General features: G+C 73.0%; 50 protein-coding genes (1 of these 50 running past the window's edge). 23 read left to right on the forward strand and 27 right to left on the reverse strand.

What is annotated here, in order from left to right; translation table 11 throughout:
* Positions 1 to 96: 96 nt before the first annotated feature.
* On the reverse strand, positions 97 to 3,081 hold the full coding sequence (locus ABNF97_RS22490; protein ID WP_349339689.1) for a DNRLRE domain-containing protein: 2,985 nt from the start codon (positions 3,079 to 3,081) through the stop codon (positions 97 to 99).
* A 240-nt stretch (positions 3,082 to 3,321) separates the two neighbouring features.
* A complete protein-coding gene (locus ABNF97_RS22495; RefSeq protein WP_349339690.1) occupies positions 3,322 to 3,744 on the reverse strand; it encodes a hypothetical protein in 423 nt (140 codons plus the stop codon).
* 301 nt (positions 3,745 to 4,045) lie between these two features.
* Here ABNF97_RS22495 and ABNF97_RS22500 point away from each other — a divergent pair, with 301 nt between their 5' ends.
* The 4 genes from ABNF97_RS22500 to ABNF97_RS22515 all read left to right on the forward strand — a co-directional run bounded on the left by ABNF97_RS22500 (position 4,046) and on the right by ABNF97_RS22515 (position 9,527).
* Positions 4,046 to 4,615: a hypothetical protein gene (locus ABNF97_RS22500; protein WP_349339691.1), complete on the forward strand. Its 570-nt coding sequence runs from the start codon at positions 4,046 to 4,048 to the stop codon at positions 4,613 to 4,615.
* A gap of 225 nt (positions 4,616 to 4,840) precedes the next feature.
* Entirely contained in the window at positions 4,841 to 7,156 is a 2,316-nt protein-coding gene (locus ABNF97_RS22505; protein ID WP_349339692.1) for a protein kinase domain-containing protein, read from the forward strand.
* Positions 7,143 to 8,639, forward strand: a complete 1,497-nt coding sequence (locus ABNF97_RS22510; protein WP_349339693.1) for a protein kinase domain-containing protein — start codon at positions 7,143 to 7,145, stop codon at positions 8,637 to 8,639. Before ABNF97_RS22505 ends, ABNF97_RS22510 begins: the two co-directional genes overlap by 14 nt.
* Before the next feature lie 69 nt (positions 8,640 to 8,708).
* The gene (locus ABNF97_RS22515) at positions 8,709 to 9,527 is read left to right on the forward strand and encodes an FHA domain-containing protein (protein WP_349339694.1); all 819 of its coding nucleotides are present in this window, start codon (positions 8,709 to 8,711) and stop codon (positions 9,525 to 9,527) included.
* A gap of 48 nt (positions 9,528 to 9,575) precedes the next feature.
* Here ABNF97_RS22515 and ABNF97_RS22520 read toward each other — a convergent pair whose 3' ends face one another.
* The 10 genes from ABNF97_RS22520 to ABNF97_RS22565 all read right to left on the reverse strand — a co-directional run bounded on the left by ABNF97_RS22520 (position 9,576) and on the right by ABNF97_RS22565 (position 21,508).
* Entirely contained in the window at positions 9,576 to 10,403 is an 828-nt protein-coding gene (locus tag ABNF97_RS22520; protein WP_349339695.1) for an HpcH/HpaI aldolase/citrate lyase family protein, read from the reverse strand.
* Complete coding sequence (locus ABNF97_RS22525) at positions 10,403 to 11,608, reverse strand: CaiB/BaiF CoA transferase family protein (RefSeq protein ID WP_349339696.1); 1,206 nt, start codon at positions 11,606 to 11,608, stop codon at positions 10,403 to 10,405. Before ABNF97_RS22525 ends, ABNF97_RS22520 begins: the two co-directional genes overlap by 1 nt.
* An 86-nt stretch (positions 11,609 to 11,694) precedes the next feature.
* A complete protein-coding gene (locus tag ABNF97_RS22530) occupies positions 11,695 to 13,647 on the reverse strand; it encodes an SUMF1/EgtB/PvdO family nonheme iron enzyme (RefSeq protein ID WP_349339697.1) in 1,953 nt (650 codons plus the stop codon).
* On the reverse strand, positions 13,644 to 14,594 hold the full coding sequence (locus tag ABNF97_RS22535; protein ID WP_349339698.1) for a ribokinase: 951 nt from the start codon (positions 14,592 to 14,594) through the stop codon (positions 13,644 to 13,646). The genes ABNF97_RS22530 and ABNF97_RS22535 overlap by 4 nt, the downstream gene beginning before the upstream one ends.
* Complete coding sequence (locus ABNF97_RS22540; RefSeq protein WP_349339699.1) at positions 14,591 to 15,958, reverse strand: ADP-ribosylglycohydrolase family protein; 1,368 nt, start codon at positions 15,956 to 15,958, stop codon at positions 14,591 to 14,593. Before ABNF97_RS22540 ends, ABNF97_RS22535 begins: the two co-directional genes overlap by 4 nt.
* Positions 15,959 to 16,007: 49 nt before the next feature.
* Positions 16,008 to 17,141 (reverse strand): ADP-ribosylglycohydrolase family protein, encoded by a 1,134-nt coding sequence (locus ABNF97_RS22545; protein WP_130464487.1) that lies wholly within the window; start codon positions 17,139 to 17,141, stop codon positions 16,008 to 16,010.
* Between the two features lie 2 nt (positions 17,142 to 17,143).
* Entirely contained in the window at positions 17,144 to 18,451 is a 1,308-nt protein-coding gene (locus tag ABNF97_RS22550; RefSeq protein WP_349339700.1) for an ABC transporter substrate-binding protein, read from the reverse strand.
* Between the two features lie 38 nt (positions 18,452 to 18,489).
* Positions 18,490 to 19,371 carry a carbohydrate ABC transporter permease gene (locus ABNF97_RS22555; protein ID WP_349339701.1) on the reverse strand — a complete coding sequence of 294 codons (882 nt, stop codon included), beginning with the start codon at positions 19,369 to 19,371 and terminating at the stop codon, positions 18,490 to 18,492.
* 2 nt (positions 19,372 to 19,373) lie between these two features.
* Complete coding sequence (locus tag ABNF97_RS22560; protein ID WP_130464489.1) at positions 19,374 to 20,309, reverse strand: ABC transporter permease subunit; 936 nt, start codon at positions 20,307 to 20,309, stop codon at positions 19,374 to 19,376.
* The gene (locus ABNF97_RS22565; RefSeq protein WP_349339702.1) at positions 20,306 to 21,508 is read right to left on the reverse strand and encodes a LacI family DNA-binding transcriptional regulator; all 1,203 of its coding nucleotides are present in this window, start codon (positions 21,506 to 21,508) and stop codon (positions 20,306 to 20,308) included. The genes ABNF97_RS22560 and ABNF97_RS22565 overlap by 4 nt, the downstream gene beginning before the upstream one ends.
* Positions 21,509 to 21,831: 323 nt before the next feature.
* Between ABNF97_RS22565 and ABNF97_RS22570 the strand changes: the two genes are divergently transcribed.
* Positions 21,832 to 22,206, forward strand: coding sequence for a YciI family protein (locus ABNF97_RS22570; RefSeq protein ID WP_349339703.1), 375 nt, complete (start codon positions 21,832 to 21,834; stop codon positions 22,204 to 22,206).
* Entirely contained in the window at positions 22,199 to 23,461 is a 1,263-nt protein-coding gene (locus ABNF97_RS22575; protein WP_130464492.1) for a sigma-70 family RNA polymerase sigma factor, read from the forward strand. The genes ABNF97_RS22570 and ABNF97_RS22575 overlap by 8 nt, the downstream gene beginning before the upstream one ends.
* A gap of 30 nt (positions 23,462 to 23,491) precedes the next feature.
* Here the strand turns inward: ABNF97_RS22575 and ABNF97_RS22580 are convergent, their stop codons facing one another.
* Positions 23,492 to 23,911 carry a YccF domain-containing protein gene (locus ABNF97_RS22580; protein WP_349339704.1) on the reverse strand — a complete coding sequence of 140 codons (420 nt, stop codon included), beginning with the start codon at positions 23,909 to 23,911 and terminating at the stop codon, positions 23,492 to 23,494.
* Positions 23,912 to 23,973: 62 nt separating this feature from the next.
* Positions 23,974 to 24,873, reverse strand: coding sequence for a PfkB family carbohydrate kinase (locus ABNF97_RS22585; protein ID WP_130464494.1), 900 nt, complete (start codon positions 24,871 to 24,873; stop codon positions 23,974 to 23,976).
* Between the two features lie 166 nt (positions 24,874 to 25,039).
* Here ABNF97_RS22585 and ABNF97_RS22590 point away from each other — a divergent pair, with 166 nt between their 5' ends.
* On the forward strand, positions 25,040 to 26,035 hold the full coding sequence (locus ABNF97_RS22590; RefSeq protein WP_349339705.1) for an LLM class flavin-dependent oxidoreductase: 996 nt from the start codon (positions 25,040 to 25,042) through the stop codon (positions 26,033 to 26,035).
* Between the two features lie 221 nt (positions 26,036 to 26,256).
* Here the strand turns inward: ABNF97_RS22590 and ABNF97_RS22595 are convergent, their stop codons facing one another.
* The 3 genes from ABNF97_RS22595 to ABNF97_RS22605 all read right to left on the reverse strand — a co-directional run bounded on the left by ABNF97_RS22595 (position 26,257) and on the right by ABNF97_RS22605 (position 30,430).
* Positions 26,257 to 27,096, reverse strand: a complete 840-nt coding sequence (locus tag ABNF97_RS22595; RefSeq protein WP_130464496.1) for an ATP-binding cassette domain-containing protein — start codon at positions 27,094 to 27,096, stop codon at positions 26,257 to 26,259.
* A 270-nt stretch (positions 27,097 to 27,366) separates the two neighbouring features.
* Positions 27,367 to 28,959 carry a golvesin C-terminal-like domain-containing protein gene (locus ABNF97_RS22600; RefSeq protein WP_349339706.1) on the reverse strand — a complete coding sequence of 531 codons (1,593 nt, stop codon included), beginning with the start codon at positions 28,957 to 28,959 and terminating at the stop codon, positions 27,367 to 27,369.
* Between the two features lie 295 nt (positions 28,960 to 29,254).
* A complete protein-coding gene (locus tag ABNF97_RS22605) occupies positions 29,255 to 30,430 on the reverse strand; it encodes an ROK family protein (protein ID WP_130464498.1) in 1,176 nt (391 codons plus the stop codon).
* Positions 30,431 to 30,609: 179 nt separating this feature from the next.
* Between ABNF97_RS22605 and ABNF97_RS22610 the strand changes: the two genes are divergently transcribed.
* Positions 30,610 to 32,061, forward strand: coding sequence for a glycoside hydrolase family 3 protein (locus ABNF97_RS22610; protein ID WP_349339707.1), 1,452 nt, complete (start codon positions 30,610 to 30,612; stop codon positions 32,059 to 32,061).
* 455 nt (positions 32,062 to 32,516) lie between these two features.
* Here ABNF97_RS22610 and ABNF97_RS22615 read toward each other — a convergent pair whose 3' ends face one another.
* The gene (locus ABNF97_RS22615; protein ID WP_349339708.1) at positions 32,517 to 33,197 is read right to left on the reverse strand and encodes a GNAT family N-acetyltransferase; all 681 of its coding nucleotides are present in this window, start codon (positions 33,195 to 33,197) and stop codon (positions 32,517 to 32,519) included.
* Positions 33,198 to 33,573: 376 nt separating this feature from the next.
* Between ABNF97_RS22615 and ABNF97_RS22620 the strand changes: the two genes are divergently transcribed.
* The 4 genes from ABNF97_RS22620 to ABNF97_RS22635 are packed head-to-tail and all read left to right on the forward strand — an operon-like array spanning position 33,574 to position 37,821.
* Complete coding sequence (locus ABNF97_RS22620) at positions 33,574 to 36,351, forward strand: nitrate- and nitrite sensing domain-containing protein (protein WP_349339709.1); 2,778 nt, start codon at positions 33,574 to 33,576, stop codon at positions 36,349 to 36,351.
* A gap of 53 nt (positions 36,352 to 36,404) precedes the next feature.
* Positions 36,405 to 36,824: a roadblock/LC7 domain-containing protein gene (locus ABNF97_RS22625; RefSeq protein WP_130464501.1), complete on the forward strand. Its 420-nt coding sequence runs from the start codon at positions 36,405 to 36,407 to the stop codon at positions 36,822 to 36,824.
* Positions 36,825 to 36,833: 9 nt separating this feature from the next.
* Entirely contained in the window at positions 36,834 to 37,220 is a 387-nt protein-coding gene (locus tag ABNF97_RS22630) for a DUF742 domain-containing protein (protein ID WP_130464502.1), read from the forward strand.
* Positions 37,201 to 37,821, forward strand: a complete 621-nt coding sequence (locus ABNF97_RS22635) for an ATP/GTP-binding protein (RefSeq protein ID WP_130464503.1) — start codon at positions 37,201 to 37,203, stop codon at positions 37,819 to 37,821. Before ABNF97_RS22630 ends, ABNF97_RS22635 begins: the two co-directional genes overlap by 20 nt.
* A 107-nt stretch (positions 37,822 to 37,928) precedes the next feature.
* On the opposite strand, the gene ABNF97_RS22640 is transcribed toward ABNF97_RS22635, so the two are convergent.
* Entirely contained in the window at positions 37,929 to 38,423 is a 495-nt protein-coding gene (locus ABNF97_RS22640; RefSeq protein ID WP_207230616.1) for a nucleoside-diphosphate kinase, read from the reverse strand.
* Between the two features lie 125 nt (positions 38,424 to 38,548).
* The gene (locus tag ABNF97_RS22645) at positions 38,549 to 39,691 is read right to left on the reverse strand and encodes an RNA-guided endonuclease InsQ/TnpB family protein (RefSeq protein WP_349339710.1); all 1,143 of its coding nucleotides are present in this window, start codon (positions 39,689 to 39,691) and stop codon (positions 38,549 to 38,551) included.
* Here ABNF97_RS22645 and tnpA point away from each other — a divergent pair.
* Entirely contained in the window at positions 39,593 to 40,000 is a 408-nt protein-coding gene (gene tnpA / locus ABNF97_RS22650; protein ID WP_349339769.1) for an IS200/IS605 family transposase, read from the forward strand. The genes ABNF97_RS22645 and tnpA overlap by 99 nt on opposite strands.
* A 9-nt stretch (positions 40,001 to 40,009) precedes the next feature.
* Here the strand turns inward: tnpA and ABNF97_RS22655 are convergent, their stop codons facing one another.
* Positions 40,010 to 41,311 carry a DUF418 domain-containing protein gene (locus tag ABNF97_RS22655; RefSeq protein WP_349339711.1) on the reverse strand — a complete coding sequence of 434 codons (1,302 nt, stop codon included), beginning with the start codon at positions 41,309 to 41,311 and terminating at the stop codon, positions 40,010 to 40,012.
* Positions 41,312 to 41,474: 163 nt separating this feature from the next.
* Here ABNF97_RS22655 and ABNF97_RS22660 point away from each other — a divergent pair, with 163 nt between their 5' ends.
* Positions 41,475 to 42,116, forward strand: coding sequence for a TetR/AcrR family transcriptional regulator C-terminal ligand-binding domain-containing protein (locus tag ABNF97_RS22660; protein ID WP_130464507.1), 642 nt, complete (start codon positions 41,475 to 41,477; stop codon positions 42,114 to 42,116).
* Positions 42,117 to 42,160: 44 nt separating this feature from the next.
* Here the strand turns inward: ABNF97_RS22660 and ABNF97_RS22665 are convergent, their stop codons facing one another.
* A complete protein-coding gene (locus ABNF97_RS22665; protein WP_349339712.1) occupies positions 42,161 to 42,493 on the reverse strand; it encodes a putative quinol monooxygenase in 333 nt (110 codons plus the stop codon).
* A 204-nt stretch (positions 42,494 to 42,697) separates the two neighbouring features.
* Between ABNF97_RS22665 and ABNF97_RS22670 the strand changes: the two genes are divergently transcribed.
* Together ABNF97_RS22670 and ABNF97_RS22675 are read left to right on the forward strand one after the other, a co-directional pair.
* A complete protein-coding gene (locus tag ABNF97_RS22670; protein WP_349339713.1) occupies positions 42,698 to 43,915 on the forward strand; it encodes a PP2C family protein-serine/threonine phosphatase in 1,218 nt (405 codons plus the stop codon).
* 34 nt (positions 43,916 to 43,949) lie between these two features.
* Complete coding sequence (locus ABNF97_RS22675) at positions 43,950 to 44,537, forward strand: NUDIX domain-containing protein (protein WP_349339714.1); 588 nt, start codon at positions 43,950 to 43,952, stop codon at positions 44,535 to 44,537.
* 16 nt (positions 44,538 to 44,553) lie between these two features.
* Here ABNF97_RS22675 and ABNF97_RS22680 read toward each other — a convergent pair whose 3' ends face one another.
* Entirely contained in the window at positions 44,554 to 45,144 is a 591-nt protein-coding gene (locus tag ABNF97_RS22680; protein WP_349339715.1) for a TetR/AcrR family transcriptional regulator, read from the reverse strand.
* A gap of 56 nt (positions 45,145 to 45,200) precedes the next feature.
* Between ABNF97_RS22680 and ABNF97_RS22685 the strand changes: the two genes are divergently transcribed.
* The 7 genes from ABNF97_RS22685 to ABNF97_RS22715 all read left to right on the forward strand — a co-directional run bounded on the left by ABNF97_RS22685 (position 45,201) and on the right by ABNF97_RS22715 (position 53,442).
* Positions 45,201 to 46,322, forward strand: coding sequence for an FAD-dependent oxidoreductase (locus ABNF97_RS22685; RefSeq protein WP_349339716.1), 1,122 nt, complete (start codon positions 45,201 to 45,203; stop codon positions 46,320 to 46,322).
* Between the two features lie 81 nt (positions 46,323 to 46,403).
* Positions 46,404 to 47,855: an amino acid adenylation domain-containing protein gene (locus ABNF97_RS22690; RefSeq protein WP_349339717.1), complete on the forward strand. Its 1,452-nt coding sequence runs from the start codon at positions 46,404 to 46,406 to the stop codon at positions 47,853 to 47,855.
* 90 nt (positions 47,856 to 47,945) lie between these two features.
* Positions 47,946 to 49,271, forward strand: a complete 1,326-nt coding sequence (locus ABNF97_RS22695; RefSeq protein WP_349339718.1) for an AAA family ATPase — start codon at positions 47,946 to 47,948, stop codon at positions 49,269 to 49,271.
* A gap of 29 nt (positions 49,272 to 49,300) precedes the next feature.
* The gene (locus ABNF97_RS22700; RefSeq protein ID WP_349339770.1) at positions 49,301 to 50,557 is read left to right on the forward strand and encodes a vWA domain-containing protein; all 1,257 of its coding nucleotides are present in this window, start codon (positions 49,301 to 49,303) and stop codon (positions 50,555 to 50,557) included.
* Positions 50,558 to 50,686: 129 nt separating this feature from the next.
* A complete protein-coding gene (locus tag ABNF97_RS22705; RefSeq protein WP_165436840.1) occupies positions 50,687 to 51,082 on the forward strand; it encodes a peptidase inhibitor family I36 protein in 396 nt (131 codons plus the stop codon).
* 120 nt (positions 51,083 to 51,202) lie between these two features.
* Positions 51,203 to 52,177 (forward strand): zinc-binding dehydrogenase, encoded by a 975-nt coding sequence (locus tag ABNF97_RS22710; protein WP_130464516.1) that lies wholly within the window; start codon positions 51,203 to 51,205, stop codon positions 52,175 to 52,177.
* A 41-nt stretch (positions 52,178 to 52,218) separates the two neighbouring features.
* Positions 52,219 to 53,442, forward strand: a complete 1,224-nt coding sequence (locus ABNF97_RS22715; protein ID WP_349339719.1) for a glycosyltransferase — start codon at positions 52,219 to 52,221, stop codon at positions 53,440 to 53,442.
* Positions 53,443 to 53,557: 115 nt separating this feature from the next.
* Here ABNF97_RS22715 and ABNF97_RS22720 read toward each other — a convergent pair whose 3' ends face one another.
* From ABNF97_RS22720 to ABNF97_RS22735, 4 genes are all read right to left on the reverse strand, one after another.
* A complete protein-coding gene (locus ABNF97_RS22720) occupies positions 53,558 to 54,742 on the reverse strand; it encodes an acyl-CoA dehydrogenase family protein (protein ID WP_130464518.1) in 1,185 nt (394 codons plus the stop codon).
* A gap of 109 nt (positions 54,743 to 54,851) precedes the next feature.
* A complete protein-coding gene (locus ABNF97_RS22725) occupies positions 54,852 to 56,246 on the reverse strand; it encodes an MFS transporter (RefSeq protein WP_349339720.1) in 1,395 nt (464 codons plus the stop codon).
* A gap of 15 nt (positions 56,247 to 56,261) precedes the next feature.
* Positions 56,262 to 56,963, reverse strand: a complete 702-nt coding sequence (locus ABNF97_RS22730; RefSeq protein WP_130464520.1) for a DUF899 family protein — start codon at positions 56,961 to 56,963, stop codon at positions 56,262 to 56,264.
* A gap of 97 nt (positions 56,964 to 57,060) precedes the next feature.
* Positions 57,061 to 57,338: the 3' end of an MFS transporter gene (locus ABNF97_RS22735; protein ID WP_349339721.1), read on the reverse strand. 1,195 nt of this gene lie beyond the right edge of the window; 278 of the gene's 1,473 nt are visible here — the last part of the coding sequence; its start codon lies beyond the right edge, outside the window; its stop codon occupies positions 57,061 to 57,063.

The following is a 57,338-nucleotide window of genomic DNA, read 5'->3' on the forward strand; positions in this document are numbered from 1 at the left end:
GTCGCGATCAACGGACCCAGCTACCGACTCAAGAACCGCCTCACCGCCATCGACGGCCAAGCCAACGTCGCCTGACCTGGCCACGTTCATCCGTACCTACCTGGGGACGCACACCCGTACGCCGACACTGCCCGGCAGCGTGTCGCCCCGCTGAAGGAGCAGCGAGCCGGTGCTCGGGCTCGCCGCGCCACCGAAGATCTGCACGAGGCCGGCATCAGCCGCGCCTGCGACGTCCTGGCCCGGCGCCCCCACGGCGGCCAGCAACGTCTCTGCGGTGGCCACCTCGTCCGGGGCGGTGTTCACCAGGAACACCCGCTCGCCGAAGTAGTCGCCCTCCTCGGCTTGGCCGCCCAGCCCTTCTGAGCCCTCAGTGACTCCGTTGACTCCCCAGGCACCGCTGGCGGTCAGATGGTAGCGGTGTACCTTCCCGGCATCCGCCGACCTCCCGACATCGGCGCCCGGCTCGCCCACCAGTAGGAACGAGTCCGGCTGCCCGACCGGCGCCCCGGCGGGCCGGTAGCTGGCCACCGCCACCGACTTGCCGTAGTTCGCATTCGCGAAGCCCGCTCCGGCGGTCTTGTCCGCGAGCCACTTCGGCCGGCTGGAGACCAACTCGTGCGAATAGACCGTGATCGCTCCCGCGAACTGCGCACCGTTCGGCGTCGTCTCGCCCGGCCGGCCCACCGCGATGTGGTGCGCCGAACCGGCGACCGAGTAGCCGAACCGATCGTCGGTTTCGTTGCTGTCAGTGGATCCGGGCACCGCCTGGTCGAGCACCACGTTGGCCGCGCCGCGCAGGTAGTGGACCAAACCGGCGTCGACCGCACCGCCGAGGTCCTCCCCCGGCGCGCCGATCAGCAGGTACGGCTCACCGGAAGCAGTCCGGCCTCCGGCAACGGAGTAGCCGAACCAGTCCTCGGCCTCCGGGGCGTCCGGCACGTTCCCCACGTCCTGGTGGTAGGTCAACGACGCAGGACCCATCGTCAGCCCGGCCGGTGAGCCCAGCAGTATGTACACCGCACCCACGTCGGCCAGGTTGTTCAGGTCCTTGTACGGGACCCCGACCGCGAGGTCGGTACAACCGTCGTTGTTGGCGTCGTAGCTGGAGATCGAGGTGCCGAAGCCGTCACCGGCCTCCGCCCCGCTGGAGAGTTCCGCGTTGTCCTCGTGGAGGGTCTGCACGGTGCCGGTGCCACCGTAGCTGACGTGGATCTGCCCGGCTTTGTCGAAACCGTTCACCGTCGCCTCCGGATCGGCGATGGCGATGTCGGACACTCCGTCACCGTTGAAGTCGCTCTCCGTGCCGCCGGTGCAGCCGACCGCCGGCGGCGCCGTGACGTAGACGGTCATCTCGCAGAACGACGACCAGACGTCGCTACCGGCCACGTCATCGGCCGCCTTCACCCGCCACCGGTACGTGCCGCCCTCGACGAACGCGCCGGTCGGCACGGTCACCGAGGCCGTGGCCCCGGAAGCGACCCCGGAAAATGTCGTGCTGCCGATCGGGACGCTGGCGTTCATCGCCCACCATTCGAAGGTGACCGACATCGCCGTACCGTCGCCGTCGGAGACGGTGGCCCGCAGTTGCGGGGTGAGCGTGTTGACCAGTGGCCGGCCCGCCCCGGTCGCACAGGTCGAGGCCGGCACCGTCGCCCGGGCCGTAACCGTCGGCCAGGAGTTGTACGTGACCGACGCCTTCGGATCCTCCGCGGCGACGTCGCCCTCCCTCGACCGGAACTGCTTGAAGCCGGCCGGCACGGTCTCGTCGGTAGCCCGGATGCCCATCCCGGCCCGGGCGCTGCCGGCGGTGGCGGCCCGCTGGAAGAAGCTCTTCCCGTCGATCGTCGCCCAGGCGTCGGCACATTCGGTCGACCCGTGTGTTGCCGTCGATGTCGCCTCCCGCTGGTGCCAGGCGGGCTGGCTGTCGAATCGAGTGCTGTAGGTGGACGGGTCGGTCGACCAGATCTCCCACGAGGTGGGGGTGCAGGTGTGCGACCAGAAGTTCCACAGCGACACCGTCGCGGCGTTGATCTGTTTGCCGGCCAGCACGCTGGTGTCCCAGGTGATGAAGGAGCGGGCCAGCTCTGGTGGAGTCTCGGCCAGCAGACCGATCTGTAGGTCGTTTTGCCGATTCTGGTCGGTGTTCACCGTCTGCCGTACGTAGGTGTCGAAGGTCGTGCCGAGCGGGTTCACCGTCGGGTCGATGGTGACCGGGAACGCCGTCGAACGGTTACGCAGCCAGCCCGGGTCCGGGGTCAGGATTAGCTCGACCCGGTCGCCCCGGTCCGTCACGTCGGTGCGGACCGGCCGTGTGGAGGCGGGAGCGCGGGTGATGTCCCTTTTGGCGTCCCACATCAGCGGAGCCGGGATCCGGGCGGTGGCCGTGCCTGCCCGGTCGGTCAACGTCACGGCGCCGTCCGACTCGCGACGGAACGCCGAAACGCCGGGACCGGTCAGCGGAAACCGGACCTGCGCAACCTGCTCGATCGCTGCCCGTGTCTTGACCAGCAGGAACTGCTCGAAGCCGAGTCGGGTCGCCTCGACGACCAGATCGACGCCGGGCAGCGCGTCGACGTACGTGGCGCGTCGGCCGGCCAGCATCGGGGTCGGCAGCGCACCCGACCAGAGCATCGACACGCGGTTCTTCTCGTCCCCGATCGTGGCCAGCTCGTGTTCACCGGCACCCCGCACCCCGGCGATTCGCAGGTCGTTGGGGTGTCCCGCCGGCCGCACCGTGCCGTCAGGGCTCGGCTGGAGGGTGAGGTCGACCGGTATCCAGTCGGCACCCCGGCGGAACCGTTGCACCCCGGTGGCGATTTCGGCCCGGAACTGCCCGTCCGGCAGCGCCCACACTTCGGTGGTTTCCGATGTCAGGCTCCTGACCTGGACCGGCACGCCGGATTCCCGGGCGGCCCGCAGGGATAGGGCCTCGTCGGACTGGTTCGGCGTCCCACCGGAGACACCATCCGGACCGGCCGCGACAAGGCGGGCCGGCTCTCCCGGTACGCCGATCAGGGCAACCGCCGTGACCAGAACCAGACATGACCGTACAACCGCAGCCAGCGAGCCCGCCACGTCCATCCCCCCGCGTCGATCTGTGACGATGACGCGACTCTATGGATCTATGACAGAGAATACAAGAGCATTTACTTTCAGTGAGGCCGACACATGACCAAGGTGGACAGCTTGCTGCTCACTAATGACACTGGCGGGCGTAACGAGCCGCAGGTGCACGTCTGCGTCGGGGCCCCCGTCGGTGACCGGCTCACCCGCCGGTGGAGTTGGGATGTTCGAGCCCGACACCGATGGCCAACACTCCGTTCAGCAGGGGTTGGTACTGGTCCTCGTCGCCGACTTGATCTCGCGCCCGTCCGGCGGAATGGTCGCCACGTACCAGCGCTGGGTCGGCGGGCCGTCTGGCAGCCCGGCTTCGTACTCCGTGAACCGGGTGGGCCCGCCGTCCATCGGGCAGCCCGCCCAGTTGTCGTTGCCGAAGTCCATGCGCAGCCATGCCTCCTTTGCCCGGCTGGCATTGTGCAGTTGCGCGGTCACCCCGAGCCGCAAGCTCCCGCCGCTGCAGAACGGCGCGCTGCTCGCGGTGACGTACGGCTCGGCCTGGGCCGGGGCCTGGGTCGGCGTGGGGCGCTTGGTCGCGGTCGGCGGTCTGCTGGTGCGGGCCGGCGTGGTTCTGGCCGGGGGTCGGGCCCGGGGCGGGGTGGTCCAGACAATGGTGGGGGTCCGCACCGGTGTCGCTGGCGCCCTCCAGCAGCCGCGCACCACAGGCCGGTTCCAGGCAGTAGGCCGAGTCGCTGTCGTCCACGGTGCCGCAGGCGGGGCAGACCTTGGTGGTCATCTCGCCAGTTCCTCCTGATGATTGGGCTGGTGCGGGGCGGCAACCGGGAGGCCGGGCGCTGACAGTGGATTGTATGGACCATGGGTGCTCCCGGTGGTGGCGTCCGGACCAGCGGGCGCGGCGCCGGGAGGGGTCCCCGGCAGTCCTCGCTACAAAAGGGTGGACACCCGAGCCCAGCACCAGGAGTCGAAGATGACTGTCTCTACCACCGGAGCCGGCGTGGCCCGCACGATCTCGTGGCAGACCGGATGCGCGCTGCTCGCCGTACTGCTCTCGACCGGGTGCGGCGCACGTCGCGACGGCGCCGCACCGGAGAGCCCGGCCAGCACCACCGCGTCCCCCGTCGCCACCGCCTCGCCAAGCGCCACCCCCGCTCCTGATGCCGCCACCACCCCGGCTCCGGTCCGGATCGCCGCCGCCGCCGATGGCCGGCGCTACGCGGCCTGCGCGGACGGTACCTGCGAGGTGGCCGTCTCCAAGCCCGTCCGGATCAGGGTGGACGGCGGCACCTTCTCGGTGACCAAGGTGAAGCGGGACGTGCAGATCGACTTCAAGCTGACCATGTCGACCGGAGCCGGCGGATCCGGCACGTTGAAGAGCTGCGGGGTGACGAAGTTCTATCTCGGCGGCGGCGGAGGCGCGATCACCTGCGGCGCCGACGGCGTACCGAAGCGGCCGGCGCCGGAACGGGGAGCGCTGCTGGTGCAGTTGGCCGGCTGGACCGCCGACGGTGCCGGCGTGCTGCGCCTGGTGTCGGGTTAGGCCGCGCGGAGACGGTACCCACAATCGGGGGCGGGCGGGCGGACGGGTCCGGTGCGACAGCCGGGCCCGCCCGTCCGGTGGGGGTGTCCGGTGCTCGGACGGGCTGCCCATGGCCGGGGTGCACTGACTACAGTCGCACCATAGGCGGGCGGGTCGATGTGACTGCTCTGGGTGATCGTGTCGGCGACCGCACTACGGCGCACCACGGCACCGGGAGGGCGGGAGTTGAAGCCGCTACTGCCGTCCGACCCGGACGGTGTCGGCCCGTACCGTCTGGTGGCCCGGCTGGGCGCGGGCGGGATGGGTCTGGTCTACCTCGGACGTTCGCCCGGTGGCCGGGCGGTCGCGGTCAAGGTCGTCCGGGAACGGTTCCACAGCGACTTCGAGTTCCGGGCCCGGTTCCGGCGCGAGGTGGCCGCCGCCCGCACGGTGGCCGGCGCGTTCACCGCGTCGGTACTGGACGCCGACCCGGAGGCCGCAGCGCCGTGGCTGGCCACCGCCTACCTGCCGGGCCTGTCGCTGCGGGAGGCGGTACGGGCCGAGCGACGCCTACCACCGTCCGCGGTACGCCTGCTGGCCGCCGGACTGGCCGAGGCGCTCGTCGACATCCACCGGGCCGGCCTGGCCCACCGCGATCTGAAGCCCGGCAACGTCATGCTGACCGCCGACGGGCCACGGGTGATCGACTTCGGCATCGCCCGACCCGAGGACGCCACCGCGATCACCCAGGTCGGCTCCATCATCGGCACCCCGGGATTCATGTCGCCGGAGCAGGTCTCCGGTGGCGTGGCCGGGCCACCGGGCGACGTCTTCTCGCTCGGCGCGGTGCTGGCGTACGCGGCGACCGGTCGGGAACCGTTCGGGTCCGACGCGACCCTGGCCACCATGTACCGGGTACAGACGGCCGAGGCCGACCTCGACGGCATCGACGATCCCGCGCTGTTGGACCTGATCACGACCTGCCTGCGGGTGGTGCCCGGCGAACGCCCGCCGGCCAGGCAGCTGGTGGACCGGCTCGGCGTGCTGCCGACGGCGGTGGCGGGTACCGGATGGTTGCCCGCGCCGCTGGTCGAGGAGATCGACCGACGCACCGCCCTGGCCCGCGACCTGCTCGGCTCGTCGGGGCCCGGAGCGGCGGCCGGCCCGCCGGCCACGGCAGGTAACGGGAACTCCGCAGAGCCAGCCGAGAACACCTGCGAACCGGGCCAGGACACCCGGCCACCGGGCCAGGGCGCGCGGGAGCCGAGCCAGGAGACACGGCCACCGGGCCAGGAGACGTGGGAGCCGGGCCAGGGCGCGCGGGAGCCGGGGATTGCGGATCCCGGCACGGCAGTGGTCCCAGGTGCCGTGGTCGGGTGGGCGACGGCCGGGGCGGCGGCACCGCCGGAGCAGCCCCGCACCCCCAGCGGCAACCGGCGGCTCGACCGGCGGCACCTGCTCGGCGGTGCCGTGGGCGCCCTCGCCGTCGCCACCGGCGCCGGATTCCTGCTCCGCGAGCGGGGCTCGGACCGGGCCGCCCCGACCGGTACGCCGGACTCGTCCAGCCCCGCGCCGGGCACCACCGCCGCCCTGCCGTCGGCGGTACCCGGGTGGCGGACGAAGGTGAGCGACTACTACCCGGAGCTGTTCACCCTCGGCGGTGTGGTGCTGGCGAAGACGCGGGAACAGGAGTTGCACTCGCTGGACGCGGGTACCGGCCGGACCCGCTGGAAGCATCCCGCGACGCTGCTCGGCCTGGTCACCGGCGGCCTGGTGCTGGAGTCGCAGAGCAGCAATCCCCGGCTGACCTCCGTCGACCCCGGCTCCGGCGCCGTCCGGTGGAGCCACCGGGTCCCGTTTCCGGAGATTCCCATTTTTCCGGTGGTCGCCGGGTCGGTGCTCTGCTCCGGTCGGGGGGATCCGATCAGGGCGCGGGACGTACGGGACGGTCGGGTGCGGTGGACGGCCCGGATCGGCGAGGTCAGAAATCTCGCCTCGGGTGACGGACTGGTCGTCGCGGTGAACGACACCGAACTGATCGCCCTGGACGCGAGCACCGGGCGGACCCGATGGCGGTCTCCGGTCGACTACGCGCTCTACCTGCTGGTCGGCGAGGGACTGGTGTTCACGATCGACCGCACCCGGGCCCTGGCCGCGGTACGCGTCGACACCGGGGCGACCGCCTGGCGGATAGCGACGTTCGTCGGCAGCTCACCACCGCAACTGGGCGGCGGCACGCTCTACGCCAGCGGCGGTCTCGGCGAGGTCTTCGCGCTGGCCGCCGCGACCGGTGAGCCGCGCTGGTCCCGGAGCCTGGATGCCGACAGTGTGCTGCGGCTCTCCGGTGACACGCTCTACGTGGCAAGCACGGACCAGGTCGTGTACGCGCTGGACGCGGCCGACGGCCGGCCGCGCTGGACCTACGAGGCGAGCGTCGTCCCGCGGCCGGTCTCGGACAACAGCGGCCTGGTGAGTGCGGGCGGCGTGCTGTTCGTCGGCACCCGAGAGGGATATGTGGAAGCCCTGGTTCCGCCGACGGGAGGCGCCGGTGCGACCGCTTGAGCGGCACGATCCGCGAGTGATCGGGCAGTACCGCGTCCTCGCGCGGATCGGCGCGGGCGGGATGGCACTCGTCTACTTCGGTCGGTCGGTCGGCGGCCGGGCGGTGGCGGTGAAGGTGATGCACGCCGAATTCGCCGCCGACCCCGGGTACCGGGCACGCTTCCGAGCCGAGGTCGCCGCCACCCGGGCGGCCGGCGGCCGGTACAGCCCCGGGCTCCTGGACGCGGCACCGGACGCCCCGCGCCCCTGGATGGCGACACAGTTTCTGCCCGCGCTGTCGCTTCGGGACGCGGTACGCCGGTTCGGTCCGCTGCCCCCCGATCCGGTCTGGGCGCTCGCGGCCGGCATCGCGGAGGCGCTGGCTTCGGTCCACGCCGCCGGGATCGTGCACCTGGACCTGAAGCCGGCGAACGTGCTGCTGACCGCCGACGGCCCACGGGTGATCGACTTCGGCATCGCCGCCGCGACCGGAGCCGGCCTTCCGGCACCGGGCGGCACCCGGGCCGGCTCGTGGGGATTTCTGTCCCCGGAGCAACTCGCCGGTACGCCGGTCGGCCCGGCCAGCGACGTCTTCTCGTTCGGCGCGACGATCGCGTACGCCTGCACCGGCGCCCCGCCCGGCAGCACCGGATTGGCCGGCGTCCCCGACGACGGGTTGCGGGAGTTGCTCGCCGCGTGCCTGCATCCCGATCCCGCCGTCCGGCCCAGCCTGCCCGAGCTGACCGGTCGACTGGCCTCGACCGTCCGGGAGCGACCGGCCAGTGCCACCGAACTGCCACCGGCGGTGACGGCCGAGATCGACCTCCGGGCCAGCGAGGCGCAGAACCCGCCGCTCCCGCTGCCGCCGGAACCGCCCGTCCCGCCTCGGATGCCAGACGCGACGGTCCCGCCCCTGCCGTCAGACGCGACGGTTCCGCTCCGGCCGCCAGACGCGCCCGTCCCGCCCCGGATGCCAGACGCGACGGTCCCGCCCCGGGCGCCGGAGGTGACTTCGCCGGGACCCCGAGGCGGGCCCGATCGGCAGGTGCCGGTACGCCGACTGGGCCGGCGTGCCCTGCTGCTCTCCGCTGGGGTGCTCGCGGTGGTCGGTGCCACCGCCGGGCTGCTGGCGCTGCTCCCGGACGGGTCCGAGCCGGCGACGACGGCACCCCGGCCCAGCACGTCGCCCGTGCCACCGCTGGCCAGCACTCTCGCGGTCCGCCAGACCCGCACCCTGGAGTTCTACATTTTCGGCAGGACGACGGTGAAGTCCCTGACCACCACCGTCAACGGCGAGGCAGTGACGGTACGCGACGTGCCGCTGCCGTACCGGCGTACCGTCGAGATACCGGCGGCGCCGCAGCAGACCAGCTGGCAGATCGACTACCACATCACCACCGGCAACCTGAACTACGTGGTCCTGGTGGACGGCTTCCAGTACGCCAACGGCAACGTCTCCACCACGGGCAGGGAGACGCAGAAGTCCGCGGACGGCAAGCTCTGATCCGGGACCCCTCCCGGAGCGGATCGCCTACGGTGGCGCCGTGGCTGCGGCAGCGGAAGGAGACGGGCGGTGGCGATGTCGTTTCCCAGGTCGTCCAGCAAGGTCGGCCTGCTGCCGAGGGAGACCGGCAGCCTGGCCCGGGGGCTGCCGCCAGCCCGGCCGGAGACCCTGTTCGTGCTCGGGGTCAACGGCGGGATGAGCGTCGCCCCGGACGCCGGCTTTCCACTGGTCTTCGGACGTAACGAGCCGCAGGTGCACGTATGCGTCGGCGTCGGCGATCCCCATGTGAGCCGGCGGCACGGGATCATCACCCGGGAACACTCCCGCTGGGTGCTCAACAACATCGGCCGGCTGCCGATCCGGTTACCCGGCTCCTGCCTGGTGCTCGGCGGCGACCGGGCCGAGCTGCCGCTGGGCTACACGCCACTGTTCATCGTCGGCCCGCGCCAGGACCACCTGCTGGAGGTCCGGGTCGCCGCGTCCACCGCACAGAAGGGCGAGCCGGACGGGCACGAGGCCGAAACGCGTGACCGCGAGAAATGGCAGCTCAGCCCGGTCGAGAAGCTGGTGCTGGTCTGCCTCGGCCAGCGATACCTGCGGCACGAGCCGCAGCCACAGCCGCTGACCTGGGCCCAGGTCGCCGCCGAGCTGAGCGCGTTGCAGCCGACCGAGGACTGGAGCTGGCGACGGGCGGCCCACATCGTCGCCAAGGTCCGCACCCGGCTCAGCCGCAAGGTCTCCGGGCTCCTGGAGAAAGAGATTCCGCCACCGGTCGGCAACACCCTCAACCACAACCTGATCACGGAACTCCTGCTCACCACGACGATCACCCGCGCCGACCTGCGGCTGCTCGACGAGGAATCGGCCGAACCGGCGCCGCCCGGATGAGACCCGAGCCGGCGCCGCCCGAATGAGACCGCAGGCGGCGCCGGGAGGTCAGCTCCCGGAGCGGTACCGCCGCGCGAGGTCGACCGTGCGGCCGGCCGCCGCCACCATCGCCCGGTCGGCGAAGCGGCCGTCCGGCAGCACCACCGTGCCGGAGTCCCGGGTCTGCGCCTCGGCCACCGCGTCCAGCAGTTCCCGGGCCCGGGACACCTCCTCGGCCGAGGGCCGGAACGCCTCGACGATCACCGGTAGCTGCCGGGGGTGGATCGCGGTCCGGCCGACGAAGCCCAGCCGGCGGCCGGCCGCGCACGACTCGGCCAGCCCGGCCAGGTCGGTGACGTGGGGATAGACCGGCAGCATCGGCGGGGGCAGCCCGGCGGCCCGGGCGGCGACGACGATCCGGCCGCGTACCCAGGCGAGCCCTTCCTCGGCGGTCACCCCGAGGTCGGAGCGGAGGTCCGCCTCGCCCAGCCCGATCGAGGCGACCGCCGGATCCGCGCCGGCGATCTCGTACGCCCGCTCCACTCCCACCGCCGACTCGACCAGCGGATGCAGCGGCACCGGCACCCGGGCGGCGACCGCCCGCACCGCCTCCGGCGACTCCACTTTCGGCAGTCGCAGCCCGGCCAGCCCGGGCGCACCGGCCAGGGCGTCGAGGTCGGCGGCGACGTCCGGGCCGGTCAACTCGTTGACCCGGACGAATACCGGCACCCGATGAGGGGTGGCGACGAACTCGGCGGCGGCATCCCGGGCGTACGCCTTGCGGGCCGCCACCACCGCGTCCTCCAGGTCCACGATCACCGCGTCGGCACCGGAGTCGACCGCCTTGCCGAACCGGTCCGGCCGGTCCCCGGGCACGTACAGCAGGGTCAGCAGCATCAGATCGCTCCCGCCGCCCGCAGTTGCGCGATCTCCTCGGCCGTGAGGCCGAGCGCCGCCAACACCTCGTCGGTGTCCTGGCCGTGCGCCCGGCCGGTGTGCCGGATCCGGCCCGGGGTCGCCGACATCCGGAACGGCACGTTCTGCATCCGCACCGGCCCGAGGTCGGGATCCGGCACCGAGACCGCGGTGCCCAGCGCCGCGTACTGCGGGTCGGCCAGGATGTCGCGGACGTCGTAGACCGGCGCGACCGCCGCCTGCGCCTCCTCGAACGCCGCCACCACCTCGTCGCGGTCCCGGGCCGCCACCCAGGCCCCGACGGCGGCGTCGAGCACGTCGGCGTGCGCGGCCCGGCCGCTGCCGGTGCGAAACCACGGCTCGTCGACCAGTTCGGGGCGGCCGACCAGCCGCAGTACCCGTTCGGCGATGCTCTGCGCACTTGTCGAGACCGCCACCCAACGCCCGTCCGCACACCGGTACGTGTTCCGGGGCGCGTTGTTGTTCGACCGGTTCCCCAGCCGGGGCTGTACGTAGCCGAGCTGGTCGTACCAGGTGATCTGCGGACCGAGCATCGCCATGATCGGCTCGATGATCGCCAGGTCGACCACCTGCCCGGCCCCGGTGACGTCCCGGGCCCGCAGCGCCAGCATCACCGCGTAGGCGGTGGCCAGCGCGGTCACCGAGTCGGCCAGCCCGAACGGCGGCAGCGTCGGCGGGCCGTCCGGTTCACCGGTCGCGGCGGCAAATCCGCTCATCGCCTCGGCGAGGGTGCCGAACCCGGGCCGCCGGGCGTACGGGCCGGACTGGCCGAAGCCGCTGATCCGGGCGATCACCAGCCGGGGGTTCACCTCGTGCAGTTCGGCCGGGCCGATCCCCCAGCGTTCCAGGGTGCCGGGCCGGAAGTTCTCCACCAGCACGTCGGCGTCGGCGACGAGCCGGCGCAGCAGCTCGGCGCCGGCCGGGTCGGAGAGGTTGGCGGTGACAGTCCGCTTGTTGCGGCCGAGCACCTTCCACCAGAGCCCGACCCCGTCCTTGGCCGGCCCGTGCCCCCGGGACGGGTCCGGTTTGGCCGGGTGCTCCACCTTGACCACCTCGGCGCCGAAGTCGCCGAGGAACGCGGTGGCGAGCGGGCCGGCGAAGAGCGTGGCCAGCTCGACCACCTTCACCCCGGCCAGCGCGGCCGGGCCGGAATCCTCCGCCGTCACGGCAGGTCCTCCCATCGGATCGAACAGCGGCCTATCGGATCGAACAGCGGCCGGATCGAACAGCGGCCTATCGGATCGAACAGCGGTCACAGGTCGACGGCGCAGCGGAAGCCGATCGACTCCGATCGGGTCAGTCCGGCGCCGAGGGTGAGCAGCTTCACCGAGACCTCCGGCGGCTGCGGGCCGCCGTCGAGGTACCAGTCCGAGCCCTCGGCCCGGTACGCGGCGCCGCCCTTGAGGATCACGAACCGGGTACGCCCGTCGGTGTGCTCGCTCTCGGTCAGGTTCCAGACCAGCGGTTCGGCCCGGCGCAGCAGTCCCCGCTCGGCGGCGACCTGCCACTCGTCCTCGGTCGGCAGCCGCAACCCGGCCCAGGCCGCGTACGCCCGCGCGTCGGCCAGTTCGACGTGGCTGGCCGGCGCGTCTGCCGGACCCGGGACCCCGCCGTCCGCCCACGGCCAGCGTTCCGGTCGGACCGGGCGGTAGCCGGTGGCCCGGACGAACTCGGCGTACTCGGCGTTGCTCACCTCGCGTTCGGCGATCGCGAACCGTCCGATGTCGACGGTGCGGTGCAGGGTCACCGGCTGGTGCAGCCGGGGCGGCAGCGGCTTCCACTCGTCGACGTACGGCGCCTCGCCGTACAGCCCGGTCTCCCGCTTGCGGTAGCGGACCAGCAGCTCCCGGCGGCCGCCGTCGACTGCCCGCATCCCCTCGGGCACGTCGCCTGAGCGCGCCACCGGGGCGGGCACCCGGACCGCCGAGCGGGCCGGGAAGTTCGGGTCGCCGTCGGCGGGGGTGTGCCGGGGCAGGGCCGGCTCGTCCACGGTGGCGAGCACGGCGGCGATCCCGCCGGCCGGCAGCGCCCCGCCGACCGCCACCCGACCCGGGCCGGCCGGGGTGGGGAACAGCTCGGTGCCGGTGGTCAGCTCGTACCAGCGGTGCCCGGGACGGTCCTCGGTGACCAGCCACGGCCCGTCGTACGCACCGCCCCGGTTGGCGACCGTCCACAGCGGAGTCCCGTCGTGCTGCCAGCGCGAGGCGTACACCTCGGTGCCGGCGACGTGGTCGGCGAGCGGGGTCCAGTCCTCGGCGCGCAGCCAGGCGGCGTGACCGCGCTGCACCCGGCGCATCGCGGCCAGCACCGCCCGGTCCCGCTCGTTCCAGCCGACCCAGACGCCGAAGACGCTCTCCCAGACCAGCATCCCGGCCCCGTTGAGCCAGGCCGAGTGCAGCTCGTCGAGGTGGTCCAGGTGCCAGCGCCGGGTGTGGTGCAGCACGTGCCGCCGCTCGAACCACTTGGCCCGGAGCACCCCCGGCACCGGCGAGTCGGCGAACCACTGCGCCCAGGACATCGCGTGGTCGGCGATCCGGGCCAGCGGCACCCGCGACTCCCCCTCCAGCACGACACCCGGCCGGACCGCGTCCAGGGTCTTGCGCAGCTCGCCCGCGCCCTCCTTGAGGGTGTCCAGGAAGACCCCGTCCACCCCGAGCCAGTCGACGAGCGCGGCCACCTCGTCGGCGTCGGTGCGCCGGGCCCGGCGGGTGCCGACGTCCCACGGGTTGTAGTCGACGAAGACCCGTACGCCGCGCGCCTGGAACGCCCGCACCACCTCGGGCAGCTCCGGTACCTGCCGGTAGAAGTCGAACTGGTTGCGCTCGTCCAGCCCGATCACCGGGTACGCGTGCCAGAGCACCACCCCGTCGAAGCCGCCGAAGTCGCGCTCCGCCGCGTCGAGGAAGCCGTCGACGGTGAAGACGCCCCGGTCGGCGTCGTACAGCGTCTCGTCCCAGAGCCAGGCCAGGCAGACGGTGAAGCAGTCCCCGGCGATCTCGGCGTAGTGCCCACCGTGGTAGCCGAGCCGCTCCCGCGCCTCGGCCCGCCAGCGGGTCAGCCGGTCCCGCCAGGCCGGCCAGTCCGCCGGGTCGTCCGGTGCGGCGAAGACCTTCGCCTCGTCCAGCACCGACAGGTCGGCGCCGGCCGACAGCGGCACCGCCGTGGGCAGGTCGATCGGTCTCGGGACGTAGGGGTTGACGGTCATACCAGCTCCGGATAGCTCTGCGCGTAGAGGGCGTCGATCTCGTCCCGGGTGGGCAGCGCGGTGGCGGCGCCGGGCCGCCGCGCGCAGGCGGCACCCGCGGCGCAGGCCCAGCGCAGCGCCGCCGTCACCGCCGCCGGCTCGACCGGCCCGCGCCGCCGCGCCCAGGCCACCGCCAGCGCACCGGTGAAGGCGTCCCCTGCGGCGGTGGTGTCGACCGCCTCGACCGTCGGTGCCTCGACCAACAGCCGCAGGCCGAACCGGTCGGCGTAACGGGCGCCCCGGGCCCCCAGGGTCAGCACCACCCGGGGGACCAGCCGCAGCAGCGCGTCCAGCAGGGCGTCGACGGCGGTGTCGGCGGCGAGGCCGGCCACCATCGCCGCCTCGACCTGGTTGACCACCAGCACGTCGACCGCGTCGAGCAGCTCCGCCGGCAGCTGCCGGGCCGGCGCGGCGTTCAGCACGACCGTGGTACCGGCGTTCCGGCCCCACCGGGCGGCCTGGGCCACCACCGACAGCGGCACCTCCAGCTGGCACACCAGCACGTCCGCCGCCGCCACGACGGCCCGGTCGTCGGCGTCGAGGCTGGTCAGCTCGGCGTTCGCGCCCGGCGCCACCACGATCAGGTTCTCGGCGTCGGCGTCCACCGCGATCAGCGCCACCCCGGACGGCCCGGGCACGCTGCGCAGCCGCCGCAGGCCGATCCCCGCCTCCGCCAGGTTGGTCCGGAGCTGGTCGGCGAAGCCGTCCTGCCCGACCGCACCGACGAAGTCGCACCTGGCCCCGGCCCGGGCCGCCGCCACCGCCTGGTTGGCGCCCTTGCCACCGGGAACGGTCCGCAGCGCGTCGCCGAGCACCGTCTCGCCGGGCCGGGGCAGCGTCGGCGTCGACACCACCAGGTCCAGGTTGGCGCTGCCGACCACCACCACCCGGACGGATGCGTCCGTCATGTTCCCTCCCCATCCCGGGCCAGCCGCGCGGTGCGGGCGGCCAGCTCGGCGAACTCGACCTGCGCGAAACCGGCGATGCTGCTGTGCAGCCGGCCCCGCAACGGTCCGGTCCACTCCGCCGGCAGTCCGGCGGCACCGGTCAGCGCCCCGGTCACCGAGCCGACCGTCGCCCCGGTGGAGTCGGTGTCCCAGCCACCGCTGACCACCGCGCAGATCGACCGGACCAGGTCGCCCCGGCCGTACGCCAGGGCCGCCGCCACCAGGGCGGCGTTGTTGCGTACGTGCACCCAGTGCAGGTGGCCGTGCCGGGCGTAGAGGGTGTCGACCACCGACTCCCAGTCCGTCACGCCGGCCGCCGCCCCGGCGCCGAGCGCCCGGGCCCGGCGTACCGCCGCCGCGAAGCGGCTGTGCGGCGGCAGCACCGACTCACCGGCGTCCAGCACGGTGTCCACGTCGGAGGCGACCACGGCGGCCGAGGTCATCGCCGCTACCCAGAGCGCACCGTGCACCCCGCCCCGGACGTGGCTGACGACCGCGTCCCGGTGGGCCAGCTCGGCCGCCAGGTCCGGCCGGCCCGGGCACACCCAGCCGTACACGTCGGTGCGGATCTGGGCGCCGATCCACTCCCGGAACGGGTTGTGCCGCAACGCGGTCGCGGGTGGGGCGAGCCCGAGCAGCAGGTTCCGGTACGCCACCCGCTCGGCGGTGAAGACCCGCCCGCCGGGCAGCCAGTCCAGCCAGGCCTGGGCCACGTCGGCACTGCTGAACTCCCGGCCGTGCGTCTCCAGCACCCGCAGCGCCAGCAGCGCGAAGTTGAGGTCGTCGTCCTCGGGCATCCCGTCGATCTTCTCGGCCAGGCTGGTCGGGGCGCTGCGCCGGTTCCACGGCCAGCGGGCCGCGACCTCGGCCGGCAGCCCGACCCCGGTGAAGTAGCCGGCCAGCGGCCACCGCCCGGTCGCGGTCAGGATCTCCCGGATGCCCTGCCGGGGGATCTTCTCCACCGGCTTGCCCAGCAGGCAGCCGACCGCCCGGCCCAGCCAGCCGCCGTGCACCCGGTCCGGGTCCGGCCCCCCGGTCGGCAGCCCGTACTCCGCCGGCCAGCTCGCCCGGATCGCGGCCAGCTCGGTCGGCTCGGTCGGCGGTCCGGCCGGCGGCAGCGCGTCGCACTCGTCGAGCAGTTCCGCCGCCAGCGCCCGCAGCCGGGGGTCGGCCGGCTCCGGGGAGGCCCCGCCGACCGGTGGCAGCACCGAACCGCCGGCCGCCGTCCAGCGCTGGGCGACCGCCGAGACGTCCCGCCCCTCGTCGGCGCTGGCCGCCAGCTCGTGCGGCAGCAGGTCCTCCGGCTGTACCCAGGTGAGTCTCACCAGCGCCTCCCGACCGCCGGGCCGACCAATCGCGCCCGCATACCGGTCGTCACGACAGCCCCGCGAACCGCTCGGCCCGGCGGGCGAACCGCTCCCGGTCCCGTGCGAAGACCTCCGCCGCCACCTCGGCCAGCTCCCGGGCCGGTGCGACCAGGTCGGTCCGGGACGCCTCGGCGACCGTCGCCGACCACTGCGCCGGGACCGCGGCCGCGCCGCCGAGCGCCCCGGCGATCGCCCCGGCCATCGTCGCGGTGGAATCGGCGTCCCGACCGTAGTTGACCGCCCCGAGCACCGCCTCGCGCAGCTCCCCCCGGGCCACCACGAGCATGCCGAGAGCCACCGGCAGCTCCTCTATCGAGTGCAGCCGGCTCGGCCGCCGCGCCCCCAGTCCCGGGTTGCGGTACTCCTCCCCCACCGTGTCGTACGGGGCGACGGCGGCGCGCAGCGGCGCGATGGCGTCGGACCAGTCGGCGTACCCCTTCGCCTCCTTGACCACGGCGGCGATCGCCGCGCGGGTGCCGTCCCGGGCCAGGTCGAGCACGGCGGTCAGCACGTCGTCCACGCCCGCGCCGGGGGCCATCGCCGCCGCCACCGCCGCGGCGAGGACCGCCGCCGCCTCCCGGCCGTAGCTGTGCTGGTGCGCCCCGGCGATCTCCACCGCCTCGGCGTACGCCCCGGCCGGGTCGCCCGCGTTGACGATCCCGACCGGGGCCATGTACATCGCCGCGCCGCAGTTGACGATGTTGCCGACGCCACCCTCCCGAGGGTCGACGTGCGCGTGGTGCAGGCGGGTGACCAACCACCGCTCGGCGGCGGCGAGCCGGTGGAAGGTCACCCCTTCCCGCTCCAGGTCCGGGATGTAGACCACCCGCTCGAGCAGGTCGGGCACGAGCAGTTCCACCACGTCGTACGCGTCGAGGTGGTCGCGCTTGCGCGCATACGCCCGCACCAGCGCGTGGGTCATCAACGTGTCGTCGGTGATGTGCCCGTCGCCCTTGTGGTACGGCGCGAGTGGCCGCGCGGTGGCCCAGTCGGCGTGGAACGGGGGTGCGACGCCACGCACCCAGTCGCCGTAACGGGCCCGGATCTGCTCGGGCAACGCCGTTTCGGTGGCCCCGCCGAGGGCGTCGCCCACGGCGGCACCGACCAGGCAGCCGACCGACTTGTCGAGCAAGTGTTCCATGGTTACCTCAGGACCTGCTTCCCACCGTCGACGAGCTGCGTACCCAGCTCGTCAAGCGTGATCTTGTTGGCGAAGTACTGCTGCAGGGCCGGGGTGGCGTACTTCAGCTTCCACTCGGGATAGCCGTCGACCATCTGGAACGGCGCCACCGTCAGATCCTTGGCGCTGTCCGCCGCGACGTCCCAGCCCTGCTTGCCGCCGGTCGCCTTGACCAGCTCCTCGTTCGCCTGCTTCCCGGTCGGCACCAGCCAGTCGCCCTTGGCCAGCTCGGCCATGTTGGTCGGGTTGAGGAAGTACTCCAGGAACTGCGCCGCCTGCTTCTGGTGTGTGGAGTCGGCGGCGACCGAGAGGGTCTGCGGGTTGGCGGCCTGGTTGGCCGAGATGCCCTTGACCGGCGGGATGGTCACCCACTCGAAGCCGGCCGGCGCCTGCTCGACCATCTGCTGGCGCAGCGAGACCGAGCCGGGGATCATCGCGTACTTGCCGGCGAAGAAGCCGGGCAGGGTGTCCGCGCCGCTCATCCCGAGCGCCTCCGGCGAGGCGGTCTTGCTGGTGTAGAGCATGTCGTGGATCCGCCTCGGCACCTCCTTCTCGGCGTCGCCGATCCGCACCTCGGTCTTGCCCCCGTCGGTGTAGAAGAACTTGCCGTCGAAGTTGAGCGAGAGGTTCATCACCCGGTTGGTCGGCGACTTCAGCGCCCAGGCGACGCCGTACTTCCCGGGACCGGTCAGCTTCTGCGCGTTGGCCTGGAACTCGTCCCAGCTCCAGCCGCCGTCGGCGGGCGGCACCGTCACCCCGGCCGCGTCCAGCAGCTTCTTGTTGGCGATCACGACCTGCGACTCCAGCAGGAACGGCACTCCGGTGACCTTGCCGTCGAAGGTCGCGGTGTCCCAGATCCCCTTGTCGATCTGACCCTTGAAGTCGTCGGAGAGCAGGCCGGAGAGGTCTGCCAGGTAGCCCTGCTTGCTGAACTCGCCGATCGACGCCGCCTCGTAGTGCACGATGTCCGGGGCGTCACCACCCTCGAAGGCGGTCAGCAACTGGTCGTGTACGGAGTTCCAGTCGCCCTGGACGTACTCGACCTGGATGTCCGGGTGATCGGCGTTCCACTTGGCGACCAGATCCTTGTTGGCCTGGAGCGACTCCTTCTGCCAGGCCAGGCTGAGGAACCGCAGCTTGACCGGACCGGAGCTCTCGTCGTCTCCGCTCCCGCCGCCGCAGGCGGCGAGCGCGCCCAGTCCCACGACGCCGGCCAGCGCGGCGGCGGCGAGTCGGCGGGACACTCTTCGTCGGGAAACCCTGTCGAGCACGGGGAATACCTCCTGTTGCTGGTTGTGGTGGGGTGTGGCTATCCCTTGACGGCACCGGCGAGCGACCCGGAGGCCAGCCGGCGCTGCATGAAAGCGAAGAAGACCAGGCTGGGCAGGGTGGCCAGCAGTGAGCCTGCGGCCAGCGGCCCGAGCCGGGCGGTGCCCTCGATGCCGACGAACCGGGCCAGCGCGACCGGCAGAGTCGCCAGTTCCGGAGTCTTGATCAGCACCAGGGCGAAGAAGAACTCGTTCCAGGCGGAGATGAACGCGAAGAGCGCGGTGGCGACCAGGCCGGGCGTGAGCAACGGGAAGATCACCCGGCGCAGCGTCTGGAGCCGGTTCGCGCCGTCGACCGAGGCCGCCTCCTCCAGGTCGCGCGGGATGTTGCGGACGAAGCCCTGGAGCATCCAGAGCGCGAACGGCAGCGCCCAGACCACGTAGATCAGTACCAGCCCGGCATGTGTGTTGGCGAGCCCGACCTGGCGCAGCACGAGGAAGATCGGGATGATCAGCAGCACGAACGGGAAGAGCTGGGAGAGGAGTACCCAGCCCAGGGCGACCGTGCCCAGCCGGGTCCGGAAGCGCGCCAACGCGTACGACGCCGGAGTCGCGATCAGCACGGTGAGCAGTGCCGAGGCGAGCGAGACCTGGAGGCTGTTCCAGGCTGCCCGGCCGAGTTCCTGCTCGGTGAACGCCTGCACGAAGTTGGCCAGGGTCGGGTTCTCCGGTATCAGCGTCGGGTGCAGCCTGACCAGTTCCCGGGGTGGCTTGAACGAGGTGGAGAGGAGCCACACCAGGGGAAACGCCAGGAAGATCAGGTACCCCGAGAGGGCCAGATACTGCAGGCCCCGGCCGACCCGGCGGCGGCGCCCGGCCTGCGCCCTCGTCCCGGCCCGCTCCCTCGTCTCGGTCCGCGCCATCGTCAGTTCGCCTCCCGTAGCCGGCGCCGCAGGTACACCGCGAGCAACGCCACGACGATCACCACCATCACGTTGCCGAGCGCCGCCGCGTAGCCGTAGTTGCCGTACCGGAACGCCTCCTCGTAGGCGAAGAGCATCGGCAGCATCGTGCGACCGCCCGGCCCACCGGCGGTGAGCACGTAGACCAGGCCGAACGAGTTGAAGTTCCAGATGAAGTCCAGCGAGGTGATCGCCACGATCACCGGCATCAGCGACGGCAGCGTCACGTTGCGGAACCGCTGCCACGCGCTGGCCCCGTCCATCGCGGCCGCCTCGTGCAGCTCGCGCGGCACCCCCTGCAACCCGGCCAGGAGTACGACGGTGGTCTGCGGCATGCCGGCCCAGACCCCGACGATGATCACCGCCGGCAGCGCGGTGTTGAAGTCGCCGAGCCAGGTGGTCCGGAGCCCGTCCGCGCCGATCCGGTGCAGGAACTCGTTGAGCAGTCCGGCGTCCGGGTGGTAGACCAGCCGCCACAGGATGCCGACCACCACCGGTGGCATCGCCCAGGGCACCACGGCGAGCACCCGGGCCACGCCCCGGAACCGCAGCCGCTGGTCGAGCAGGAGCGCCAGCCCGAGGGCGAGCAGGAACTGCAGCAACGTCACCGCGAAGGCCCAGAGCAGGCCGATCCGGAACGAGTTCCAGAACAGGCTGTCTCCGAGCAGTTCCCGGTAGTTCGCGAGGCCGGTGAAGCTGACCTCGACGTTCCGGCCGGCCCGGGCATCGGTGAACCCGAGGTAGATGCCGCGCAGCAGCGGGAAGACCGACAGCGCCAGGATCGGCAGCAGCGACGGGAGCAGCAGCAGGTAGACCGTGGTCCGGTCGGACCGGCGGCGCCGGGACCTGTCGCCCTGCCCGGTCCGCTCCACGTCGGGTCGCTCGGTCAGCGTGGTCACGAGGGCACCCCCACCGGCCCACCGGCCGGCGCCGCCGGGGTCCCGGGCCGGCTCGCCGGGGCGGTCCGCGGCCGCCGGGGCGCCGCCGAACCGCCTCGGACCGGGGCGTCGACGGCTGCCGATCCGCCTCCGGTCAGGTCGTCGACGGCTGCCGATCCGCCTCGGACCGGGTGGTCGACGGCGCTGGAGGCCCGTACCACCAGGCTGGGCGCGACGTGTTCGCGCCGGGGCGGCAGGGCGGGATCGGCGATCCGCTCCAGCAGGAGTTCGGCGGCCCGGCGCCCCCGGGCCGCGGAGCCGAGCGAGACGCTGGAGAGCTGCGGAAAGGCCATCTGCGCCAGCTCGGTGTCGTCCATGCCGACCAGCGCCACGTCCTCGGGGACCCGGCGGCGGTCGGTGAGCAGCGCGTGCAGGGCACCGACCGCGATCAGGTCGTTGGCGCAGAGCAGGGCATCGGGCTCAGCCCGGGCGAACAGCCGGGTGGCCGCGTCCCGGCCGGCGGCGTACTGGAAGTCGCCGACCTCGATCAACCGCTCGTCGACCGGGATGCCGTGGCTGGCCAGCGCGGCGCGGAAGCCGGCGTCCCGGGCCGCGCCCGGCACCGTGTCCAGGGGGCCGTTGACGAAGCCGATCCGCTGCCGGCCGGCCGCGACCAGGTGGTCGACGGCGAGCGCCACGCCGGCCCGGGAGTCGGTCCGGACGTTGTCCACCGGCGCGTCGTCGGGTAACTGTCCGACCACGACGACCGGGACCGGGCTGAGCACGATCGCGTCGAGGTGGCGGTCGGTGATCCGGATCGGGGACATGATCATGCCGTCCACGTACCGGTTGGCCAGCCGCCGCAGCAGGTCGGTCTCGCTGTCGATCTCGCCGCCGGTGGCGTGCACCAGGAGTTGCCGGCCGGAGGAGGCGACGACCGCCTCGATGGCCCGCATCATCGCCACGTAGACCGGGTTGCCGATGTCGGCGACGGCGAGCGCGACCAGGCCGGTGCGCTGGGCCTGCAGGGACCGGGCGATGGCGTTCGGCACGTAGCCGACCTCGGCCGCCGCCTCGCGGACCCTGCGGACCGTCTCCGGGCTGCCGCCGATCCCGTTGAGGACGCGCGAGGCGGAAGCGATGGAGACGCCGGCCCGGGCCGCGACGGTGTGCACCGTCGGCCGGCCGTCGGCGGAGGGCTGTAAACGTTTACGACCCATGCACCGAACCTCCGCTCCGGACTTGTAAACGTTTCCGGGGAGTCTGCTCCGGTCTCGGCTGACCCGTCAAGAGCCGTTACGGAAACGTTTCGTACCTGCTCAGCGCGGTGCCGCCCCGCGGACCAGCGCCACGGGTCGGCTCCGCGGGTCGGCTCCGCCGCCCGGAAGGCTGCCGTTGCCGCCCGGGGAGGCTGCCGTGCGAAGGAGCCAGGATTTTCCGGCGACTTCCGTCGACGACATGTCGATCCGGGCGGTCGCCGTTCGTGTAGAGGTGGAGAGGCCGCCGGTGCCGTACCGGCGGCGCGAGGAGGAGGTCGCGGACCATGCAGCAGTACCTGCTCAGCATCTACCAACCCGACGGCGAGCCACCGGGCCCCGAGATCCTGGACCCGGTCATGCAGAACCTGGCGGCCCTGAACCAGGAGATGAAGGCCGCGGGCGCCTGGGTGTTCTCCGCCGGACTGCACCCGGCGAGCACCGCGACCGTGCTCCGGCCACGCGACGGCGAGATTCTGATGACCGACGGGCCGTACACCGAGGGCAAGGAGCACCTCGGCGGCTTCACCGTGATCCGCGCCCCCGACCTCGACGCCGCGTTGGAGTGGGGCGGCAAGCTGGCCCGGGCGATCGGCCTGCTGCCGATCGAGGTACGGCCACTGGCCGACGAGGCGGACAGCTGCGACCCGCCCGGTGTCTGAACCCCGGGCCCGTGCGACCGCCGCCGACGTCGAGCGGGTGTTCCGCACGGAGTACGGCCGGGCGGTCGCCGTCCTGATCCGCGTCCTCGGCGACATCGACGCCGCCGAGGACGCGGTGCAGGACGCGTTCGCCACCGCGATCCGGCGGTGGCCGGTCGACGGCACACCGCCGAGCCCGGCCGGATGGATCATCTCCACCGCCCGGAACCGGGCGATAGACCTGATCCGCCGCGAGTCCACCCGGGCGGACCGGCACGCCCAGGCCGCCCTGTTGCACACCCCCGACGAACCGGCAGGGCAGGCCGGGAGCGGGCCGGACGAGGAGGGTCCCGTGCGGGACGAGCGGCTACGCCTGATCTTCACCTGCTGCCATCCGGCCCTCGCCCCCGCCGCCCGGGTCGCGCTGACCCTGCGCCTGTTGGGCGGACTGACCACCGCACAGATCGCACACGCCTTCCTGGTTCCCGAGCCGACCATGGCCCAGCGGCTGGTACGCGCCAAGGGCAAGATCCGGGCCGCCCGGATCCCGTACCGGGTGCCGGCCGAGGCCGACCTGCCGGACCGGCTCCAGGCCGTACTCGCCGTGCTGTACCTGGTGTTCAACGAGGGCTACACCGCCAGCTCGGGCGACCGGCTCGGCCGGCCGGACCTCGCCGTCGAGGCGATCCGGCTCGCCCGGCTGCTCGCCGACCTCATGCCCGACGAACCGGAGGTGCTGGGGCTGCTCGCCCTGATGCTGCTGGTCGAGGCGCGCCGGCCCAGCCGCTGTGATCCGGAGGGCGGACTGGTGCTCCTGGCCGAGCAGGACCGTGCCCGCTGGGACCGGCGGCTCGTCGCCGAGGGCCAGGCGCTGGTCCGGCGTTGTCTCCGGCGCGACCGGCCGGGGCCGTACCAGATCCAGGCGGCGATCAACGCGGTGCACGCCGACGCGGCAACCGCGGCCGAGACGGACTGGGCGCAGATCCTGACGCTCTACGACCACCTGCTGGCGCTCGCCCCGAGCCCGGTCGTGGCGCTGAACCGCGCGGTCGCGGTCGCCGAGGTCGCCGGGCCGGCCATCGCGCTGGCCCTGGTCGACGACCTCGACCTCGGCAACTACCACGTGTTCCACGCCGTCCGGGCCGACCTGCTGCGCCGGCTCGGCCGCACCGCCGAGGCCGCCCTCGGCTACGACGCGGCCATCGCGCTGACCGGCAACGCGGTCGAGCAGGACTTCCTGCGCCGCAGCCGCCGGGCGCTGACCGGCACCGACTGACCCGGCCCACCGAACGTCGAAGCGGCGGCGTCAGCCCGTCGGGGCGGGCATCGCCCCCGGGCGACGGAGGTCGTCGACCTCCACCACCTCGCGGCCGAGCGGCCAGAACGCCGCCGGGACCAGCTTGAAGTTGGCGATGCCGAACGGGATTCCGATGATCGTGACGCAGAGCGCGACCCCGGCGACGATGTGCGCCAGCGCGAGCCACCAGCCGGCGAGTACCACCCAGAGCACGTTCGCCAGCCCGGAACCGAGCCCGGCACCGGGCTTCGCCACCAGGGTCCGGCCGAACGGCCAGAGCGAGTAGTAGGCCAGCCGCAGCGCGGCGACTCCGAACGGAATGGTCACGACCAGCACGAAGCAGATCAGGGCCGCGATCCCGTAGCCGATGGCGAGGGCGATGCCGCTGCCGAAGACCAGCCAGAGCAGGTTGAGGACGAAACGCACCATGCTCCCATCGTGCGCCCTCCGATCAACTCGTACGCCCTCCGGTCGACTCGTACGCTCTCGGGTCACTGCGCCGGCACGTAGAGGGCGTCGATCTCGGCCCGCAGCGGCAGCGCGACGGAGGCACCGAGCCGGCGGGCACAGGCGGCGCCGGCCGCGCTCGCCCAGCGGACCGCGTCGACCAGCTCCCTGCCCTCGCCCCAGGCCACCGCCAGCGCGCCGGTGAAGGCGTCCCCGGCGGCCGTGGAGTCGACCAGGTCCACCGTGACCGCGGGCACGTGCACGGCGGTACCGTCGCGGTCGCCGTACCAGGCGCCGTGCCGGCCCAGCGTCAACACCGCGCGGGGCACCACGGCGAGCAGCGCCGCCGGGTTCTCCTGCCCGCAGCCGGTGATCGCCCGCGCCTCCGCCTCGTTGACCACCAGCAGGTCGACCGAGTCGAGCAGCTCGACCGGTACCGGCTGGGCGGGCGCCGCGTTCAGCACCACCCGGGTCCCGGCGGACCGGGCCGCCCGAGCCGCCCGGGTCACCGTGTCGACAGGGATCTCCAACTGCGCGACCAGCACGTCCGCCTCGCGTACGGCCGTCAGCTCGCCCTCGGTGAGTCCGGTAAACGCCGAGTTCGCGGCCGGGGTGACCACGATCGTGTTCTCCCCCTCGGCGTCGACGGTGACCACCGCCACCCCGGATGCGCCGTAGACCACCCGGACCCGTTCGGTGTCCACCCCGGCGGCCGAGATCCGGGCCTTGAGCGTCACACCGAACGAGTCGGAGCCGATCGCCCCGAGCAGTGCGGCGTCGGCGCCGGCCCGGGCGGCCGCGATCGCCTGGTTGGCGCCCTTGCCGCCGGCCACCATCACGAAGTCGGTGCCGAAGACGGCCTCCCCGGGTTTCGGCAGGGCGTCGGTGGTGACCATCAGGTCCATGTTGGCGCTGCCCATGACTACGACCCGCGGCCGGCTCACCGGCGGCACCTCCCGTTTCGGCGACCGCCCGGGTGAACCCCTTTCCGCCCCCGACCGGTCCGTCGTGGCCGGGGACAGGGGTCGAGGGGCGGCCCGGGCAGCTCAGGCGGAAAGGGGTTCAGTCTAGAGCCGGCCGTTGTCGGTGTCGTCTGGCAGGCTGCCAGACATGGGACAGATGCCGATCGGAGTGATGTACCGGTGCGACACCGCCCCGGAGCAGCTTCCGGCGTACGCCCGGCTGGTGGAGCGGCTGGGCTACGACGAGCTGTGGGTGGTCGAGGACTGCTTCTACGGCGGGGCGGTCTCCAGCGCCGCCGTCGCCGCGGCGGTGACCGACCGGCTCAGGATCGGCATCGGCATCCTGCCGGCGGCGTTCCGGAATCCCGCGCTGGCCGCCATGGAGCTGGCCAACCTCGCCCGGCTCTTCCCCGGCCGGATCCTGCCCGGGTTCGGGCACGGGGTGCCGGAGTGGGTCCGGCAGGTCGGTGCCGGGCACCCCTCCCCGCTGGCGGTCCTCGGGGAGACCGTCGCGGTGGTACGCGCCCTGCTGGCCGGGGAACGGGTCACCGTCGCCGGTCGGCACGCCCGACTGCGCGAGGTGGCGTTGGACTTCCCGCCGGAGCAGCCGCCCCCGGTCTCGACCGGCGTACGGGCCGAGAAGTCGCTGCGGCTCTCCGGCCGGGTGGCGGACGGGACGATCCTGGCCGAGGGAGCCAGCCCGGCGTACGTGCGTTGGGCGCGGAAGTTGATCGACGAGGGTCGCCGGGAGGCCGGTCGTACCGACGACCACCGGCTCACCGTCTACGCCCACCTGGACTTCGACGAGGGCCGGGCAAGCGCCCGCCGGGAGTTCGCCGCCCAACTCGCCGGCGGCTGGGTGCTTCCACCGGCCGACGCCGACCTGGCCGACGAGATCACCGGCATGCTGGCCGGGTCGTCCGGCGTCGAGACGCTGGCGGCGGCCCTGCCCGAGCACTACCTCGACCGGTTCACCACGGCCGGCGGCGTCGCGCAGTGCACGACGGCGGTGACCCGGCTCCGGGAGGCGAGCGCGGACGCCGTGGTCTTCGTCCCGCCCCGCGACGCCCAGTCGGCGGTCGCCCAGGTCACCCTGGCCGCCGAGACGCTGCTTCCGGCGATCCACGCCGCCACCGCCCGCTGACCGACACCCACCCGCCGATCCGCCGCCATCCACCTGGACACCAGATACGTAAAGCGTGTGCCGTGACGCCTCTGCCGTCCAGGTGACGGGCCGACCCCACCCGACGACAGCCAGCCCGCCCACGCCAGCAGCCGACGACGACGGGCGGGCCGGCGACGGGCGGGCGGGCACCGCGTGCGACAGCGAGCGGGTCGGCAGGGCGAGCGGTGGCGGGCGGGTGCTCAGGCGGCGCGGGCGGTGAAGCGGTCGCCGGAGAACTCCACCACCAGCGGCACCCCGAAGGTCTTGGAGAGGTACTCGCCGGTGACCGTGTCCGCCAGCGGTCCCTGCGCCACGATGCCGCCCTCGCGGAGCAGCATGGCGTGGGTGAAGCCCGGCGGGATCTCCTCCACGTGGTGTGTCACCATCACCATCGCCGGTGCGTCGGGGTCGTGGGCCAGATCCGCGAGCCGGGCCACCAGGTCCTCCCGGCCACCGAGGTCCAGCCCGGCCGCCGGCTCGTCGAGCAGCAGCAGCTCCGGGTCGGTCATCAGCGCGCGGGCGATCTGGGTCCGCTTCCGCTCGCCCTCGGAGAGGGTCCCGTAGGTGCGGTCGGCCAGCGGCAGCACGCCGAACTGGTCGAGCAGGGCGTTGGCCCGCGCTTCGTCCAGTTCGTCGTACCGTTCGCGCCAGCGGCCCACCACCGACCAGGCGGCGGTCAGCACCACGTCCCGGACCCGCTCCTCGGCCGGGACCCGCTCGGCCAGCCCCGCCGTGGTCAGCCCGATCCGGGTACGCAGCTCGGCCAGGTCGGTGCGGCCGATCCGCTCGCCGAGCGCGTGCACCAGGCCGGTGGTCGGGTGCATCCGCCCGGCCGCCAGGTTGAGCAGTGTCGTCTTGCCCGCGCCGTTGGGGCCGAGGACCACCCAGCGCTCGTTCGGCCACACCCGCCACGTCACGTCACGCAGCAGTGGGGTGCCGGAGCGCAGTACGCCGACCCCGTGGAAGTCGATCACCACGTCCGGGGGTACCGGTGCCGGGGAGCCGGCGTCGGCAGGGACGGAAACCGGATCATCACGCACCCGACCATCCAACCACGCAGCACCGCTCCCCCCGCGACCAGCGTCCGGGCCGTAGGGTGAGGCGCCGTGTCGTACGTCACGTTGCCCGGAGGTGAGGCGTGCCGGCGGTGTCGTACTCGATCCTCTGGCCGACCGTGCTGCTCGGGCTGACGGTGCTGGTCGTCGGCGGCGCGTTCGCCACCTTCCGCCGCCGCGACCTGGCCTGAGTGGTTGGTAAGGAAGGGCCCCCGCTGCAACGGAAAACGACAAGCGGGGGCCCTTCCTTACATGTCAGACCCGGCTGACTCGGATGGCGTCGGCGATGATCAGGCCGGTGCCGCCGGTCCACCGGCTCACCGCCACCTTGTTCCCGTCACCGGCGGCGAGGGTGAAGGTGCCGAGAGTCCGCCACACGCCACCGCCGGAGCGCTGGTCGACGTAGACGGTCTGGTTACCGGTGGTGGTGGCGATGATGTACGGCGCCGAGCTGTTGTATCCGGGGTCGGCCGGGTACCAGGCGTCCACCCGGTAGCTGCCGGTCTCCGGGATGTTCACCTTGTACCAGGCCGGGTCGCTCGACTCGACCGGGTTCGCGAACCGGTAGTCCGCGCCCTGCTTCTGCCCGGAGTACGACGAGGTGCCCCAGTTGGCGCTCGCGGTGAACCGGTCGGCGGCGGAGTTGTCGACCGTCTGCGACCAGCCGCTGGGCGGGGTGGTCGAGCCGGTGACGAGCTCCATGTAGTAGGTCCAGTTCCAGTGCGGCCCCGGGTCGGTGTGGGTGGCGCCGGGGACCTGGTTGTGCCCGATGATCCGGGTCCGGGTCTTCGGGATGCCGTACCGGTCGCAGAGGTGCCGGGTCAGCGCGGCCGAGGAGCGGTACATGGCGTCGGTGAACCAGGATGCCTGGCTGACGTACCCCTCGTGCTCGATGCCGATCGACTGGGTGTTGTAGGTCCAGTTGCCGGCGTGCCAGGCGATGTCCTTCTCCCGTACCGACTGGGTCACCGCACCGTCCGAGGAGCGGATCGTGTAGTGGGCGCTGACCTGCGAGGCCGGGTTCTGGAACCAGCTGATCGCGCCGGCATACGACCCCTGGGTCACGTGGATCACCACGTAGTTGATCGGGTACGACGACTCGCGGCTCGACGCGGTGTAGTTGGCCGAGTGGGCGGGCGCCCAGGCCGCCGGCCCGTAGTCGGTGCTCATGATGCCCATCCCGTCGGTGCTGCCGACCGGGGCCACGTCGCGCAGGGCTCCCCGGTCCGGGGCGACCTTGCGGGCGGGTACCCGTACCGGCCCTTCGGCGGTGGCGGCGTCGAGGCCGGAGCCGAGCAGGTCGTAGACGGTGTCGGCGTAGAGCCGGGCGACGGCCGGGGTGCTGGCGCCGCCGTACCGCACGACGGTGCCGTACCAGCGGTCGACGTCGCGGCGCTGTGCGGCGGTGAGTCCGGCGGCGTCGGCGTACGACCGCAGCACCGCTGCCGCACCGGCGACGTTGGCGGCGGAGTCGGTACGCAGGGCGTCCCGGTCCAGGCCGGTCAGTGCGGCGGCCTCGTCCAGGGTGCGCAGCTTCGGGTTGCTGGTCAGGTGCATGACGCCGTAGCCGCCGGAGGCGCTTGGCGCGCCCGCGTGCCCGTCGAGGTGCGTCTCGGCGTAGCCGAGCGCCACGAGCAGGTCACGGGGTACGTCGTACCTGGCTGCCGCCGCGTCGAAGGCGGCGGCCAGCGATCCGTTCACCGCGGCCGGGGCGGGCGCGGCCGGCCGGTCGACGGGTGCGGATGGTCCGGCCAGCGCGGGCTGGCCGGTGAGGCCGATGGCGAGGGACGCGATCAGGGTGGCGCCGAGCAGGTGGCTCGGACGCGATTGGGGGTTCCGAACGGTCACCGTCACTCCTCCCCGGAGAAGGGACGTCCCGAGGGTCGGGACGCCGGGTGGCCGTACCGTATAGCCTTACTTCTGTCTATGTCGAGACCTTGCACCCAACTCCTGGCTCATGAAAAATATCTACATGTCAGCGCGACGGGTGCGCCCGGCCGGCACCCACGGGTGCGGCAGTTCGGTCGGGCGGGGAGCCGGCCACCTCGTCGCGGACGGCGCCGAGGGCCAGCAGTCAGCCGAGCGTGGAGCCGCACACCTCGTCGCCGCCGAAGTCGAGGATCACGAAGTCGAGGATCACCGGTCAGCCGAGCGTGGAGCCGAACACCTCGTCGCGGACGGCGTCGAGGGCCACCCGGAGGGCGCCGCGCAGCACCGGCTCGTCGGTCAGCTCGGTGGGTACGACCCTGGGGGTGACCAGGGTGATCGCGGCGACCTCGTGCTGCACCCGCTCGGCCAGCGCGGTGCCGCCGGCCTGGCCGACCTCACCGGCCAGCACCACCAGCGGCGGGTCGAGCACCACGCAACTGCTCGCCACCCCGAGCGCGAGGCGCCGGGCGACCTCGTCGAGCACCGGCCCACCCTCGGTACCGGCCGCGATGGCGGCCCGGATCGCGTCCGCCGCCGAGCCGGCCCGGAAGCCGTGCTCGCGGGCCACCGCGCGGACCGCGTCGGAGCCGGCGAGCTGGCCGAAGGCCGGTTTCGCCCGCCGGGAGGCGTCCCGGGGAATGGGCGCGCCGGGCACCGGCAGGTAGCCGATCTCGCCGGCCGCGCCGGTGCTGCCGTGGTGCAGCCGGCCGTTCAGCACGATGGCCAGACCGACGCCGACGCCGAGCCAGACCAGCACGAAGTCGTCCACCCCGCGCGCCGCACCGGACTCCGACTCGGCCACCGCGGCCAGGTTCACGTCGTTCTCGAAGACCACCGGGGTGTCCAGATCCTCGCGGAGCGCGGCGAGCAGGCCCCGGTGCCAGCGGGGCAGGTTGAACGCGAAGGTGATGTCCCCGGTGGCCGGGTCGACCAGGCCGGGCGTGCCGAGCACCACCCGGCGTACGGACGACAGCTCGGCCCCGGCGTCGCTCGCCGCCTGCACCACCGCGTTGTGCACCACACCCACCGGGTCGTCGGTGTCCCGGGTGGACTGCTCGACCCGGCCGATCACCTCGCCGGTGATGTCGGCGCAGGCCGCCACCACCCGGTCCGGCCCGACGTCGACGCCGACCACGTGCGCGGTTCCCGGCCGGACGGCGTAGAGCTGCGCGTTCGGGCCGCGACCGCCGGCCTGCTCGCCGACCCGGCTGACCAGCCCGCGCTCCTCCAGGCGTTCCACGAGCTGGGACGCGGTGACCTTGGACAACCCGGTCAGCTCGCCCAGCTGCGCGCGGGTGAGCGGCCCGCGCGAGAGCAGCAGCTCCAGTGCGGCCCGGTCGTTGAGCGCGCGGAGCAGCCGGGGTGTACCAGGTAGCCGGGTCGTCGCCATGCGGTGTCCCTCGTTGTTTAAGAAGCTTTCTTAATAGCTAGGCTAGCCTTCGTGGGAGTAGCCGTAGCGTAATGGCCCGGTACGGCCGGAGCGTTAAGCCGATCCGGTAGCGCTCGGCCGCGAGATGGTCCACCCGGGTGCGACACTCGGAGCCGGGAAAGGGCCGAAGGGGGAGGAACGTGCCGACCGATCCAGGAATCCGGCGCCTGGCGCTGGGCACACTGCTCGCCGCCTTCCCCGGCACCAGCCCGCCCGGCTGGGCGCTCGACCTGCTCGCCGACGGGCTGGCCGGGCACACCCTGTTCGGCCGGAACATCGCGCACCCCGACCAGGTCGCCGCCACCACGGCCGCGCTGCGCCAGGCCCGGCCGGACGTACTCATCGCGATCGACGAGGAGGGGGGCGACGTCACCCGGCTCGCGCACGCCACCGGCAGCCCCTACCCGGGCAACGCCGCGCTCGGCGCGGTGCACGACGTCGGGCTGACCGAGCGGGTCTACCACGCGATCGGCAACGACCTCGCGGCGGTCGGGGTCAACCTCAACCTCGCGCCCACCGTCGACGTCAACACCGCCGACGACAACCCGATCATCGGCACCCGGGCGTTCGGCGCCGACCCGGCCCGGGTCGCCACGCACGCCGCCGCCGCGGTCACCGGGCTACAGTCCGCCGGGGTCGCCGCCTGCGCCAAGCACTTCCCCGGGCACGGTGCCACGGTCGCCGACTCGCACCTCGAACTGCCCACCGTGGACGTACCGGTCGAGCTGCTCCGGGCCCGCGACCTGCCACCCTTCGCGGCGGTGGTCGCCGCGGGCACCAGGGCGATCATGACCGCGCACATCCGGGTGCCGGCGCTCACCGGCGACGACCCGGCGACGTTCAGCCCCGCCGTGCTGGGCGACCTGCTCCGGGGCGAGTACGGCTTCACCGGCGCGGTGCTGACCGACGCGCTGGAGATGCGTGGCGCGGCGGTGGCCGCCGGTGGCGTCGGGCCGGGCGCGGTCCGGGCGCTGGCCGCCGGGGCCGACCTGCTCTGCATCGGCGCGCAGGTCGACGCCGAGCTGGTCGAGCTGGTGGTCACCGAGATCGTCGCCGCATTGGCTGACGGCCGCCTCGACCGGGGCCGGGTCGAGCAGGCCGCCGAGCGGACCGCCGTGCTCGCCGCGTGGACCGGGGCCGCCGCGCCGGTCCGGGCCGCCGGAACAGACCTCGGGTACGCCGCCGCGCGCCGCGCCGTCCGAGTCGAGGGCAGCCTCGACGGGCTCGGCACACCGCTGGTGGTACAGCTCTTCGCCGCCTCCACGATCGCCGAGGGGCGGGTGCCGTGGGGTCTCGAGCCACACCTGGGCGGCACCGAACAGCTCGGGGTCGTCGCCGCCGAGACGGACGCGGCCGCCCTTCGGAAACGGGCCGCCGGACGGCCGATCGTCGTGGTCGGCCGGCACCTGCACCGGCTGCCCGGCGGCCCCGAACTGGTCGAGGCGCTGGCCGGCAGCCACCCGGTGACCGTGGTCGAGATGGGCTGGCCCTCCGGCTGGCGCCCGGCCGGGGTACGCGCCTTCGTCACCACGTACGGCGCCAGCCACGCCAACGGCCGCGCCGCCGCCGAGGCCCTGCACCTGACCCACTGACCGGCACGACCCACTGACAGGCACGCTCCGCTGACCGGCACGCTCCACTGACCGGCACGACGCACTGACCGGCCCGCTCCGGTCGGCCCTGCGATGAGGGCATACCTTGATCCCTACCAGGTCAAGTCCGCCGAACGGCCAGTTCGGACGAGGCCGCCGCAGGCTTGTAGAAGTTCGAGACGAATACGTAGCGTTACCGATACTGCGAACGACGTCACCACCTGGACCTCGGCCTGGGAGAGGACGCGGACCGTGGACCCCGGCGCGGGTCCACGGTCCGCGGACCACCCGCACGTTCCACGCTCCGCGGCTGACCCGCACGCGTGGCGCCAGGGCGACCGGCTGTTCCGGGCGGCGTCGCCAGCGCTTCGCATCGACGCCAAACCGTGGCGCGGAGGGGCGCTCCTGATTGGACCGCTCCGGTCACGACTCCGCCGGCTCGCCCCCCGCTCCGGTCACGGTCCCGCCGGCTCGCCCTCCCGCTCCAGTCCGTATGCGGACCAGCCCCGGTCGTCGAATCCGGCGGCCTCGGCGACCCGGGCCGACGCGAGGTTGTCGGGGTCGTGCAGATATGTCGGCACCGCGCCCTCGTCCAGGACCCGCCGGGCCGCCTGCGCGACCAGCCGACGGGCCAGTCCCCGGCCCCGGCCCGCCGGCTCGGTGCCGACGGCGATCTCGTGCCCGTAGCCGTCGTGCCGTTTGATGCCCACCCCGGCGAGGTAGCCGCCGTAGGAGTCCCGCACCACCAGCACCTCGCCGCCGAACGGCCGAAGCCACGGTGGCACGACCGGGTCGGCGGCGTCGACCCACTCACCGCCGTCCGGTAGCGGCGCCGGGGCGAGCGTGTAGCGGAACACCGCCCGGTAGCCCGCCCAGCCGGGCAGGCCGACCACGGCGGGCAGGTCGGCCAGCAGCGCCGCGATCGGCCGGCGTCCGAGCGCGCGTACGGCGGCGACCCGGGCCGGCGGCACCGAGAGTACGACCCCGAGCTGGTTGCCGACCCCGATCACCGGATGCCGCTCACCGTCCCAGCCCGGTTGGACCCGGCGCTCCGAGCCGACCACGTCCAGCGACCCTCCGGCCGGCCACTGGCCCAGCCAGGTCACCAGATGGTGATGCAGCCGCTGGTCGAGCATCCACCCGCCCCCGATCAACCGCCGGCCCGACAGGCCCGCCCCGGACAACCCGGTCGACGAAGATTATCAATGGCGGCCCGCCGACTCCCGTCACCAGGGTGAGCGGCGGTGGCGGCGGTGGCGACAGACCGACCGACCGGAGTGGACACACCGGGACGGCATACTGTCCCCGACAATCTCCGAGTCCGCAGGCCAACCCACCCAGGACTGTCCCAAAAAGGTGATCTTCGTTCAAACCGGGGGTTGAGGCATCACACCGGGCGCTGCTAGCGTGCGCCGGTACTCAAAGATCGTGGATGCGGCTCAACGGCGCCCACGACGCCAGAACCTGGCGAGTAATCGATCATTCGGCCTTCGACCGGCACGGGACGGTGTAATGGGCTTTCGTGCTTCGAGCCTGCGTACCAAGGTTGTCGCCCTGCTGGTCACCCTGACCGCGCTATGGGCGTTCGGCGCGTGGGTCACCCTCCGGGATGGATTGAACCTGGTCTGGGTGCAGACCCTGGAGGCTCAGGTGTACGCGCCGAGCGAACCGCTGGTGCTGAACCTGCAGAACGAGCGACGGGTCTCGCTGGCCTACCTGGGCGCACCGGAGGCACCGCCCCGGGAGCAACTGGAGGCGGAGCGCCGGAAGGTACTCGCGGACGTGGCGATCTTCCGTGCCAACGCCCAGGGCTGGTTCGCCGAGCTGGCGGCGCGGCCGGAACTCGAACAACGGATCGAGGAGGCGCTGGCCAAGCTCGACGGGCTGGCCACGGTCCGGGAGGCGGTGGACGGCCGCCGCATCGAGCGGCTGGCCGCCGGGCAGGCGTACACCGAGACGATCGGGGCGATCTTCCGGATCTACGGCTCGCTGGGCAACCTCGACGCCGGTGACATCGACCGCCGGGTCGAGAACCTGATCCGGTTCACCAGGTCCCGCGAGGTGGCCTCCCAGGTCGACGCGCTGCTGACCGGCGCCTACGCCGCCAGGCGGATCAGTCCTGCCGAGCACGCCCGGGTGATCCAGCTGATCGGCGCCGAGCGGATGATGGCGGACGAGGCAATGGCCGAACTGCCCCGGGCCGACCAGGAGCGCTACCGCCGGGCGCTCCAGCAGGGGCCGCTTGCCCGGCTGCGCGCGGCCGAGGACCGGATCGTCCGGGATGGGCGCGTGAACGGCCGCCCGGCGGTCCCGGCGGACGAGTGGCGCGGCACCATCGATCCCGGCCTGGAGGAACTGCTCCGGTTGCAGGTGGCCGGCGGCGACGAGGTGGTCAAGGCCGCCACCCCCGGCGCCATCGGCACCATCGTACGAGTGTTGATCATGGCCATCCTCGGCCTCGTCGCCGTCGTCATCTGCGTGAACACCGCGCGGTCGATGGTGCGCCAACTCGAACGGCTCCGCCTGGCGGCACTCAAGCTCGCCAACGAGCGGCTGCCGGACCTGGTCGGTCGGCTCGGCCGGGGCGAGACGGTCGACGTCAGCGCGGACGCCCCACCGCTGGAGGCCGGTCCCGACGAGATCGGGCAGGTGGCCCGGGCGTTCAACGTCGCCCAGGAGACCGCCGTCCGGACCGCGGTGGAACAGGCCGAACTGCGCCGCAGCGTCCGGGACATCTTCCTCAGCCTGGCCCGGCGTACCCAGGCGCTGATCCACCGGCAGCTCACCCTGCTGGACGCGATGGAGCGCCGGGAGAACGACCCGGAGGAGCTGGAGGACCTGTTCCGGGTCGACCACCTCGCCACCCGGATGCGACGCAACGCGGAGAACCTGATCGTGCTCTCCGGCTCGACCCCGGGCCGGGCCTGGCGACGGAACGTCCCGATGATCGACGTACTGCGGGGGGCGGTCGCCGAGGTCGAGGACTACGCCCGGGTCACCGTGCTGCCGGTCGGCGCGGTGGACCTCGCCGGCCGGGCGGTCGGTGACGTCATCCACCTGATCGCGGAGCTGGTCGAGAACGCGCTCTCCTTCTCTCCCCCGCACACCGGAGTGCAGGTCAGCGGTCAACTCGTCGCCAACGGCTACGCGGTGGAGATCGAGGACCGCGGGCTGGGCATGAGCGCCGAGGACCGGGCCGCCGCCAACGAGCGGATCGCCACCCAACACGAGTTCACCCTCGCCAGCGGTGCCGCCCAGCTCGGCCTCTACGTGGTCAGCCGGCTGACCGAGCGGCACGGCATCCGGGTCAGGTTGAAGGAGTCGCCGTACGGCGGGACCACGGCGGTGGTACTGCTCCCGCCGGCCCTGATCACCGACCGCAGCGCCGAGGGCGAGCCGATCACCGGCTCGATGCCGGTCGAACGGCTCGCGGCGAGCGCGGTCGGCGGCAGCGTACGGCGACCGTCGGGTCGGGAGATCGGCCGCCTGCCGGGACGGGAGTCGGCACGCCCGGACGGGCGGGAGTCGGGTCGTGAGTCGGCGCAACGCCCCGGCCGGGAGTCCGGGTCGGATCAGGCGGAGCCGCATCGGGCCGTCGAGTTGCCCGGCGCCGGAGCCCCGCTCAACACCTCCGGTCGGCCACCCGGCGCACCGCCGAAGCCCGACCTGGCGCCGCCGCCGATGCCGGACGTCACGGCCGGCCGGCCCGACCGCTCCTCGACCCGGCCGGCGCTCGGCACTCCCCAGCCGGACCCCGGATCGACCGGATCGACGGCACTGCCGGGACCGGGCGGGTCGACGGCGTTCCCGGGATCGACCGGGTCGACGGCGTTCCCGGGGCCGGGCGGCCCGACGGCGCGGTCCGGCCTCTCCTCCCGGTCACCCGAGGCGGCGAACACCCCGTCCGAGGTGATCGCCCCCGATGTGGCGACGAGACGGTCCGATGTGGCATCGCCGGATGCATCCGGTGCGCGCGTCGCAAGGGCCACCGGGACCGGCGCGGCCGGCTCCTCCCCGCCGGGGGCGGGGCCGGCTCCGGCGAGCGGCCCGGCCTCGCAGACCCCGTCCGGCCTGCCGGTCCGGGTTCGGCAGGCGAACCTCGCCGCGCCGCTGCGTGGCGAGGACGACCGGACCGAACCGGAGCCGGCGGAGGAACAGGCCCCCCGTACTCCTGAACAGATCCGCCGGATGATGAGTTCCTATCAATCGGGCACCCGGCGCGGACGGTCCGACGCCGGGCGCCCGGTGGACGACGATGACGCGACCGGCTCGGCTCCACCCGAGTCCTGACCGCGCCCCGGGTCCGAGATGGCGATATCACCGGTAGAGAGAGGGACGAACCCGTGCAGAAGACAGCGTCCAACCTCGACCTGACCTGGTTGCTCGACGACCTGGTCGGTCGGGTGAAACAGACCCAGCACGCCATCCTGCTCTCCGTCGACGGGCTGCTCATGGCCTCGTCGCGGGAGCTGGACCGGGACGACGCGGAACACCTGGCCGCGGTTGCCTCCGGCGTACAGAGCCTGGCCCGGGGTGCCGGCAAGCGGTTCGGTGGCGGACCGGTGCAGCAGACCATCATCGAGATGCGCTCGGCGTTCCTGTTCGTCACCGCTGCCGGCCACGGCGCGTGTCTGGCCGTACTCGCGTCGGAGGACGCGGACGTCGGCCTGATCGCGTACGAGATGGCGATGCTGGTGACCCGGGCCGGCAAGTACCTCGCGTCGAGCACCCGGACGCCCGACGCAGCCTCCCGACACCAGTGATCCCCGGTCATGACCGAGTACGAGGAGCCTCCCGAAGTCCACTGGGTCGACGAGCACGCCGGCCCGGTGGTCCGGCCGTATGCGGTGACCCGGGGTCGCGCCCGGCCGGTGACCGGCAAGTTCGACCTGATCTCTCAGGTGAGCACGGTGCGGACGGTCTCCGCCCGGGACGTCGGGCTGGGGCCGGAGCATCTGGCGATCGTCGCGCTCTGCCGGCGGCGGCTCTCGGTCGCCGAGGTCGCGGCGCATCTGGATCTGCCGCTCGGCACCATCCGGGTGCTGCTCGGTGATCTGCTCGAACGACGGCTCGTCCGGGTGTACGAGCCACGGCCGACACCGGTCCTTACCGATGACAGCATCTTCGAACAGGTGATAAATGGGCTACGCGCACTCTGACGGTGCCGACCAGGCCGGGACGCCCGGCGAGCCGATGCCGACCGCCGTCAAGATCCTCATCGCGGGCGGCTTCGGCGTCGGCAAGACCACCATGGTCGGCGCGGTCAGCGAGACCCGTCCACTCAGGACAGAGGAGCTTCTCACCGAGGAGGGCGTCAGCGTCGACGATCTCTCCGGGGTGGAGGCGAAGACCACCACCACGGTGGCGATGGACTTCGGCCGGATCAGCATCAACGACGAGTTGGTGCTCTATCTCTTCGGCACCCCCGGTCAGGACCGGTTCTGGTTCGTCTGGGACGAGTTGGCGCTCGGCGCGCTCGGGGCGGTGGTGCTCGCCGACACCCGCCGGCTCGCCGACTGCTTCCCGTCGGTCGACTACTTCGAGAAGCACGGCACGCCGTTCATCGTGGCGGTCAACTGCTTCGAGGGCGCCCGGCAGTACCAGCTCGACGAGGTGACGCAGGCGCTGAGCCTCGATCCGGGCGTGCCGGTCATGCTCTGCGACGCCCGGAAGCGGGAGTCCGGCAAGGAGGTGCTGATCGCCGTGCTCGAACACGCGATGCGCAGCCACCGGGCGATGTCGGCGGCCAGCGCCGGCTGAGCCGCCGCCGACCGGTGCCACCCGACCGGCCCGGCCGCCCCCGACGGGGGCGGTCCGGAACCACCCTCCGACGAGCTATCCGGGTCGGAGGGTGGTGACCGTGCCTGTCAGAAGACGTAGCGCTCGGCGAGGCCGGGGTAGTCGAACTGCTCGTCGGCGCCGAACCAGAGCTCGGACTCGTACTTCGCCTCGTCGATGCTGCCGGAGGCGTGCACCAGGTTGGCGATGGCCTTGCCGGTCGCCTCGGCGTACCCCTTCGACATGTGTGCGAAGTCGCCCCGGATGGTGCCCGGCGCCGCCTGGCCCGGGAAGGTCGGGCCGATCATGCGGCGGACGTTCGCCACCGCCTCGACACCCTCCAGCAGCAGCGCCACCACCGGCCCCTGCTGCATGTAGCTGGCGGTGGCGTCGTAGACGCCCTTGCCGTACCGCTCCTCCAGGTCGAAGTAGTGCCGGCGGGTGAAGTCCGCGTCCATCCGCTTCATCTTGATGCCGACGATCTTCAGGCCGGCGTCCTCGAAGCGCTGCACCAGGCGTCCGGTCAGCCCGCGCGCGACCGCGTCGGGCTTGAGCAGGACAAGAGTACGTTCTATGGCCGCCACCGTGGCCCCTTCCTCGATGATCTGGTCGGGCCTCCACGAGCTGGACGCCCGGGTGCCCGACATCTGGGGCGTGGGGCACCCGCTCCAGCGGCAGGCCGCTGGGATCACGATAGTAGTCGGCCCGATCACGCCGGTCGGGCGCTACCGTCCGGTCGCCGGGCCGGGCTACGGTCCGGCCGCCGTTCCGGGGTTACCGCCCCGATTGCCGGGCCGGGGCTACCGGCCGGTCGCGGAGCTGGTCTGGCCGGCGGCGGCCAGCGGGGTCTGCCGTTGACATCCCCTCTGCCCTGAAGGACGGAGGTTCCCTCCACGCTGCGTGTGGACCGCGCGGCGTCCGGGTGGGTTACCGCTTCACTGCGCGGTGCCGGGACGAGTCCTGGTCTTACCTGCGCTCCACGGTCGTTTAGCCTGTCCGCCTGTCCGGCGGCCAGGATGTTGATGGCGGCGTTGCCGTCTCGGTCGTGGGTTGCTCCGCAGGGGCAGTCCCACGACCGGACGTTAAGCGCCATCTTGTCGTTGACGCGGCCACAGGCCGAGCACAGCCGGGTGGATGGGAAGAACCGATCTACCCGGCCGAACGTGCGTGCGTACCGTTGCGCCTTGTACTCCAGCATGGCGGTGAATCCGGCCCACCCGGCGTCGTGGACGCTCTTGGCAAGCCTCGTGCGGCCGAGTCCGGCAACGGCAAGGTCCTCGACGTACACCGCTTGGTTCTCGCGGATGATCGCCGTGGACAGCTTGTGCTGCCAGTCCCGCCGGGTGTCGGCCACCCGGGCGTGCGCCCTGGCGACCTTCATGACGGCCTTCTTGCCGTTGGCCGAGCCCTTCCGTTTGCGTGAGAGAGCCTGTTGCAGTCGCTTGAGTTTGCGGGCCGCGCGGCGCAGGAACTTCGGCGCGGCCACTTTCGTGCCGTCCGACAGCACCGCGAAGTTCGTCAGTCCCAGGTCGATACCGACCTCCGGCTCAACCGGCGGCGGCGCTTCGCCCTCGGTGGTCCGCACGACGAACGAGGCGAAGTACCGCCCAGCGGCGTCCTTGGTGATCGCCACGGACGATGGATCAGACGGCAGGGTGCGCGACCACCGCACCGCCAAGTCGCCGATCTTCGGCAACCTGAGCCTGCCGTTGTCGCAGACCTTGAACCGGGAGTTCTTCGTGAACCGGATGGCCTGCCGGTTGTCCTTGCGGGACCGGAAGCGCGGCGGGGCCACCTTGCGGCCTTGGTTTTTGTGACGAAGTTCCGGCACAAGGTCTTCGCCGACCGGCACCTGACCCGGATGGAACAGATCATGCGAGACGTCTGCGTCGACTTCGAGGCGGAGCTAGTCGAGTTCAACGGCGAGAACAACCACGTACACCTCCTGGTCAACTTCCCACCCAAGGTGGCCGTCGCCCGGCTGGTCAACTCCCTCAAGGGCGTCTCCTCACGGCGACTGAGGCAGGAGTTCCCGGACCTCGTACGCCACTACTACCGGATCAACAAGCTCTGGTCGGGCTCGTACTTCGCGGGCTCCGTCGGCGGCGCACCGCTAACCGCCGTAAAGCAGTACATCGAGCAGCAGAACCGTCCCGGTTAAGACACGGCCCTAGCGGCCCTCCCAGCGCGGGCCTTCACCCCCGGCCTGAAGGCCGGAGAACCGGCCCGCATTCCGGTAGCTGAGCCGGCGGAGCAGCACCTCGGCCGGGCCGCGCCGCCCCGCCCGGCGCATCGCCTCGGCGAGCAGCACGGTGCCGAGCCAGACGCCGAGGGCCACCGCCGAGGCACCCGCGTCACCGAGCCGCCCGCCGAGGCCGGCGGCCCAGGGCGAGAAGAGCGCCACGAACGCGACCGACTGGAGCAGGTAGCAGGTGAGCGAACGCTGCCCGCAGGCGGCGAGCGCGGTGGCGATCCGGCCGGGTGAGCCGGGTGAGCCGGGTGAGCCGGGTGAGCCGGGTGAGCCGGGTGAGCCGGGTGAGCCGGGTGCGGCCGCGAGCCGGTGCGCGACCAGACCGGTCAACGCGGCGTAGCCGAGGCCGGCGCCGATGCCGGTCACGCTGTGCAGGACGTACGCCGGTACGGCGGTGGCGGCGCTCCAGTCCGTCCAGATCCTGCTGTCGATCAGCGCCAGCGGGGTGCCGCCGAGGACCGCCAGGCCGATCCCGCCCAGCGCGACCCAGGTCAGCAGCCGCCGATGCCGGCCGGGCTCGTCGAGCAACCGGCGCCGGGCCGCCCAGATGCCGAGCAGCATCGGTGTGACCACGTCCAGGGTCAGCATCGGGGCGAGCACCGCCCAGGTACCGACCCGGGGACCGACCGCGGCGAGCGGAGACTCGGCGCCGGTCGGCATCGGCGTCGACCCGTTCTCGATGATCCCGAGCGGCGGGACGACGGAGACCGCGACGAAGACCAGCGTCCAGAGCCCGGCGACCCACAGCAGGGTACGGTCCCGGGCCCGGAGCATGCCGACCAGCACCAGCCCCAGCAGGCCGTAGGTGGCGAGGATGTCGCCGAAGAAGAGCAGCAGCGCGTGTACGAAGCCGAACACGATCAGCCAGCGGCTGCGTCGGCGCAGCAGGTTTCGCACCTGGGGCCAGTCCGCGCCGGATGCGGCCCGCCGATCGGCCAGCCGGACCATCCCGTAGCCGAAGATCGCGGCGAACATCGGCAGCGCGCGGCCGTCCACCAGCAGCACCTGGAGGCCGGCGACCACCCGGTCGACGGTGCCGCCGTCGGTGCGGTAGCCCCGGAACAGGGTCTCGCGGCCGTAGAGGTACATGTGGGCGTGGGCCAACGCGATGAGCAGCAGCATCGTTCCCCGGGCGAGGTCGGGGGCGAGTGATCGGCCGGGCGGGGGGCCGGTTGGTCGGGCTGGCGCGGCCAGGTCGCTGGGGCCGGAGAGTCTGGACATGGTTCCCCCGTCAATCCAGGGATGTGGGCACGGAAGGTCGCGACGCGCGGATGACGGCCGGCGGGCGGCAGAATCATCCGGGTCGACCGCGACGATTAGCTACGGATGTGTATCTAACACCGAGAGGATAGGATACGCAAGCGTTTCTTATTGGAGAGGCAGCATGCACGAGAAGGAAGCCGGTCCGGGGCCCCAGCGGCGTACCCGGCGGCGCGGCGAGGAGCTGATCCGGGCCATCCACGCCGCGGTGCTCCGTCAGGTGGCAGAGGTCGGCGTCGGAGGGCTCACCATGGAGGGCATCGCCAAGGAGGCCGCCACCGCCAAGACCTCGCTGTACCGGCGCTGGCCCTCTCCGCGCGAACTGCTGCTCGACGCACTGCACCAGGCGCACCCGCAGGAGGTGCCGTCCCCCGGCGCGGACGACCTGCGCGGCGACCTGATCCGGGCCCTGCGTCAACTCGTCGCCTGGATGACCACCCCGGCCGCCGGCGCCGTGATGGCGATCATGATGGAGAAGCATCGTCACCCGGACCTGGTGGCGGCGCTCTACGCCCGGGTCTTCGACGCTCGGGGCGGCACGTTCACCAGTACCGTGCTGCGGCACTACGCCGCCCGGGGCGAGATCGATCCCGCGCTGCTCACCCCGGTGGTGATGGACATCGGCGAGGCGCTGGTGCTCAAGTACGGCACCGACAACGACCACCTGCCCGACGACGACGTCCTCGCCGCCATCGTCGACCAGGCGATCCTGCCGGCCGTCGGGATCGCACCGGCCGGCCGTGGGCCGGCGGGCCGAGCCGGCTGACCAGCCGCGTACGCGAGCCGGGGCGGTTGCCCTCCGCCGCCGGTTCAGCTCCGCTCTGGCACGGTCATCTCGCCGAGGATCGACCAGTCGTCCTGCGGGACGGTGGTGTTCACGATCTTCGGCGTCTCGGCGAGGTGTCGCGGCGGGCTCCGCTGCGCCTGCCGGAAGTGCTCGGACCCCACGTGCGCGGCGCCCGCGTCGCCGTCCCGGAACGCCTCGACCAGGATGTACTCGGTCGGGTCGTCGACGCCACGCGCCCACTCGAACCACAGGCAGCCGGGCTCGGCCCGGGTCGCCCGGGTGAAATCGCCGACGATTTCGGGCCACCTGTCGGCGTACTCCGGCAGCACTCGGAACTTCGCGGTGATGAAAATCATCTGAATCTCCTCGTACGGCTGGTCAGGTGCCCACGACCGCTGTCGCGCCCGCAGAATCCAGTGTCCCTGATAGGTCCGTCCGCTTCCTGTCGATCATGGCCTTTCTGCGCTTATCGCCGACATCGGGTGGTTCCGCACCAGGCCCGCGTCGAACCGCCGACCGAGCAGGGCCCGCCGGACCCGGCACGGGCTAGGCTTTCCCGCGTGATCGAGGCGGACGACTCCGGAGCCGACGAACGGCTGCGCCGGATCGAGGCGGTGACCGACTCCGCGCTGTCCCGGCTCGACGTGGAGGATCTCCTCGACGAACTACTCGCCCGGGTCTGCGGGCTGCTCGGGGTCGACACGGCCGCGATCCTGCTGCTCGACAAACATGCCCAGCAACTGGTGTCCACCGCCACGAAAGGGCTGGAGGAGGAGGTACGGCAGGGTTTCCGGATCGGCGTCGGGCGAGGCTTCGCCGGCCGGATCGCCCGGGACAAACGGCCGGTGGCGCTCGAACGGGTCACCCCGGCCGAGGTAGTCAGTCCCGTCCTGCATGACAAGGGCGTCCGGTCGATGCTCGGGGTACCCATGTTCGCCGGCTCCGACCTGGTCGGCGTCCTGCACGTCGGCACCCTCACCCCGCGACGGTTCGGTGCCGACGACATCCAGCTGCTGCAACTCGTCGCCGACCGCGCGAGCCTGGCCAGCCAGGCCCGGCTGGGCAACATCGACCGGACCGCCGCGCTTGCCCTGCAACGCAGCCTGCTGCCGGCCCGGCTACCGGAGGCGGCCGGCGTCGACATGGCCGCCCGGTACGTCCCGGGCCACCACACCGGGGTCGGCGGCGACTGGTACGACGTCTTCTCCCTCCCCTCCGGCTGGCTCGGCATCGTGGTCGGCGACGTCTCCGGGCACGGCCTGCCGGCGGCGGTGGTGATGGGACGGCTCCGCAGCGCGCTGCGGGCCTACGCCCTGGAGTGCGACGACCCCGCCGACGCGCTGTCCCGGCTCGACCGCAAGATCCAGCACTTCGAGGCGGGCAAGCTCGCCACCGTGCTCTACGCGCTGGTCAGCCCGGACCGGACCCAACTGCGCATCTCGCTCGCCGGGCACCTGCCACCGATGATGGCCCAGCCCCGCCGGCGGGTCGGCGCCATGTCGCTCCCCATCGACCTGCCGCTCGGCACCGGGCGTCCGAAACCCCGCCGCAGCACCGTCGTCGACTTCCCCCCGGGCGCCCTGCTGGTCTGCTACACCGACGGACTCATCGAACGTCGGGACGAGCTCATCGACGTCGGGCTGGAACGGCTGCGGTCAGCCGTCCGGACCGGGCCGGCCGAGACGGTCTGCGCCAGCGTGATGGCCGCACTCTGCGTCGAACAGCCCCTCGACGACGTGGCGTTGCTGGCGCTGCGCCGCCAACCGGCCAGCAGGTAGCCGCGCCGACCGCGGCGCCGGTAGCCTCCTCGCCGTGACCGGTGGCCCGCACTCGCACTGCTCGTACTGCGGCACCTCCTATTCGGCACCCGGCTGGCCCCGGGTCTGCGCCCACTGCGGGCAGACCACCTGGCGCAACCCGTCACCGGTGGCGCTGGCGATCCAGCCGGTGCGCACCGCCGACGGCATCGGCGTGGTGGTGCAGCGCCGCGACATCGAGCCGGGCCGGGGGCTGCTCGCGCTCCCAGGCGGGTTCATCGAGTACGACGAGGACTGGCGCGACGCGCTGGTCCGAGAACTCCGCGAGGAGACCGGACTGGTCGCCGAGGCCGGGACCGTCCGGCTCTACGCGGTGCACAGCGTGCCGGCCGCTGGCACCATCCTGATCCTCGGCGTACTGCCGCTGCGGGCGGCCGACTCGCTGCCCGCCTCGGCGCCCACCGCGGAGGCCACCGAGTGGCTGGTGCTCACCGAGCCGGCGGAACTGGCCTTCACCACCCACACCCGGGTAGTGGCCGAGTTCCTCGCCGTCAACCGGCCGCCCGGATCCCCCGGGCCGGGCCGTACCCCGCCCCGGTCGCCCGGACCGACCGAGCCGGGCAGCACCCCGCACGCCGGCTGACCGTCGGTCGGCGGGCTCAGCCGTCGCCCAGCGCGGCCCGGACGATCGCGCCGGCCAACTCCCGGGTCAGCTCCGGGGTGACCTCGTCCGGCGCGCTGCTGACCAGGGTGAAGAGCGCACCACCGTAGAGCGCGACGAGTGTCGGCACGGCCTGCGGCGGAATCGCCAGGTCGAGGTCGGCGTGGTGTCCGGTGGTGAATGTCACCGAGCGCTGGAGCAGCCCGCGCAGGGCGTCGGCGAGGACCGGCCGACGCAGGCTCTCCAGCCGGAGTTCGAAGATCGCCAGGTAGCGGTCCCGGTACACGGTGGCCGCGGTGAGCAGCGATCCGGCGATCAGGTTCGCCGCGCGCTCGCGGGTGCCCGCCGCGCGCGGCCGCTCCGCCGAGCCGGCCGCGTCCATGTCGGCGTAGTGCAGCTCGCCGACCCGTTCCGCCGCCGCGACCAGCAGCGCCTCCCGGCTGCGGAAGTAGTTGGAGGCCGTGCCGGTGGGCAGGCCGGCCCGCTTCTCGACCGCACGGTGGGTGACTCCGTGCACCCCGGTCTCGGCGAGCAGTGCGATGGCGGCGTCGGCGAGTTCGGCCCGGCGCCGACGGTTGGGTGGTGGCATGTCCCGATGCTATGCCAATATTCGTAGTACAACGATCGTAGTGAACGGGGTGCGGCATGGACGTGGTCATCATCGGCGCCGGCATCGGCGGACTGGCCCTGGCGAACGGCCTGGTGGCGGACGGGCACCGGGTCCGGGTGCTCGAACGGGCACCGGGACCGCGCACCGACGGTGCGGCGGTGACCATCTTCGGCAACGGCGCGGCGGCCGCCGCCGGCCTGGGCGTACCCCTGGACGGGCTCGGCGGCGACGTCGAGACGCTGGAGTTCCGCACCCAGGACGGGCGACCCTTCGCCCGCGCGGACCTGCGGGTGGCGCGCCGGCACACCGGCTTCGGGGTGGCGACCGTGCCGCGCGCCGCGATCCTCGAACGGTTCGCCGGGGCGCTGCCGGCACAGACCGTCCGGTACGGCTGCGCGGTGTCCGACCCACGGGTCGGACCGGAGGGCGTGACCGTCGCCGGGGAGTCCGCGGACGTACTGGTCGGCGCCGACGGCTACCGGTCGGTGGTACGCCGTGCCGTGCTGGACGGGGCCCCGGCGATCCGGAACGGCTGGGTGAGCTGGCAGGGGCTGACCAGGTCACTGCCCGAGTTGGCCGGTGACGTGCACGCCCGTTGCCTGGTCGGTCCCGCCGGACTGTGCGGGCTGATGCCGGCCGGTGCCGGCCTGCTCCAGTGGTGGTTCGACGTGCCGGCCTCCCCACCGGACGACGGTGCCGTCCTGGCGTGGCTGCGAACCCGGTTCGCCTCGTACGCCGAGCCGGTCGGCGAGTTGCTGGCCGGGCTCGACGAGTCGGACGTGCAGCCGTACCCGCACGTGCTGCACCGGGTGCCGGCCCGCTGGGGCACCGGCCCGGCGACCCTGCTCGGCGACGCGGCGCACGCCTTCCCGCCGTCCCAGGCCCAGGGGGCCAACCAGGCGCTGGAGGACGCCTGGCTGCTCCGCCGCGCGCTGGGTACGCCCGGCGATCCGGCCACCGCACTGCGCCGGTACGAGCGGATCCGCAGCCGCCGGGTGCGCCGGATCTCCCGGCTGGCGGCGAGCGAGGTCACCAACCTGCCGCCCGGGCCACTGACCCGGCTCGCCGGCCGGCTCCTCACCCCCGCCCTGACCGGCCGGCTGCACCTGGCGACGATCCGCCAATGCAGCAGCGTCCTCAACGACGACCGCCCCTGACGGACGGGATGGGGTATCCTGCTCGGCGATGAACACCTCTATGCGCAGATTGGGGGTCCAGTCCACCCAAGGTGAGTGCTGATGCATCCATCGACTGTGGACAGGGACTCCCGGCTAGCCCTCTGGCGGTGGGTGCGCGAGTTCGCCGTACCGCCGCAAATGATCGAATTGGCGACCGCCCGCCGTGCTCTCGGCGACTGGGCCGGAGCCTGTGCCGCCGCCCGCGTGGACGTCGATCTGCGACCGCGCGCCGTGGCCCGCACCTACGGCCGGGAGCTGGCCGCCCGGCTCCGGTCCGACCTCTACCATCTCGCTCCTGACCTGCTGCGCTGGCACCTGCCCCGGGTGGCTCCGGACGGGTTGCTGCGACCGGGCCTGACCATCGCACTGGCCCGGTACGGCGACACGGACGCCGGCACCCCGCACCTGGTGGTCCGGACCCCGCCGGCCTGGGCGGACGCCGGGCAGCGGATCAGCCTGGGCCTGTGGGACCCGACGCGCCCGGCCGGACGCTCCGGCCCGCATCCGCACCCCCGCCCGGACCGCCGGTTCCGGCTCGACCTGCACCGTCATCTCTGGGACGTACGCCGAACCGGGGAGCTGCGGGTCCGGGCGGGTGCGGACCGGCAACCCGACCCGGCGGACCGGCAACCCGACCCGGCGGACCGGCGACTTGCCGGCCGGCACGACGCGCGGCGGCATCTGCCGCACGGCTTCGACTGTGCCGTGACGCGCTGGGCCGCCGAGGCGCGGCTGCTGCTCGACGCGGACAACGGCAGCCGCACCACCGTCGTCGTCCGGCTCGGCTCCCGGCACCGGCTGCTGCTCGACCTGGTGCCGGAGCCGGGTGGCGGTCCCGCCGGGTGGCGGAGCCGGGCGGTACCGGCGTCGCGCCAGACGTCCGGGCTACCGGTGCTGCCCGACGCGGCCACCTGGGTACTGCCCGACCTGGCGCTGCTCCGGGCGGGGCTGATCGAGCCCGACCGGCTGCACCCGCTGGTCGCCCCGGCGCTCGTACCCGACCGGTCGGCCGCCGAGCCGCGACCGACCCCCGGCGACGGGTCCACCACCCGGTACGTCGAGTGCCGTGGCGCCCGGCACCGGATCGGCCTGCTGGACGGGGTACTCGTGGCGCTGGACCACGATCCCGCCGAGATCCGCCGCGAGCGGTTACTGTCCGCGCTGACCGGCACCCCGCTGCCCTGTCTGTGGGAGATCGAGCGCGCACACCGTCAGCCGGCGAACCTCGACGACATCCGGGCCCGCCTGGAGCACGGCGACACCGACGGCGCGGTGACGGCCGTCGAGCGGCTGCTCGGCCCGGCCGCGCTGCTCGGCGCCGGCGCGCTGCGGGACGAGCTGGAGACGGCGGCACGCCGCCGGGTCTCGCACCGGCTGTACCGGGCCGGGCTCGGCGAGTCCGCACCGCATCCGGCCAGCGGGCTCGCCGGACGCCTCCGGGACCTGTCCCGGCAGACCGCCCGCGCCGCGCGTCCCTCCCGGGCACGTCCACGGCACGCCAGCGCCCGCTGACCCCGCGCCGCCTTCCCGCTCCCCTGCCCTTCCCTGGCACAGATGCGACCGGTCCCGCCCGGTCCCGACCCGATTCCAAGGTGATCTCACATGCGTAGCTCCGTACCGTCCGCGCCCTGCTCCGTCGCCTCCCCCGCCCGCCTCGCGCCCCCATCCCGCACACCGGCGCCGGCCACCGCCCCGGGCACCCAGGCCGCGCTGGCCGGGGCGGGGCAGCTCGACGTCGCCGCCGAGCTGCTCGCCCTGCTGGGCGACACCGCCACCGAGCCGCGACCCGACCCGCAACTGGAGGCGCTGACCCTGGCCGTCGCCGCCGACCTGCCGGTACTGCTCTGGGGAGAGCCGGGAATCGGCAAGACCGCCGTACTGAACCAGCTCGCCGCCGCCCTCGACCTGCCACTGACCACGGTGATCGCCAGCGTGCACGAACCGTCCGACTTCGCCGGCCTGCCCGTGGTCGGCGACGACCCGGCGGTACAGGGCGTGCCGATGGCCCCGCCGGACTGGGCCGTACGCCTGGTGCGGGCCGGCCGAGGGCTGCTCTTCCTGGACGAACTCTCCACCGCCCCGCCGGCCGTACAGGCGGCGCTGCTCCGGGTGGTGCTGGAGCGGCGGATCGGGGCGCTGCGGCTGCCCGCCGGAATCCGGATCGTCGCCGCCGCCAACCCGCGCGCTTCGGCCGCCGACGGTTGGGAGCTCAGCCCGCCCCTGGCCAACCGCTTCGTGCATCTCCAGTGGACGCACGACCACCAGGTCGTAATCCGGGGACTGGGCGGGACCTGGCCCACCGCCACACTGCCCCGGCTCGCCCCGGAGCGGCTGCCCGAGGCGGTGGCGTTCGCCCGACGCGCGGTGTGCGCGTTCCTGACCGCCCGTCCCGGGCTCGTGCACCGGCTGCCGGACAACGAGGCCCGCCGGGGCGGCCCGTGGCCGTCGCCGCGCAGCTGGGACATGACCCTGCGGCTGATCGCCTTCGCCACCGCGGCCGAGTCCGCCCGGGAGGTGCTGTCCATGCTGGTCAGGGGCGCGGTCGGCGACGGTCCCGGGCTGGAGCTGCTGGCCAGCCTGGACCGGCTGGACCTGCCGGATCCCGAACTGCTGCTGGCCGACCCGGTCCGGGCGGACCTGCCCGAGCGGGGTGACCTGCGGCAGGCCGTACTCGACGGGGTGGTCGAGGCGGTCCGGAAGCGGCTCGACCGGGCCCGCTGGGAGGCGGCCTGGCAACTGCTGGTCCGGGCGCTGGAGACCGGCGCCCCGGACCTGGTGGTGGTACCCGCGAGCACGCTCGCCGCGCTCCGCCAGCCCGACTGGGACCTGCCGGAGTCGATCGACCGGCTCGCCGGTGTGGTCTCGCTGACCCGCCGGGCGGATCAGGTCGCGACCCGGGTCGCCGCCACCGCCGGGGCCGGCCGATGACCCGCCCGAGTCCGCTGCCGGCCGGGCCGATGACCCCGGTCTCCGGCCAGGCCACGCCGACCGGTGCCCTCGACACCGCGAAGCTCTTCACCGCGCGGCTGCACGCGGCCCGGGTCCGGCCCTATCTGGCGACCGCGCTCTTCGCGCTGCACGTGGTGGAGTCCCGGCAGGTGCCGACGATGGCCGTGGACCGGCACTGGCGGTGTTACGTCTCGCCCGCGTTCGTGGACCGCACCCCGGTGGAGCAACTGGCCGGCGTCTGGGTGCACGAGGTCTCGCACCTGCTCCGCGACCATCACGGCCGGGGCGACCGGGTCGCCCTGCGGCGCGGGCTGGTCGGGCCGGGCGAACGGCTGCGGATGAACATCGCCGCGGACTGCGAGATCAACGACGACGTGTACGGGGACGGGTTGCCCCATCCCGACGGCGCGGTCACCCCGGAGCTGCTGGGCCTGCCACCCGGCGAGCTGATGGAGGACTACCTGCGGCAGTTCCGGCTCGGGCCGCACACCCAGGACTTCGTCTGGTTGGACTGTGGCAGTGGTGCCGACGGCCTGGACCGGGAGTGGGATCTCGGCGCCGAGGGCGCGCACGGGCTCACCGCCCAGGAACGGGACGCCGTGCGGTTCCGGGTGGCACAGGGCATCACCGGCCGCCCGGGTACCGCCCCGCGCGGGTGGCAGCGGTGGGCGGAGCGGGCGTTCCATCCGCCGCAGCCGTGGCGGGACCTGCTCGGCGCGGCCATCCGGTCGGCGGCCAGCAGCTCCGGCGCGGGCGACGACTACACGTACGGCCGCCCCGCCCGCCGCTCCGCCAGCCTGCCCGGGGTGATCCTGCCCAGCCTGCGCCGCAGACCGCCCCGGGTCAGCGTGGTGATCGACACCTCCGGCTCGGTGAGCGACGCCGAACTGGGCAGTGCGCTGCTGGAGGTCGCCGCGATCGGGCGCGCGCTGGGCGGCCGGCGTGACCTGGTCAGCGTCTTGTCCTGCGACGCGGCGGCCCGGACCGTGCACCGGCTGTGCCGGGCCGAGGGGATCGCGCTGCTCGGCGGCGGCGGCACTGATCTGCGTACCGGCTTCGCGGCGGCGCTGCGGACCCGTCCCGCCCCGGACGTCGTGGTGGTACTCACCGACGGCCAGACCCCGTGGCCGAGTACCCGGCCGGGGTGCCGGACGGTGGTGGGGCTGTTTCCCCGGCCGGCGGCGGCCCGGGCCCGGCGCGAGAACAACCCCGGCTACGTACCGGACGCGCCGCCGGACTGGGCTCGGGTGGTCGAGATCGGTTAGCTCGGTACCCTGCCGGCGCCCGGCATGCCGACCGTCGCTGCGCAACCGCACACCAGGAGATGCCTCGCTGCTCCGCCCGGCACCAGGATTCTGGGGTACCAGTGGATGGCGATAGCGAAGGAGGTAACTGTGTCGACCAGAGGCTTGCGCTCGGCACTGCTGGTCACGGGTGTCTCGGTGATGACCGTGATCGCCACGGCGACGGCCGCGACGGCCGGCCCCGCACCCGTCGACGGCGCGGATCCCTGTCCGTCCGGCTCGCTCTGTCTCTACGAGGGCTCGAACTTCACCGGCGAGCGGTTCACCGCGACGTCGCTCAACCCGGGTGGTATCTGTGTCAGCCTGGTCGATCACGGCTGGGGTGACCGGGCCCACTCCGCGATCAACACCCACGGCACCAGTGCGGCCATGTTCACGAACGACGACTGCGTCGGCGGCCCGTACCTGGTGCCGGCGAATTCGAGCCTGTCCAGCCTCGGCAGCTTCAGTCCGGAGAGTGTCTGGGTTCCGTACCAGGCCTCCTGACGGCTGCGCCGGACGCGACCGACCGCGGCGTCGCGTCGATATTCTCGTTTCCGTGCCTGTTCGCGTCGCCGCGCCGCCGCGGTGTGCGGCGACGCCTTTCTTCCGAGAGAAGAGCCGGCCATGACCACCAGTCGTGAGATCCATCTGATCGCCCGTCCCCCCGACGACCTGCCGGTGCCCGGTGAGGTGGCCATGGTCGAGGTTCCGGTGCCGGCACCGGAACCGGGTCAGGCCGTGGTCCGGAACATGTACATGGCGATCGACCCCGGGCTGCTGCAACGAATGCGTGATCTGAGCGCCCTGCACGTCCCCCATTTCCCGCTCGGCGGTCCGATGTGGGGGCACGCCATCGGCGAGGTGGTCGAGTCGGCCGCACCGGAGCTGCAGGTCGGCGACGTCGTACTGCACCACATGGCGTGGCGGGAGTACGCGGTCGGTGACGTCAAGGAGTTCACGGTGCTCGACACCACCCGCTACCCGTCGATCTCGCACCATCTCAGCTCGGCGATCGTGGCCTACTGCGGCGTGCACCGGATCGGCATCGACCGGGGTGACACCGTCGTGGTCTCCAGCGCGGCCGGCGCGGTCGGCAGCGTGGTGGGTCAACTGGCGCGGCTGCGCGGAGCCGCCCGGGTCGTCGGCAGCGTCGGCTCGGCCGAGAAGGTGCGGTTCGTCACCGAGAAGCTCGGCTACGACGAGGCGTTCGACTACCACGACGGGTGGCCGGCGGATCTCGGCGGCGTCGACGTGTACTACGACAACGTCGGCGGCTGGCAGCTCGACAGCGCCTTCAACGCCATGCGTCCACACGGCCGGATCCTGCTCTGCGGAAGCTCCGAGGAGCACCGCACCGGTCGGCCGCACCCGCACCGCGGCATGCAGATGGTCATCGGCAAGCGGCTGAACCTGATCGGCTTCACCACCAACGACCACCTGGACCTGCTGCCCGAGTTCGAACGCGAGTTCCCCCCGCTGGTCCGCGACGGCGCGGTGGTGCTGCACGAGACCTTCGTCGACGGCCTCGACCAGTTGATCCCCGCCATCAAGTCTCTGCTCGACGGCGCGTACCTGGGCAAGGTCCTGCTCAGGTTCTGACCGTCCGGACGCGCTGGAACCTAACCGGAGGGAATCCCGCCGTGACGTCACCCAGTACCGGGCCGCTGGTCTCGGTCGTCATCCCCACCTACAACCGGCGAGAGCAGCTGCACGACAGCCTGCACCAGCTGACCCGGCAGCGGCCGGGTACGCCGGAGTTCGAGGTCGTGGTCTCCGACGACGGGTCGTCGGACGACTCGGCGTCGGTGGCGCGGTCCTTCGCGGACCGGCTGCGCCTGAAGTACCACTTCCAACCCGACGAGGGCAACCGGGTGTCGCTGGCCCGCAACGAGGGGGCGCGGCTGGCCTCCGCGCCGGTCCTGGTGTTCCTGGACACCGGGGCGGTGCCCGGGCCCGACTTCGTCCGGCGGCACTTCCTCGCCCACCGGGACGGACCGCGCTGCGCCCTGCTGGGGTACGCCTACGGGTACAACCCGGAGGCTCCGATGTGGGAGGTGCCGGACATCCTCCGGCGGCACACGCCCGAGGAGGCGGTACGCCGCTACGGCGAGGTGCCGGAGTTCCTCGACCTCCGGGAGAAGCTGCTCGCGGAGTGCGGTGACGACCTGGAGCGCCGCGGCATCCCCTGGCAGGTGTTCTGGACCATTAACTGCTCGGTGCGGACCGAGGACTTCTGGGCGGTGGGCGGCTTCGACGAGGGTCACCGCGGCTGGGCCGGGGAGGATCTGGAGCTCGGCTACCTGCTGCACCGCAGCGGCCTGCCGATCCGGTTCGACCGTACGGCCTGGGTGATCGAGTCGCTCCAGGAGCGCAAGCGGCGCGAGCAGCTAGACGAGTTCAAGCGGAACATGCTCCGCTTCGTCTCCCGCCATCCGGAACCGGTGAGCGAGATCGGTTGGGCACTCGTCGACGACGACCTCTTCTGGCCCTGGGAGGACGAGTACAACGACCTGCTGCGGCACACCCGCAAGGTGCGCGACCTGGAGGTCGCGGCCGAGATCGAACAGGCGTTGCGGGGCAGCTCCCCGACCGGCACGGTGGCGGTCGTCGGCTCCGGTGCGCAGCTCCCCGACTCGCTGCGGCCGGCCACGGTGCTGGACTTCGACCGGGAGCTGGTGGACCGGGCCGTACGCGACGGGCGGCACGTCGGCCACCACGCACTCGGGCTGCGTACCCCGCTGGCCGACGGCTCGGTCGACGTCGTGGTCCTCACGTCCCGACTCGCCGGCCTCTGGGACCGGTGGAAGGACCGGCTCCTGGCCGAGGCACACCGCATCGGGCGCGACGTGCGCTGCTTCGCCTAACCCGCGAGGCGCGCTGCGGCGCATGAAGCCGCGAGGTACGCCGCTTCACCTGCACCGCGGACGACGACCGGGGGCTGGCGTGGACGCCGGCCCCCGGTCGTGACGTGCCGGGCGGTCAGAGGTACATCGTGTTCGGGGCGAGCCCGCAGAGAATCCGGCCGTACAGTTCCGCGTTGGTGTTCGGGTGCATCAGCGCGTGCATGTTCAGCGTCTGGATGTCCCGGTCGATGCGCTGGATCGGCACGTCGTCGTAGATGGACGTGCCGCCGCTGCCGGTCTTCAGCACACCGACCGCCTCCTTGGTCAGCTGGAAGACCCGGCCCAGGTGGGCGCGGGCCCGGACCCGGTCGACCAGCTGCCACGCCTCGCCGGTGGCGTACCTGCCGTCGAGCAGCTCGACCAGCCGCCGACCGTGGAACTCGGCCTCCTCGGTCTTCATGGCCGCCTCGGCGACCTGGAAGTGGGTGATCGGCGCCTCGCGCTGGCTCGCGTACTCGGTGTAGGTGATCTTCCGTTCGCCGAGCCGGTCGAGGAACGCGTCCAGCGCGGCCTTCGCCAGCCCGACCGCGGCCGCGGCGAAGGTGGCGCACCCGGTCGGGACCAGCGGCTGGCGGAACATCGGCGATCCGGCGTTGGCCTTCGAGGCGTACTGCTCGGCGAGGACCGCCACCATCGGCAGTACCCGGTGTCGTGGCACGAAGACCTGCTTGGCGACCGTACTGACGCTGCCCGTGCCGCGCAGGCCGGCGGTGTGCCAGTCGTCGACGATCTCCAGGTCGGAGATCGGGACCAGTGCCATGACCGGCCACTGGGAGCCGTCCGGCGCGGGTCCCATGGCGAGGATCGCCTGCCACTGGCTGTGCAGCGCCCCGCTGATGAACCGCCACCGCCCGTTGACCACGAAGCCGCCGTTGGTCGGCTCGGCGCCGGCGGTCGGACTGAGCACTCCGCACACCCGCACGTCCGGCTCGGCGAAGACCTCGTCCTGGGCCTCGTCCGGGAAGAGCCCGGCGATCCAGTTGCTGATCGACCAGACGGCGGTGTTCCATCCGGCCGAGCCGTCGCTCCCGCTGATCCGGCTGATCACCTCGCTGACGGTGCCGGCGTCGCTCTCGTACCCGCCGTAGCGGGCCGGTACCCGCATCCGGAAGATCCCGGCGGCAGACATCGCCTCGACGACCTCGTCGTGCAGCCGCCGGTGCTCGTCCGTCCAGGTTGCGTGCGACCGCAACAGCGGCACCAGTTCCTCGGCCCGCCGGACGAGTTCCATCCTCGGTGGAACCTCGGTTCTCAACACCATGACCTCCTCCAGACCTGCGCGAGAAGCGGACCGGCCGCCCGGCCGCCCCACCTCTGACCGTGACATTTCGGCATCAACCACGCACCTTCCCGAATGCGCAATGACCGGCTCAGCCGGTCGCCGGCGCCGTCCGGTCCCGACCGCCACCGACATCGGCACCGTCGCCGCCACCATCCCGGTCCCCGTGGCCGCCACCGTCCCGGTCGCCGTGGCCGCCACCGTCCCGGTCGCCGTGGCCGTGGCCGTGCCCGTGGCCGTCACCGCCCTGGTTGCCAGGTCGCCGGTCGGCGAAGGCGATCAACCGGGCGTTGAGCACCACGCCGACCAGCAGCGGCAGGAGTCCGGCCAGGGTCCAGCCGAGGCCGACCAGTTCGGCGGACCACCCGACCAGCGCGGGCCCGATCAGGATGCCCGCGTAGGTGAAGGTGGTGAAGCGGGACAGGAACGTCGCCGCCCCCGGCCCGTCACCCCCGGCGTGCCCGACCGCGCTGAAGACCAGGGGCAGCAGCACCGACCCGCCGAGGCCGAGCACTCCGAACCCGGCGATGGCGGCCGTCGGAGACGGGACCAGCAGGACGACCGCGAGGCCGCAGACGGCCAGGACGCCACCGGCGCGGAAGAGCGCGGGCGCCCCGTACCGCACGTGCAGCCGGTCGCCGACGAGCCGGCCGGCCGTCTGGCACGCGGTGAACGCGGTGAGGCCCAGCGGAGCCAGCGCGAGCGTCGCGTCGTGGTAGTCGTGCAGGAAGACGCCGCTCCAGCTGATCACGGTGGCCTCGGAGACCATCGTGACGAAGCCCATCGCGCCGAACAGCACCAGGGTCCTGGTCCAGCCGGCCCGCCAGCCGAGCCGAACCCGCCGGCGGCCCGGAGACCGCGGAACGTGGTCGGCCGAGGGCGGCAGCAGCCACGCGGTGACCAGCAGGCCGACGACGAGGAAGACCGCGCCGACCGCCAGGAAGTGCCCGGTGGGCGAGACGCCGGCCCGGGTGAACCCGGCCGCCAGCAGCGAGCCGGTCGCCGCGCTGACGCTCCAGGCCGCGTGGCAGCCGTTCATGATCGGGCGGCTCCGGACCCGTTCCACCGCGACGGCGTGGGCGTTCATGGAGACGTCCAGTACGCCGATCACCGTACCCAGCACCAGCACCGCCAGGCCGAGCTGGACGGCGTCGCCGGCCAGGCCCACGCCGACCAGGGCCACCGGGAGCCCGACCAGGGTCAACCGGATGACGCGGGCGCTGCCGAACCGGGCCACGAAGACCCCGACGAGCTGCATCGTGAGGACCGCGGCCACGCCGTACACCGTCAGGATGAGACCGAGTTCGCCGTCGCTGAGCCGGTGTTCGGACTTCAGCCCCGGCAGCCGGGCGATGTAGCTCGTCATCAGCAGCCCGTTGACGAAGAACACGGCGGTCACGGCCCAGCGGGCCCTGGTCGCCACCGCGGCGCTGATCCGCGGCGGTTCGTCGGCCGTCGTCGCCGCCTCCAGAGTGTGCTCGCTCATGCGTCGCCCCGGCCCTCAGTAGCGGTCGTGGTGACGCAGCCAGCCGGCCTTGTCCTGGATCAACGGCCGACCCTGCGGCGTGAGTTCCAGGTAGTTGTCGATGCCGTGCAGCAGCGCGGCGCCCTCCCCGTAGGTGGAGTAGGTGTGGTAGACGTCGCCGTCGCCCCGGACGAAGACGCTGACGCCGCCCGCCTCGCCGCTGGTCTGTCCCCCGGTCCGCTCCAGCGTGGCCCTGTCCTGGTAGTTGTATTCGACCGGCGCCACCGTCTCGTCCAGGGTGACGTGGAAGTCGTAGTTGAAGTCGCTGCCGTGGGACGAGTACCACGGCAGGTTCCAGCCCATCCGGGCCTTGAACGCCTCGATCTTCGCCAGCGGCGCCCGGGACACCAGCACCAGCGTGGTGTCCCGGGCGTGCAGGTGCGACAGGTGGCCGATGTTGTCGACCAGGTACGAGCAGAACTTGCACCCGTGCTCCCAGGCCGGGTCGAACATGAAGTGGTAGACGATCAACTGGCGGCGCCCGGCGAAGAGGTCGAGCAGCTCGACCTTGCCCTCCGGGCCGTCGAAGACGTACCTCTGCTCCAGCTTCACGGCCGGCAGCGCCCGCCGCTGCGCACCCACCTCCGCCAGCCGGCGGGCGGCCTCCTCCTCGCTGGCCAGCAGCTGCCTGCGGGCAACCAGCCAGTCCTGCCTCGACACCACCTGTACGTCACTCATCTCGCTGTCTCCTCTCCGGCCACGACGGGGCTCTCATAGGTAGGTCGGAGCCGAGGGGCCGGAGGACGACACCCGGCGGCAGGTTCCGGTCAGAGTCCTACGGCCCGGCGACCGGTGCGGGCCGGACCCGGTCGTCCGGGGCCGGGACCACGGCCCGGCGGCGGCCCGGCAGCGCGACCGCGAAGGCGAGCGCGACCAGTGCGAACGCCACACAGGCGACGAAGCCGGCCCGGAAGCCGTTGGTGAGCGCGCTGGGCTGGTCGGGCCCGGTGGAGAAGGAGACCGCCACGGTCGACACGATGGCGATGCCGAACCCGCCGCCGACCTGGAAGGCGGCGTGCACGAGCCCGGACGCCAGGCCGGACTCCGACTCCG

It is taken from the genome of Plantactinospora sp. B6F1 (assembly GCF_040120695.1).
In the GTDB taxonomy this organism is placed as follows: Bacteria; Actinomycetota; Actinomycetes; order Mycobacteriales; family Micromonosporaceae; genus Plantactinospora.

Excerpts from the sequence above, each read along its gene's own strand:
- ABNF97_RS22490 (WP_349339689.1), bottom strand. The coding sequence starts at position 3,081 with ATGGACGTGGCGGGCTCGCTGGCTGCGGTTGTACGGTCATGTCTGGTT.
- ABNF97_RS22500 (WP_349339691.1), top strand. The coding sequence starts at position 4,046 with ATGACTGTCTCTACCACCGGAGCCGGCGTGGCCCGCACGATCTCGTGG.
- ABNF97_RS22520 (WP_349339695.1), bottom strand. The coding sequence starts at position 10,403 with ATGCTGCTGACCCTGCTGTACGTGCCCGGGGACCGGCCGGACCGGTTC.
- ABNF97_RS22530 (WP_349339697.1), bottom strand. The coding sequence starts at position 13,647 with ATGACCGTCAACCCCTACGTCCCGAGACCGATCGACCTGCCCACGGCG.
- ABNF97_RS22535 (WP_349339698.1), bottom strand. The coding sequence starts at position 14,594 with ATGACGGACGCATCCGTCCGGGTGGTGGTGGTCGGCAGCGCCAACCTG.
- ABNF97_RS22545 (WP_130464487.1), bottom strand. The coding sequence starts at position 17,141 with ATGGAACACTTGCTCGACAAGTCGGTCGGCTGCCTGGTCGGTGCCGCC.
- ABNF97_RS22555 (WP_349339701.1), bottom strand. The coding sequence starts at position 19,371 with ATGGCGCGGACCGAGACGAGGGAGCGGGCCGGGACGAGGGCGCAGGCC.
- ABNF97_RS22565 (WP_349339702.1), bottom strand. The coding sequence starts at position 21,508 with ATGGGTCGTAAACGTTTACAGCCCTCCGCCGACGGCCGGCCGACGGTG.
- ABNF97_RS22570 (WP_349339703.1), top strand. The coding sequence starts at position 21,832 with ATGCAGCAGTACCTGCTCAGCATCTACCAACCCGACGGCGAGCCACCG.
- ABNF97_RS22580 (WP_349339704.1), bottom strand. The coding sequence starts at position 23,911 with ATGGTGCGTTTCGTCCTCAACCTGCTCTGGCTGGTCTTCGGCAGCGGC.
- ABNF97_RS22590 (WP_349339705.1), top strand. The coding sequence starts at position 25,040 with ATGGGACAGATGCCGATCGGAGTGATGTACCGGTGCGACACCGCCCCG.
- ABNF97_RS22605 (WP_130464498.1), bottom strand. The coding sequence starts at position 30,430 with ATGGCGACGACCCGGCTACCTGGTACACCCCGGCTGCTCCGCGCGCTC.
- ABNF97_RS22615 (WP_349339708.1), bottom strand. The coding sequence starts at position 33,197 with ATGCTCGACCAGCGGCTGCATCACCATCTGGTGACCTGGCTGGGCCAG.
- ABNF97_RS22620 (WP_349339709.1), top strand. The coding sequence starts at position 33,574 with ATGGGCTTTCGTGCTTCGAGCCTGCGTACCAAGGTTGTCGCCCTGCTG.
- ABNF97_RS22630 (WP_130464502.1), top strand. The coding sequence starts at position 36,834 with ATGACCGAGTACGAGGAGCCTCCCGAAGTCCACTGGGTCGACGAGCAC.
- ABNF97_RS22635 (WP_130464503.1), top strand. The coding sequence starts at position 37,201 with ATGGGCTACGCGCACTCTGACGGTGCCGACCAGGCCGGGACGCCCGGC.
- ABNF97_RS22655 (WP_349339711.1), bottom strand. The coding sequence starts at position 41,311 with ATGTCCAGACTCTCCGGCCCCAGCGACCTGGCCGCGCCAGCCCGACCA.
- ABNF97_RS22660 (WP_130464507.1), top strand. The coding sequence starts at position 41,475 with ATGCACGAGAAGGAAGCCGGTCCGGGGCCCCAGCGGCGTACCCGGCGG.
- ABNF97_RS22665 (WP_349339712.1), bottom strand. The coding sequence starts at position 42,493 with ATGATTTTCATCACCGCGAAGTTCCGAGTGCTGCCGGAGTACGCCGAC.
- ABNF97_RS22680 (WP_349339715.1), bottom strand. The coding sequence starts at position 45,144 with ATGCCACCACCCAACCGTCGGCGCCGGGCCGAACTCGCCGACGCCGCC.
- ABNF97_RS22685 (WP_349339716.1), top strand. The coding sequence starts at position 45,201 with ATGGACGTGGTCATCATCGGCGCCGGCATCGGCGGACTGGCCCTGGCG.
- ABNF97_RS22690 (WP_349339717.1), top strand. The coding sequence starts at position 46,404 with ATGCATCCATCGACTGTGGACAGGGACTCCCGGCTAGCCCTCTGGCGG.
- ABNF97_RS22695 (WP_349339718.1), top strand. The coding sequence starts at position 47,946 with ATGCGTAGCTCCGTACCGTCCGCGCCCTGCTCCGTCGCCTCCCCCGCC.
- ABNF97_RS22700 (WP_349339770.1), top strand. The coding sequence starts at position 49,301 with ATGACCCCGGTCTCCGGCCAGGCCACGCCGACCGGTGCCCTCGACACC.
- ABNF97_RS22710 (WP_130464516.1), top strand. The coding sequence starts at position 51,203 with ATGACCACCAGTCGTGAGATCCATCTGATCGCCCGTCCCCCCGACGAC.
- ABNF97_RS22720 (WP_130464518.1), bottom strand. The coding sequence starts at position 54,742 with ATGGTGTTGAGAACCGAGGTTCCACCGAGGATGGAACTCGTCCGGCGG.
- ABNF97_RS22725 (WP_349339720.1), bottom strand. The coding sequence starts at position 56,246 with ATGAGCGAGCACACTCTGGAGGCGGCGACGACGGCCGACGAACCGCCG.
- ABNF97_RS22730 (WP_130464520.1), bottom strand. The coding sequence starts at position 56,963 with ATGAGTGACGTACAGGTGGTGTCGAGGCAGGACTGGCTGGTTGCCCGC.